We start from the raw sequence: 57671 nt of genomic DNA, 5'->3' as shown, positions 1-57671 counted from the left end.
AGGCCAGCGCGAGCAGGCCGTCGGTGGCGAGTTCCTTGCCGACCTGCGGGCCGACAAACTCGACACGCTGCAACTGCACCTGCGGCGTGTCGGCCTTCAGCGCGCCCATCACCTGGTCGCTCTGTTGCGCGGACGTGAGCCCTTGCTTGAGCGGCAGGCGGATCAGCACGTCGCGCGACGTGCCGAAGTTTTGCACCTGGGCATCACCGTAACCGAGCTTGCCCAGCGTGCCGCGTACCGGTTCGAGCGGCGCGGCGCCCGGATACTGCACCTCGATGACCGTGCCGCCGGTGAACTCCACCGACAGATGCAGCCCGCGATGCAGCAGGAAGAACACAGCGGCAAGGAACGTCAGCAGCGAGATGGCGTTGAAAATCAACGCACGCTGCATGAACGGAATGTCTTTGCGAAAACGGAAAAATTCCATGGTCTTGTTCTCCGGGACTCAGCGGGATGAACCCGGTTTCTGCGGCGTATTCGACGACCCCGGCGCGTTGCGACGGCGCACGGTCGGCTTGCCGGCGCGTGCCTCGGCAGCCGCCTTGCTCTTAGGCTTGGCGCTGGCCGCGGCAATGGCCTGCGCGGTGTCGGTCGCGGCGTCCTCGCTGCCGAGGTAAGCGGCCGAGCCTGCCGGCGCCGTATCCGGACGCCACACCTGGCCGATGGCCAGCGACTTCAGCTTCTTCTTGCCGCCGTACCAGAGGTTGACGATGCCGCGCGAGAAGAACACGGCCGAGAACATCGACGTCAGAATGCCGATACAGTGCACGATCGCGAAGCCGCGCACCGGGCCGGAGCCAAATGCGAGCAGCGCGATACCGGCGATCAGCGTGGTGACGTTCGAGTCGAGAATCGTCGCCCAGGCGTGCGCGTAGCCGTTCTGGATCGCCAGTTGCGGCGGCGCGCCGTTGCGCAGTTCTTCACGCACCCGTTCGTTGATCAGCACGTTGGCGTCGATCGCCATACCGAGCGCGAGCGCGATAGCGGCGATACCCGGCAAGGTGAGCGTGGCCTGCAGCATGGACAGCACGGCGATCAGCAGCAGCAGGTTGACCGACAGGCCGATCATCGAGATCACGCCGAACAGCATGTAGTACGCGATCATGAAGACGGCGATTGCCGCGAAGCCCCACACCACCGAGTGGAAGCCCTTCTTGATGTTGTCCGCGCCGAGGCTCGGACCGATCGTGCGTTCTTCGATGATGTCCATCGGCGCGGCGAGCGAACCGGCGCGCAGCAGCAGCGCGAGGTCGGCGGCGGCTTGCGGGTTCGGCTGGCCGGTAATCTGGAAGCGGTCGCCCAGTTCCGACTGGATGGTCGCCACCGTCAGCACTTCGCCCTTGCCCTTCTCGAACAGCACCATGGCCATCGGCTTGCCGATGTTGTCGCGCGACACGCTGGCCACCGCGCGGCCGCCGGCCGAATCGAGGCGAATGTTGACGGACGGACGCTGGTGTTCGTCGAAGCCTGCCGACGCGTCGATAATCCGGTCGCCGGTGAAGATGATCTGCTTGCGCAGCAGCACCGGCGTCTGGTTGCCTTGCGTGAACAGCTCGTCGCCCGGCGGCACCGGATCGGACGGATTCGGATGCGTGTTGACCGGGTCGGCGAGGCGCGCTTCGAGCGTTGCCGTGCGGCCGATGATGTCTTTCGCCTTCGCCGTGTCCTGCACGCCCGGCAGTTCGACCACGATGCGGTCCGCGCCTTGCTGCTGGATCACCGGCTCGGCCACGCCCAGTTCGTTCACGCGGTTATGGAGCGTGGTGATGTTCTGCTTGAGCGCGGCGTCCTGCACGGTTTTCTGCACCGCCGGTGTGAAGGTGCCGACCAGTTGCACGCCGCCGTCCGGCGCTGCTTGCGAGGCCCACTGGAGTTCGGTGATGCCGCGGCTCAGCTGCTGCGATGCGGTGTCGGCCGTGGCCTGGTCGGCGAAATTGATCACCACCGACTGGTTGACGCGGTTTACACCGCCGTCACGGATGTACTTGTCACGCAACAGCGTGCGCGCGTCCGATGCGTCCGAGTCGAGCTTCTTGTTCAGTGCGCCGGCCATGTCGACCTGCAGCAGGAAGTGCACCCCGCCGCGCAGATCGAGACCGAGGTACATCGGCAGCGCGTGAAGGGCAGTCAGCCAGCGCGGCGACGCGCTTTGCAGGTTCAGCGCGACGATGTACTGCGGGTCGGTCGGGTCGCTGTTCAGCGACTTCTGCAGCAGATCTTTCACGCGCAGCTGCGTGTCGGTATCCGGCAGACGCACGCGGATGTTCGCGTTGGTCGCGGAGTTGTCGAACGTGACGTCGTCCGGCTTGATCTGATTCGCGGCGAGCGCGGCTTCGACAGCCGACAGCGTGGTCGAGTCGAGCTTGACCGTCGCCTTGCCGCTCGACACCTGCACCGCCGGCGCTTCGCCGAACAGGTTGGGCAGCGTGTACACGAGGCCGATGACCAGAGCCACCAGCATCACGGCGTATTTCCAGAGGGGGTAACGATTCATGAGTGGTCCAACGGGAAGGTTGGCTTGGAAGCGGTGCGTCCGGCGATGAGCGCGGGCGATTCAGTGCCGGATGGCGTGGATCGCCGGCGAGGCCGCGCCGGACGCGAGAGAGCAGGCCTTACAGCGACTTGATCGTGCCCTTCGGGAGAATTGTCGTGACCGACGCTTTTTGCACGGTGATTTCCGTGCCTTCCGAGATTTCGACGCCGACGTAAGCTTCGCCCACTTTGGTCACCTTGCCGACGATGCCGCCGTTCGTCACCACTTCATCGCCCTTGGCCATCGCGGCGAGCATGTTGCGATGTTCCTTCTGGCGCTTCATTTGCGGACGAATCATGATGAAGTACAGCACGCCGAACATCAGGATCAGCGGCAGGAAGCTCATCAGGTTCGATTCAATGCCACCTGTTGCAGTGCCTTGGGCGAAGGCATTGGAAATGAACGACACGTTGGTCTCTCCGTTATAAGTCAAAACGATCAAAAAAATCAGCCGGTTATTCTACCACCGGCCTGACGCGCGTCGGCGCGGCGAATCGGCTTTGCGATCAACCGTTTAAAGCTTGCTTCGCCGTTAACGAAAGTTGATTGTAAGGTTTTCATGGCGAGGCGGACGGATTCTTCCGCTGAATCCGTCCCGGAGCGCCGTTATGGCGCCTCGGAGGCGCCGCGCGCGCGGTCTTCGTGGAAGCGTTTGCGGAAAGCCTCGAACATTTTTGCGTCGATTGCGTCGCGCATTTCCTGCATCAGTTCGAGGTAGTAGTGCAGGTTGTGAATCGTGTTCAGCTGCGCACCGAGGATTTCCCCTACACGATGCAGATGATGCAGATAGCCGCGGGTGAAATTTCTGCACGTGTAGCAGCCGCACTGCTCGTCGAGCGGGCGCAGCGAATTCTTGTGCGTGGCGTTGCGGATCTTGACGTCGCCGAAGCGCGTGAAGAGCCAGCCATTGCGCGCGTTGCGGGTCGGCATCACGCAGTCGAACATGTCGACGCCGGCGGCGACGCCCGCCACCAGGTCTTCCGGCGTGCCCACGCCCATCAGGTAGTGCGGCTTGTCGGCCGGCAGCTTCGGGCCGATATGGTTCAGCACGCGCATCATGTCTTCCTTCGGCTCGCCGACCGACAGCCCGCCGATCGCCAGACCGTGGAAATCCATCTCCGCGAGGCCCGCCAGCGACTCGTCGCGCAGGTCTTCGAACATGCCGCCCTGCACGATGCCGAACAGCGCGTTCGGATTGGAGAGGCGCCTGAACTCGTCGATCGCGCGCCGCGCCCAGCGCATCGACATGCGCATCGACTCGGCCGCCTCCTTGTGCGAGGTCGGCACGTTATTCGTCGCGTACGGCGTGCACTCGTCGAACTGCATGACGATGTCCGAGTTCAGCACCTTCTGGATCTGCATGGACACTTCCGGCGACAGGAAGAGCTTGTCGCCGTTGATCGGGGAAGCGAACGTGACGCCGTCTTCGGTGATCTTGCGCAGGTCGCCCAGCGAGAACACCTGGAAGCCGCCGGAGTCGGTCAGGATGGGCTTTTTCCAGCCCATGAAGCCGTGCAGGCCGCCGTGCGCCTCGACGGTTTCGAGACCCGGGCGCAGCCACAGGTGGAAGGTATTGCCGAGGATGATCTGCGCGTGCATTTCCTCGAGTTCGCGCGGCTGCACCGCTTTCACCGTGCCGTATGTGCCGACCGGCATGAAGATCGGCGTTTCCACCACGCCGTGATTCAGCGTGACGCGGCCGCGGCGGGCCTGGCCGTCGGTGCCGAGCAGTTCGAATTTGAGGCCGTTGTCGGGGCGAACGTGGTCGCCGAGGTAAGCGCCGTGGTCGGCGCGCGTGCTAACGGTTTGACCGTCGGTCATAGATAACTCCTGTGCCACCGGAAAACAGTCCGGCGCAAGTGAAGAACGCCGCCGGGAACGTGCCGGCGGCTTTAAGAACTGCAAAACTTTAAAGCGGCTTCTTTGAGCTTACGTGTCGAGGCGCGTGAGCAGCATCGCGTCGCCGTAACTGAAGAAGCGGTAGCGCTGCTCGATCGCGTGACGATACGCCTCGCGAATCGTCTCGACGCCGGCGAACGCCGACACCAGCATCAGCAGCGTCGACTTGGGCAAATGGAAGTTGGTCACCAGCCGGTCGACCACGCGGAACCGGTAGCCCGGCGTGATGAAGATGTCGGTTTCAGTGCTAGCGGCGGCAAGCGGCCGGCCCGCGGCTTCGGCGTCGCGCGCGGCGGCTTCGAGCGCGCGCATCGAGGTCGTGCCCACCGCGATCACGCGGTTGCCGCTCGCGCGCGTCGCCGCGATCTTGTCGGCGAGCGCTTGCGGCAGGTGATACCACTCGCTGTGCATCTTGTGCTCGGCGAGGTTTTCGACCCGCACAGGCTGGAACGTGCCCGCGCCGACGTGCAGCGTCAGTGTGGCGCGCTCCACGCCCTTGGCGTCGAGCTGCGCGAGCAGTGCCTGGTCGAAATGCAGGCCGGCGGTGGGCGCGGCCACCGCGCCGGGATTCTGCGCGAACACTGTCTGATAGCGGGTCTCGTCGGTCGAATCCGGATCGTGCTCGATGTACGGCGGCAGCGGCAGGCGGCCATATTGCTCGATCAGCGTCAGGCAGTCGCCGGGGAAATGCAGCGTATAGAACGGCTCGACGCGTTCGCCGACGGTGACGTCGAAGGCGTCCGCGAGGCGAATCGTGGTGCCCGGCTGCGGGCTCTTGCTCGCGCGGATCTGCGCGAGCGCCGTGCGCTCGCCGGTCAGGCGCTCCACCAGTACTTCGATCTTGCCGCCACTGGCCTTCTGGCCGAGGAAGCGCGCCTTCAGGACTTTGGTATCGTTGAAAACCAGCAGATCGCCGGCCTCGATGCACTCGGGAAGTTCGGCAAAGCGGCGGTCGATGAGGCGCGCCGCGCCGTCGGCGCCGGCCGTATTGTCCACTTCGAGCAGACGGCTGGCGCTGCGCTCGGGCAGCGCGACTTGTGCGATCAACTCGGGCGGCAGATCGAAATCGAAATCGGAAAGCGTAAACATGCGTACGACTGGATGCGAATTGAGACTGAATTGAGCCGAAGCGGGAGCCGGGCGGCTATGATTGCGGGACGCCAGAGCGGCCCGCGAGCCCGCGCGCAGCCTGGCGGCGAACCCTTTGACAGCCGATATTGTACTTGCGAAGCAGCCCATGCCTTTGTCCGACCGCCGATTGCCCTTAGCTGACGATGAAGCGAGCGCCGAGCCCAAGCGCCGCGTTTCGCGAGGCAACGCAGCTGAGGACGCGGGCGAGGGCACGAAGCCCACGACGAAGCCCACGACGAAGCCCACGACGAAGTCCGCAGCCAAACCCGCGGTGAAAACCGCCGACAAGCTCGCCAAACTCGGCCTCACGCGCGACATCGACCTGGTGCTGCATTTGCCCATGCGCTACGAGGATGAAACCTCGTTGACGCCGATCGGGCATCTGCTGCCGGGCGGCATTGCGCAAACCGAAGGCGTGGTGTTCGACAACGAGATTGCGTATCGTCCGCGCCGCCAACTGCTTGTGAAATTGCGCGACGACGCCGGCGACGAACTCGTGCTGCGCTTTCTGAACTTCTACGGCTCGCAGGTCAAGCAGATGGCGATCGGCGCGCGGCTGCGGGTGCGTGGCGACGTGCGCGGCGGGTTTTTCGGCATGGAGATGGTGCATCCGGCGGTGCGCGTCGTCGATGAAGACACGCCGCTGCCGCAGGCGCTGACGCCGGTGTATCCCAGCACGGCGGGCGTGACGCAGGCGTATCTGCGCAAAGCGATCGACAACGCGTTGTCGCGCACTTCGCTGCCGGAACTCCTGCCCGAACCGGTCGCGCGGACCTGGTTGCAGCCGCTCGGCGTGCCGGCGCTGATGGACGCCGTGCGCACGCTGCATCATCCGGGCGTGCAGTCCGACGAGACCGCGCTGATCGACGGCACGCATCCGGCGTGGGAGCGCATCAAGTTCGAGGAACTGCTCGCGCAGCAGATGTCGCTCAAGCGCGCGCACGAAGAGCGCCGCACCCGCGCGGCGCCGGCCATGCCGCGCCGCAAACTGGGCGACGAATCCGCGCTGGTGGCGCGCTTGCTGAAGGCGCTGCCGTTTTCACTGACGGCGGCGCAGGAGCGCGTCGGCGGCGAAATCGCGCTCGACCTCACGCAGCCGCATCCGATGCAGCGCCTGCTGCAGGGCGACGTCGGCAGCGGCAAGACGATCGTCGCGGCGCTGGCCGCCGCGCAGGCTATCGACGCCGGTTATCAGGCCGCGCTGATGGCGCCGACGGAAATTCTTGCCGAGCAGCACGCGCGCAAACTGCGCGGCTGGCTGGAGCCGCTCGGCGTGAGCGTCGCGTGGCTGGCGGGCAGTCTGAAGGCCCGCGAAAAACGGGCCGCGATCGAAGCCGCCGCGCTCGGCACGGCGCAACTCGTGATCGGCACGCACGCGATCATTCAGGACGCGGTGGAGTTCGCGCGGCTTGGTCTCGTGATCGTCGACGAACAGCATCGTTTTGGCGTGGCGCAACGGCTGGCCTTGCGCGCCAAGGCGCAGAACGCGGCCGACGGCGCGAACGACTTTCAGCCGCATCAGTTGATGATGTCGGCCACACCGATTCCGCGCACGCTCGCGATGACGTATTACGCCGACCTGGACGTCTCGACCATTGACGAACTGCCGCCTGGGCGTACGTCGATCCTGACCAAGCTCGTCTCCGACGCGCGGCGCGAGGAGGTGATCGGCCGTGTGCGCGAGGCGGCGTTGACGGGACGCCAGGTGTACTGGGTGTGTCCGCTGATCGAGGAAAGCGAGACTTTGCAGTTGCAGACGGCAGTGGAGACGTACGAGACGTTGGTGGCTGCGTTGCCGGAGCTGAAGGTTGGCCTCGTGCATGGACGTCTCGCGCCGGCGGAAAAGGCGGCAGTCATGGATGCGTTTACTCGTAACGAGGTGCAGCTGCTGGTTGCGACGACGGTGATCGAAGTGGGGGTCGATGTGCCGAATGCGTCGCTGATGGTGATCGAGCATGCGGAGCGTTTTGGTCTTGCGCAATTGCATCAGCTGCGGGGGCGGGTGGGACGTGGGAGTGCGGGTTCAATTTGCGTGCTGCTTTATACCGGGCCGTTGTCGATGACGGCTCGCGCACGGTTACAGACCATGCGCGAAACCACCGATGGCTTTGAGATTGCCCGGCGGGATCTTGAGATTCGTGGACCCGGGGAGTTTCTTGGGGCGCGGCAGTCGGGCGCGGCTATGTTGAGGTTTGCCGATCTTCAGAATGATCAGTGGTTGATCGAACCGGCGCGGGAGGCTGCCGGGGTGTTGCTGGAGAAGTATCCCCAGGTTGTGTTGCAGCATTTGGCGCGGTGGTTGGGGGGGCGGGAGCAGTTTCTTAAGGCCTGAAGAGAGGACGTTATTGCCTGTGCCCTGGGGTAACCACCGAAATGGTTGGCGAACCGACCCTATCGGTGTATAACTAGAACCTATCGAACCCACTGTACTGATTGGTCCCCGAATGACCCTCACCGAACTGAAATACATCGTCGCCGTGGCCCGCGAGCGGCACTTCGGCCGTGCCGCCGAAGCGTGTTTCGTCAGCCAGCCGACCCTGTCGGTCGCCATCAAGAAGCTCGAAGACGAACTGAACGTGCAGATCTTCGAGCGCGGCACCAGCGAAGTCAGCGTCACGCCCATCGGCGAACAGATCGTCACGCAAGCCCAACGCGTGCTCGAGCAAACGCTCGCCATCAAGGAAATCGCCAAACAGGGCAAAGACCCGCTGATCGGGCCGCTGCGCCTCGGCGTCATTTACACGATCGGGCCGTACCTCCTGCCCACGCTCGTCAAGCAAATGATCAAGCGCGTCCCGCAGATGCCCTTGATGCTGCAGGAAAATTACACGCTCAAGCTGATCGAGCTGCTCAAGCAAGGCGAAATCGACGTCGCCATCATGGCGCTGCCCTTTCCGGAAACCGGCCTGATGCTGCGGCCGCTGTACGACGAACCGTTCGTCGTCGCGCTGCCTTCGGGCCACGCGTGGGAAAACCGCCCGAAAATCGACGCCGACGATCTGAAGCAGGAAACCATGCTGCTGCTCGGCAGCGGCCATTGCTTCCGCGATCACGTGCTCGGCGTCTGTCCGGAATTGATGCGCTTTTCGCAAAACGCGGACGGCATCCAGAAAACCTTCGAAGGGTCGTCGCTCGAGACCATTCGTCATATGGTGGCGAGCGGTGTCGGCATTACCGTGATGCCTCGTATGTCGGTACACGAAGTCAAGCCGCAAGCAGGTGGCATCGACCCAGGCCTGCTCAGTTACGTCGCATTCGGCGATCCCGTGCCGGATCGCCGCGTCGTGCTGGCCTGGCGCAAGAGCTTCACCCGCATGCCCGCCATCGAGGCCATTTGCGACGCCATCAACGCCTGCGATCTGCCTGGTGTCACGAAGCTGGATCTGCCGGTCGCCGTCAACTAACGGCGGGTCTGCATCCACACACGTACCCACGCCGGCCCGCCACGCTCGCTTCGGCAGCGGGTCCGGCGCTCCCAGCGGCGCCGATAGCCGCAAGCCCTATCGAATAGATAAAATTAATCAAAAGCAGTAATTCGATAGTTTTGTTATAGTTTCCTCCATGGATCGCCCGATCCCATAAGACCTGGAGGAAATCATGCCGTCATCGAACCCGCAGCAAACCCCGACTCTCGCCGCCCAGCCTGCCGCCGCAAACAGCGGTTTCGCCGCACCTCTGGCCAGCTTGCGTACGGTCGCGTTGTCTCTGCTGGTCGACCGGGCCCTTTCGGCCTGATACACGCCTGATGCATGAATTTCCGGCGTCAATGCGCCACGCCTGTCCCCACATTCCGTCCCGATAAGAGTCATTCAGGAGTCACGCATGTCCGAACGTAAGCTCACCAATGCCGCCGGCGCACCCGTCGCGGATAACCAGAATTCGATGACCGCCGGCGCTCGCGGCCCGGTTGTTTTGCAAGATGTATGGCTGCTCGAAAAACTCGCTCACTTCGACCGCGAAGTGATCCCCGAACGCCGCGTGCACGCAAAAGGCTCGGGCGCGTTCGGCACGCTGAAAGTCACGCACGACATCTCGCGCTACACGAAGGCGAAAGTGTTCGCGCAAGTCGGCAAGGAAACGCCGCTTTTCATGCGCTTTTCGACGGTGGCCGGCGAGCGCGGCGCGGCCGACGCGGAACGCGACGTGCGGGGTTTCTCGATCAAGTTCTACACGGAAGAGGGCAACTGGGACGTGGTGGGCAACAACACGCCGGTGTTCTTTATCCGCGATCCGCTGAAGTTTCCGGACTTCATTCACACGCAGAAGCGCGATCCGTACACCAACATGCGCAACAACGTCGCCGCGTGGGACTTCTGGTCGCGTCATCCGGAATCGCTGCATCAGGTGACGATTCTGATGAGCGACCGCGGCATTCCGAAGAACTACCGTCAGATGCACGGCTTCGGCTCGCACACGTACTCGTTCATCAACGCGAACAACGAGCGCTTCTGGGTCAAGTTCCACTTCAAGTCGATGCAGGGCATTGAAAAATTCACCGATGCCGAAGCCGCCCAGGTGGTCGCGCAAGACCGTGAAAGCGCGCAGCGCGATCTGGTCGGCAGCATCGACGCGGGCCGCTTCCCGGCGTGGCGCTTCGCGATTCAGGTGATGCCGGAAGCCGATGCCGCGACGTATCGCTTCAACCCGTTCGACATCACGAAGGTGTGGTCGCAGAAGGACTACCCGTTGATCGACGTCGGCACGATCGAGTTGAACCGCAACGCGGCCAACTATTTCGCGGACGTGGAGCAGGCAGCGTTCACGCCGGCCAACGTGGTGCCGGGTATCGGCTTCTCGCCGGACCGCCTGCTGCAAGGCCGTTTGTTCTCGTATGGTGACACCCAGCGTTATCGCCTCGGGATCAACCATCACCAGATTCCGGTGAACGCGCCGCGTGCGCCGAATCCGCATTCGTTCCATCGCGACGGCGCGATGCGCACGGACGGCAATCTCGGCGGCCAGGTGAACTACGAGCCGAACCGTTTCGGCGATTTCGCGCAGGACGCCAACGCGTCCGAACCGCCGCTCGCGGCGGGCGCGGTGGATCGCTACGAGCATCGCGAGGACGAGGACTACTACACGCAGCCCAGCATGTTGTTCGCGCTCTTCGACGCGGCACAGCGCCAGCGTCTGTTCGGCAACATCGCACGCCATATCAACGGTGTGCCGCAGGAGATCGTCGCGCGTCAGATCGAGCATTTCCGCCGCGCCGATCCGGCTTATGCGGAAGGCGTGATCGCCGCTATCGCCGATCTCGCGAAAGCCAGCCAGAAGTAAGCGGCAGTCAGGCAGTTAAAACGTTGCAGCAGGGCGGGGCGCATTGGCGTCCCGCCAGAATTACCGATACGAATCGAGGAGCACGATCATGATCCAGATGATGTTGGCCACCATCGGCGAAGCGCCCGCCGCAAGCATCGCACGTCAGCAATATGCGGGGATGGCGCGCAAGGCAATGGGCCTCGCCATCTTCGCGAGCGGGTTCGCCGTGATCGCCACGCAGGCGCTGCAGCACGCGGTGGGCGGCTGATCCCGGCGCAGGCCGTGGATGCGGCAAGGGGTCACCGTGGCACGAGCGCAGCAGCGTTCTAAGATAAACTGTCGGGCGCTCGACGGGTCGGGTTTGCCACACGCAGACCGCCGCTTTTCATATCGGTTCGTATCACTCTTCAAGGGAGTCATCATGGCCAAAAAAGAAGCAGTACAGCACGTCAACATCGGGATCAGCGACAAGGATCGCAAGAAGATTGCAGAAGGGCTGTCGCGCCTGCTTGCCGACACCTACACGCTGTATCTGAAGACCCACAACTTTCACTGGAACGTGACGGGTCCGATGTTCAACACGTTGCATCTGATGTTCGAAACGCAGTACAACGAACTGGCACTGGCGGTCGATTCGATCGCGGAACGGATTCGTGCGCTGGGCGTGCATGCGCCGGGCACTTACAAGGACTTCGCGAAGCTCTCGTCGATTCCGGAAGCGGACGGCGTGCCGGCGGCGGAAGACATGATCCGTCAGCTGGTGGAAGGTCAGGAAGCCGTGGTGCGTACCGCGCGCGCGATTTTCCCGGCAACGGAAGCCGCCAACGACGAGCCGACCGCCGACCTGCTGACGCAACGCATGCAAACGCACGAAAAGACCGCATGGATGCTGCGCTCGATGCTGGCTTGAGCATTGGTGCACACAGGGAGTTTCGTTCCGGCTCCCGCGTCGAACTGCGATAAAAACAAAACCTCCCTGTTGGGAGGTTTTGTTTTTTGCGGCGCCGCTTTCTCGCCTCTGCCCACCGGAAAGCGGTCCGCCGTCCGCATCCCGTAAAATGGCGGCACCGCCCTCGCAATTTCACCGAATCCGCCCATGTTCGCCCGACTTCCCCTGTATCTGCGCCTCGTGCGCATGGATAAGCCGATCGGCAGTCTGCTGCTGCTGTGGCCGACGCTCAACGCGCTGTGGATCGCGTCCAACGGTCATCCTTCGTGGCCGCTGCTGGTGATCTTCACGGTGGGCACGGTGCTGATGCGCTCGGCGGGCTGTGCGATCAACGACTATGCGGACCGCGATTTCGACCGCTACGTCAAGCGCACGGCGAATCGCCCGATCACGTCGGGCAAGATCAAGGCGTGGGAAGCGGTGGCGCTGGCGGCCGGTTTGTCGCTGCTGGCGTTTCTGCTGATTCTGCCGCTGAATACGCTGACCAAGGAGCTTTCGGTCGCGGCGCTGTTCGTTGCCGGTTCCTATCCGTTCACCAAGCGGTTCTTCGCGATTCCGCAGGCTTATCTGGGCATTGCGTTCGGCTTTGGCATTCCCATGGCGTTTGCCGCAATTCAGGATCACGTGCCGACGCTCGCATGGGTGATGCTGCTCGCCAACGTGTTCTGGTCGGTGGCGTATGACACTGAGTATGCAATGGTCGATCGCGACGACGATATCAAGATCGGCATCCGCACCTCAGCGCTGACCTTCGGCCGCTTCGACGTGGCCGCGATCATGATCTGCTATGCGGTGACGCTGGGAATTTACGTCGGCATCGGCGTGATGCTCGGTTTCGGTGTGCTGTACTGGCTGGGATGGGCGGCCGCCGTGGGTTGCGCGATCTATCACTACACGCTGATCCGCAATCGTGAGCGGATGCCGTGCTTCGCGGCGTTCCGGCATAACAACTGGCTGGGCGGCGCCCTCTTTGCCGGTATCGCCGCGCATTACGCGGCGGCTTCGTTCTAAGCGCGCCGCGCCGGCGTACCCGCCGCTGATCGCTGATTGCTTATAGCTGGCCGAACTCGTCGCCCATTTCCCGCGCGCGCGCGTCAGCGGCGAGTACGCCGCGCACGATTGCATCCTTGATGCCGCTCGCCTCGAACGACGCCAGAGCCGCCGCCGTGGTGCCGCCCTTCGACGTCACTCGCTCACGCAGCAGGCTTGGCGGCTCGCCGGAGTTCGCGGCCAGTTGCGCCGCACCGGTAAAGGTCGCCACCGCCAGCGCACGGCCTTGCGCTTCGTCCATGCCGAGCTGGCGCGCGGCTTCCTGCAACGCCTCGATGAAATAAAACACGTAGGCCGGCCCGCTGCCCGAGATCGCGGTGACGGCGTCGATTTTTGCTTCATCATCGAACCAGACCGTTTCGCCGACCGCGCCGAGTACCTGCGAAGCGAGCGCGCGACCGGAGTCATCGACGCTCGCGGTTGCCACGAGACCGGTCACGCCCATGCCGATCAGCGCCGGCGTATTTGGCATGACCCGCACGATGCGGCCGTGACCGTTGAGCCAGCGCGACATATCACCCATGCGAATACCCGCGACGATGCTCACCACCAGTTGCGACGCATTCAGATGCGGCGCCACAGCCTCGGCGACGCTCTTCAGGATCTGCGGTTTCACCGCCAGCACGACGGCGTCGTACCCGGCGAGCGCGGCGTCCGCGGCGGCGCCGGTCTTGATGCCGAACTGCTGCTCGTTGCGCTTGCGCGCGTCTTCGTTGGGATCGATCGCGTAGAGATCAGCCGGGGCGATACCGCGCTTGATGAGGCCGCCGATCAACGCGGCGGCCATGTTGCCGCCACCGATAAATGCAATTTTCATGATGTTCCGAATGAGGTGCCGTGGAGAACCCGAAGGGGCCCGGGAGGTCAGTGGGAGTAATCTCGCGCGCCGAAGATCGCGGTGCCGATGCGCACGATTGTCGCGCCTTCGAGCACAGCGGCTTCGAGGTCGGCCGACATGCCCATGGAGAGCGTGTCGAGTTCGAGTCCATCGCCACGCAGACGTTCGAACAGCTCGCGTAGCTGCCGATGCGGCACGCGCTGCTCGTCGAGGCCGCCGGCCGGCTCCGGAATCGCCATCAGGCCGCGCAGTTTCAGTTTGGGAAGAGCGGCGATGGCGTGCGCGACCTGCGCCGCTTCGGCAATGCTCGCGCCGCTTTTCGACGCCTCGCCGCTGATATTGACCTGCAGGCACACGTTGAGCGGCGGCAGATTCTCCGGGCGCTGCTCCGAGAGCCGCTGCGCGATTTTCAGGCGATCGACCGAGTGCACCCAGTCGAAGCGCTCCGCGACCGGCCGGGTCTTGTTCGATTGCAACGGGCCGATGAAATGCCAGTCGAGCGCGGCGCGCAGATCCGCGAGCGCTTCGATCTTGGCGATGGCTTCCTGCACGTAGTTTTCGCCGAATGCGCGCTGGCCGGCGGCGTGGGCGGCGCGCACATCTTCGGCGGGAAAGGTCTTCGAGACCGCGAGCAGATGGACCGAACTTGCGTCGCGTCCAGCCGCCTGCGCGGCCTTCGCGATGCGCTCTTGCACCGCTTCGAGGTTGTGAATCAGATCGGGCATGGCGGAACCGTAAATCCAGCGAAAGTCGATGAGCGGATTATACGGACAGCATGTGCTCGACCAACTCGATCCAATGCGCGACCGGCGTCGACGTGCCGCTTTGCAGATGCGCGATGCAGCCGACGTTCGCCGACACGATGATCTGCGGCTCCTGAGCCTGCAACTGCTCGAGCTTCTGATCGCGCAACGCGTACGACAGCCTCGGCTGCGTCAGCGAGTAGGTGCCCGCCGAACCGCAGCACAGATGACTGTCGGCCGGCAGCCGCACTTCGACGCCGAGAGCGGTCAGCAGATGCTCGACCGCGCCTCGCACCTGCTGGCCATGCTGCAAGGTGCAGGGCGGATGAAAAGCCACGGTGTGAACCGAGCGGCGGCGCGTGGCCGAGACCAGTGCTTCCTCGAATTCCGGCAGGATTTCGGCGATGTCGCGCGTCAGTTCCACCACGCGGCGGGCCTTCTCCGCATACGCCGGATCGTCGCGCAACAAGTGCGCGTACTCCTTGACCGTCGCGCCGCAGCCGGATGCGTTCATCACGATCGCTTCCACACCTTGTTCGATATGCGGCCACCATGCGTCGATGTTCGCGCGCAGGTCGTCGAGCGCGTCGTCGTGGTAGCCCAGATGCAGACGGATCGCCCCGCAGCAGCCGGCGTCCGGCGCGATCACCGTTTCCACGCCGAGTGCATCGAGCACGCGGGCGGTGGCGATGTTGACGTTCGGCATCATCGACGGTTGCACACAGCCCGCCAGCATCAGCATCTTGCGCGGATGTTTCGCGATCGGCCATTCGAGCGGTTTCTGCCGCGCCGGCACCTTGTCGCGCAGTTTCTTCGGCAGGAACGGGCGGAAGTGCTGGCCGAGCCGCATGGTCGGTGTGAAGAGCGCGCTGTTCGGCACGAAGCTCGCGAGCATGCGCCGCATGAGCCGCTGGCTGAGCGGGCGCGTGACTTTTTCTTCGGTGATCTTGCGGCCGATTTCCACCAGCCGGCCGTATTGCACGCCCGAAGGGCAGGTCGTTTCGCAATTGCGGCAGGTCAGGCAACGGTCGAGGTGAACCTGGGTGCTGCGCGTGACCGGCGCGCCTTCGACCATCTGCTTGATCAGATAGATCCGCCCGCGTGGACCGTCCAGCTCGTCGCCAAGCAATTGATAAGTCGGGCAGGTCGCCGTGCAGAAGCCGCAGTGCACGCACTTGCGCAGAATGCTGTCGGCTTCGTCGCCGTCGGGCGTGTTGCGAATGAAGTCCGCGAGGTTGGTTTGCATCGCGTCGCTCAGAAGTCAGGGTAGATACGGCCGCGATTGAAGATGCGGGCCGGGTCGAATGCGGTTTTCAGGCCGCGATGGATTTTCATCAGCGGCGCGGGAAGCGGCGTGAACACACCGGCGCTGCGGTCGTAGCCGTGGCCGGCGCGGAAGATGGTGGCATGGCCGCCGGCTTGCCGAGCGCTGATGCGCACGGTTTGCGCGTCGGTGTCGGTAATCCACCAGCGCTGGCCGCCGCCCCATTCCATCAGTTGTGCGCCCGGCAGTTGCAGCGGTTCCGTGATCGAAGGCAGCGCGAGGCGCCACAGGGCGGCCTTGGGCGGAATGGCCGCGAAGAACGAATCGGTCTGTTCGCGCAGGCCAGCCCAGAAGCGTTCCGCTTCGACCGCATCGACTACTTCGCCGCCGAGCGCCATTTTCGCTGACTTGACCGCGGATTCGGCGCCGGCGAGGCGCACCGCCAGGGTGCCGTGACGCCATGCACTCGCCGTGATCGGCAGCGGCCGGCCGCCCCATTCGTTGAGCTTGCGGACCGCGTCGGTGCCGTTCATGTCGAATTTGAGCGTGGCTTCGGCTTGCGGCAGCGGCAACACCTTGATCGACAGTTCGAGGATCAGCCCGAGGGTGCCGAGCGAGCCGGCCATCAGACGCGAGACGTCGTAGCCGGCGACGTTCTTCACCACCTGGCCGCCGAAGTGCAGCTTTTGCCCCTGGCCGTTCATGATGACCGCGCCAAGCACGAAGTCGCGCGCCGCGCCGGCTGACGGGCGCCGCGGACCCGCTATTCCCGCCGCGATACAGCCGCCGAAGGTAGCCTGCGGCCCAAAGTGCGGCGGCTCGAAAGCAAGCATCTGATCGTGCTCGGCGAGCGCGGCCTCGATCTCGAGCAGAGGCGTGCCCGCGCGCGCGGTGATGACCAGTTCCGCCGGGTCGTAGGCGATGACGCCGCGATAAGCGCGCGTGTCGAGGATCTCACCTTCCAGCGTCTGACCGTACCAGTCTTTGGTGCCTCCGCCCCGGATGCGCAATGCGCGTCCATCGGCGCTGGCCGAACGCACGCGTTCCGACCACATGGCGACGATGTCGTCCTCTTCCATGGTGCCCTGCTTCGTTATGTTTCGGCTGATTGTACCGGGCGGGGGCTCGCTGGCAACCAGGAGCGGACCCGCATCGGGTAATCAGGGTGGGAGCAGGGAAGCGCCGCCGGAGCAAGCTCTGCGCGGCGCATGCGTTAAAACCGCGGCAACTCGGGATGCGGCAGCAAACCGCCGCGCACGTGCATCTTGCCGTATTCGGCGCAGCGCGCTCGCGTAGGAATGCCTTTGTCCGGGTTGAGCAGGCCGGGTGCGTCGAAAGCCCGCTTGACCGCGTGGAACGCATCGCGCTCCTCGGGCGAGAACTGCACGCACATCGAATTGATCTTCTCGATGCCGACGCCGTGCTCGCCGGTGACCGTGCCGCCCAGTTCGACGCAGGCTTCGAGGATGTCGCAACCGAATGCCTCGGCCCGGTGCCACTCTTCCTGATCGTTGCCGTTGAACAGGATCAGCGGATGCATGTTGCCGTCGCCGGCATGGAACACGTTGATGCAGCGCAGGTTGTACGTTTTTTCCATCGCCTCGATGCGCGCCAGCAGCGGTCCGATACTGCGGCGCGGCACGGTGCCGTCCATGCAGTAGTAGTCCGGTGAAATGCGGCCGGCGGCCGGAAACGCGTTCTTGCGCCCGGACCAGAAGCGCAGCCGTTCGGTCTCCGAGCGGGAAATCTGGATGCGCGAGGCGCCGTGTTCGCGCAGCACCGCGGTCATGCGCACGATTTCATCGGCGACTTCTTCGGGCGTGCCGTCCGATTCGCATAGCAGGATGGCCGCAGCATCGGTGTCGTAGCCGGCGTTGACGAATTCTTCGACCGCGCGCGTAGCCGGTTTGTCCATCATCTCCAGCCCCGCCGGGATGATGCCCGCCGCGATGATGCTGGCAACCGCGTCGCCGCCCTTCACGACGTCGTCGAAACTGGCCATGATGACCTGCGCCGTTTGCGGTTTCGGGATCAGCTTGACCGTGACTTCCGTGACGATCGCGAACATGCCTTCGCTGCCGATCATCACCGCGAGCAGGTCGAGGCCAGGCGCGTCGGGCGCGAGCGAGCCGAACTCGACAATCTCGCCTTCCATGGTCACGGCGCGCACGCGCAGCACGTTGTGCACCGTCAGACCGTATTTGAGGCAGTGGACGCCGCCGGAATTCTCCGACACGTTGCCGCCGATCGTGCAGGCAATCTGCGACGACGGGTCCGGTGCGTAGTAGAGGCCGTACGGCGCCGCGGCTTCGGAAATAGACAGGTTGCGCACGCCTGGTTGCACCGTGGCGGTCCGCGCGTACGGGTCGACTTCGACGATCTTCCTGAAGCGCGCGAGCGACACCACCACGCCGTGACGGATCGGCATGGCGCCGCCGGACAGGCCGGTGCCCGCGCCGCGCGGCACGATCGGCACGTCGAGGCGATTGCAGATCTGCACGATGCGCTGGACCTGCGATTCCGTCTCCGGCAGCGCGACGGCGAGCGGCAGGCGCCGGTAGGCAGCGAGACCGTCGCATTCGTAGGCGACCGTGTCTTCTTCGCGATACAGCAGGCATTGGGTTGGCAATACGGCCATCAGCGCCTGCACGACTTCGCGCTGGCGCTGGGCGAGTACTTCGGCCGTCAGTTCGGCGGGCGCGGTCATTTGACTTGTCTCCTCGAGTCTTTCACCCATCGTATCTTGCGAGTCCGGTCCGGCTGCCATGCCGCAGCCACTGGCTGCCGTCTGAAGAAGCCAGACGGCGCCTGCGATGCCTCAGGCCGCCCAGTTAAAAATCTTGCCTGGGTTCATCAGATTGCGCGGGTCGAGCGCGTGCTTGATCGAGCGCATTGTATCGACCGCGACTTCGCCATGTTCTTCGAGCATGAAGCCCATCTTGTGCAGGCCGACCCCATGTTCGCCCGTGCAGGTCCCGTCCATGCGCAGCGCGCGCTGCACGATGCGATGGTTCAGGCGCTCGGCTTCGGCGAGCTCTTCCGGTTTGTCCGGGTCGATCAGGATCGCGACGTGGAAGTTGCCGTCGCCGACATGGCCGACGATCGGGCAGGGCAGCGGCGATTCCTTCAGGTCCTGTTCCGTTTCCACCACGCATTCCGCGAGACGCGATATCGGCACGCATACGTCGGTCGTGACGGCGCGGCAGCCGGGCTTCAGTTGCAGCATGGCGAAGTAGGCGTTGTGCCGCGCGTTCCACAGACGGCTGCGGTCTTCCGGCCGGGTCGCCCATTCGAAGCCTTCGCCGGCATTCTGCGCGGCAATTTCCTGGACCAGTTCGGCCTGTTCCTTCACGCCGGCCTCGGTGCCATGAAATTCGAAGAACAGTGTGGGCGCTTCGCGCAGCGTCAGGTTCGAATGGCGATTGATCGAGCGGATCGCGAGCGAGTCGACGAATTCGACCCGCGCGATCGGCACGCCGATCTGGATCGTTTCGATGACCGCGCGCACCGCGTCGCCCATCGACGGGAACGTGCACACCGCCGCGGACACCGCTTCGGGTTGTGGATAGAGGCGCACGGTGATTTCCGTGATCACGCCGAGCGTGCCTTCCGAGCCTACGAACAGGCGCGTCAGGTCGTAACCCGCGGAGGACTTGCGGGCTCGCGTGCCGGTCCGGATCACGCGGCCGTCGGCCAGCACCACGCTCAGGCCCAGCACGTTCTCGCGCATGGTGCCGTAGCGCACGGCGTTGGTGCCCGAGGCGCGCGTGGCCGACATGCCGCCGATGCTCGCATCCGCGCCCGGGTCGATCGGGAAGAACAGACCGGTGTCGCGCAGCGCTTCGTTCAGCTGCTTGCGCGAGATGCCTGGCTCGACGGTGACGGTCAGGTCTTCGGCGTTGATCGACAAGACCCGATTCATTTCCGACAGATCGATCGACACACCGCCTTGCACGGCCAGCAGATGCCCTTCGAGCGACGAGCCGTTGCCGTAGGGGATGACCGGCACATCGTACTGGCCGCACAGCTTGACGGCGGCTTGCACTTCTTCGGTCGTGCGTGCGAACACGACGGCGTCAGGCAGTTGGGGATCGAACGGCGATTCGTCGCGGCCATGATGGGCGCGCACGGCTTCGGAGACGGACACGCGATCGGCGAAGACAGCTTTCAGCGCGTTCAGCAACTCGGCGGGAAACGGCCGGCGCAGCGGGGCCGGCGGCACGGGATGATTCACGCATGTCTCCTGATATTGGGTGCGGCACTGTTTTGCAGCAGATGTTTCATTTTACGCCGATCGCCCGTGGGACGGCGTTGCGGCCGGCCAGGGCTCCTATAATGGCGGCGGCTTTGCGATGAGCGCAATATGGATAAACGCGGTGCCTGATGGGCGGTTTTGCGCCGGCCTTCATGGTTGGCACCGACGCATCGGCACCGAAAGCATGGGAGATAGTATGGGCAACCGCTTGAGCAAGATCGCCACCCGCACCGGGGACGACGGCACCACGGGTCTCGGCGACGGCAGCCGGGTTCGCAAGGACAGCCTGCGCATTGCCGCCATCGGCGACGTGGACGAACTCAATTCGAACCTGGGTGTGCTGCTGTGCGAAGCACTGCCCGATAAAGTGCGGGCGGCGCTGGTCGCGATCCAGCATGATCTGTTCGACCTGGGCGGCGAGCTTTGCATCCCCGGCCATACGATGATCACCGAGCGGCATCTTGCCCAACTCGATGACTGGCTCGCGGACTACAACGCGGCCTTGCCGCCGCTGAAGGAGTTCATCCTGCCGGGGGGCTCGCGTGCTGCGGCGCTCGCGCATGTGTGCCGCACCGTGTGCCGTCGTGCCGAGCGGGCAATCGTTGACTTGGGCGAGCACGAGGCAATCAATGCCGCGCCGCGCCAGTACGTCAACCGGCTGTCCGACCTGCTGTTCGTGCTGGCGCGCGTCCTGAACCGCGCGGATGGCGGGTCTGACGTGCTCTGGCAGCACGACCGCGGCGCCGTCTAGGCCCGCATCGTCAGACGCCAGAGACGCACGCCACGGCAAGTCATGCGCGTTAGCCGATCGCGAGTGTTACCGGCTTGCCGATCCGGCTCAACATTTCGACGAGGGTGTCGATGGTGAACTTGGTGGTTTTTTTATTGACCACGTCGGACACGCGCGGGCGCGACACCATCAGAATTTCGGCAGCCTCGGCCTGCTTCAATTGATGCTGTTCAATCCAGCTGGACAGTTCTGTCATGAGCTGCTCCTTGAGCAGCCGCGTGTCGTTGATCTGCTTTTGCGACGCGGCGTGCAGGCGCTTTGCTTCCGCAGCGGAAAAACCGAGTTCGAGAAACAGATTTACCCCGGGTTGGGTCACGTGACGAATTTTGGTGTCGATCGTCATTTGCTAAGTTTTCCTATTGTTTGTGATGGCGCGGTATCGCGTTTCAGCAATTTTCCGGTCGTGCGAGCCCAGCTTCTGCGCCTTTTTCTGGAAGCAATGCAGTACGTACAGCGCTTCCACAAACTTGGTCACATACATAACGCGAAAAATGCCGTCTGTGTCTCTAATGCGGATCTCGCGCGTTCCAGCGCCGATTGAATCAAACGGCTTCCAGTCGTCAGGGTCCAGACCCGCTTGAATCTTGCCCAGTTGAAACCCTGCCAGACGACGCGGCTCTTCTGGAAAGGCGAGTAAATCGTGATAGCTGGAGCCTAGCCAGCGGATTTCTTTTTCGTGCTCCATAGTCGCCTTTCATGTACAAAATCTTATACGTAACCTCTGCCCCCCGTCAAGTCACTTTCGACAGGGTCATGAGTCGTTACGGTACAGAGGCGGTTTGTGGAGCACCATTCGTCCGTTCGGCCAACAAAATAAAAAACCCGGCTCAAACGAGCCGGGTTTTTCAGGAAACCACGCCGCGATAAGCGTGGGTTCAGTTCAGTTGCCGCTGCCGCGTGCCACGCGCCGTTGCTTGACCGATTCGGCGAGGCCTTCCAGCACGGCAACGCTTTCATCCCAGCCGATGCAGGCGTCGGTAATGCTCTGGCCATACGTCAGCGCACAGCCTTCCTGCAGATCCTGACGGCCCGCCACCAGATGCGACTCCACCATCACGCCGACAATCCGTTCGTCGCCCGAAGCAATCTGGCGGCCGATGTCCGCGCACACCGGAATCTGATTCTCGTGCTTCTTCGAGCTGTTCGCGTGGCTCGCGTCGATCATCAGGCGCGCGGCAAGGCCGGCCTTGCCGATGTCCGCACAGGCGGCGTTCACGCTGTCCGCGTCGTAGTTCGGCGTCTTGCCGCCGCGCAGGATGATGTGGCAGTCCTCATTGCCGGCGGTCGAGACGATCGCCGAGTGGCCGCCCTTGGTGACCGACAGGAAATGGTGCGGCTGCGAGGCGGCCTTGATTGCGTCGACGGCGATCTTGACGTTGCCGTCCGTGCCGTTCTTGAAGCCGACCGGGCACGACAATCCCGAAGCCAGTTCGCGGTGCACTTGCGACTCGGTGGTGCGCGCGCCGATCGCGCCCCACGAGATCAGGTCGGCGATGTATTGCGGGCTGATCATGTCGAGGTATTCCGTGCCTGCCGGCAGGCCGAGTTCGTTGATGCGCAACAGCAGCTCGCGCGCCGTGCGCAGGCCGTCGTTGATCTTGAAGCTATTGTCCATGTACGGGTCGTTGATGAGACCCTTCCAGCCCACCGTCGTACGCGGCTTCTCGAAGTACACGCGCATCACGATTTCGAGTTCGCCGGCGAAGCGCTTGCGCTGCTCGACCAGGCGCCCCGCGTATTCCATTGCCGCCTTCGTGTCGTGGATCGAGCACGGCCCGATGACGACGATCAGACGGTCTTCCATGCCGTGCAGAATGCGATGCATCGCCGTGCGCGAGTTGTAGATCACGTCGGACACCGTTTCGTCGCAGGCGAATTCGCGGATCAGGTGAGCGGGCGGCGTGAGTTCTTTCAATTCGCGGATGCGGACATCGTCGGTATTGTGCGGGGGCATGTTGTTCTCCTGAATCGGTTCGTAGCGTGTTCGCGCGGGCAACTAAGGCTGGGATGAAGCAGCAGCGCCAGAGCGGAGCACAATCAACAAGGTTTCAATGACAAAAGTTTCAATGCGGTTTCAAAGGCATGAGGCGAAAAAAAACCGCCAGGCTAGCTGGCGGTTTTTCGGGAATTCTCGGTGTCCTGCGTGCACTAACACCCCTCTCGATCCGCCAGCGGTCTGAGATGCCAAAAAAAGTAAAAATAAAACTTGGCGGACATGACGAAATGAGGTCGCAGGTCAAAAAGGGTGAGTAACTTTATAACCCGGGTAGTCTCGGCTGACAACCCACGGGGCGCAAAAATGCGGAAAATCCGCATACTTCGTGCAATACGTGCACGAAGTATGCGTGGATTGCTTGATCAGGCCGTACCGCCCACGGTCATCCGGTCGATGCGCAGCGTCGGCTGACCGACGCCCACCGGCACGCTCTGGCCTTCCTTGCCGCACACGCCGACGCCCGAATCCAGCTTCATGTCGTTCCCGATCATGCTGACGAATTTGAGCGATTCCGGGCCGCTGCCGATCAGCGTCGCGCCCTTCACCGGGTAGGTGACCTTGCCGTTTTCGATCATGTACGCCTCGGAGGCCGAGAACACGAACTTGCCGTTGGTGATGTCGACCTGGCCACCGCCGAAGTTCACCGCATACAGGCCGTTCTTCACGGACTCGATGATTTCCTGCGGGTCCTTGTCGCCGTTGAGCATGTACGTGTTGGTCATACGCGGCATGGGCAGCGCCGCATACGATTCACGGCGCGCATTGCCCGTGACCGGCATCTTCATGAGGCGCGCGTTCAGCGTGTCCTGGATATAGCCCTTCAGAATGCCGTCTTCGATCAGCGTGGTGCACTGGGTCGGATTGCCTTCGTCGTCGATATTGAGCGAGCCGCGGCGGTTCGGCAGCGTGCCGTCGTCCACCACGGTGACGCCCTTGGCCGCCACCTGCTCGCCGATCCGCCCCGCGAACGCCGACGAACCCTTGCGGTTGAAGTCGCCTTCGAGACCATGGCCGATCGCTTCGTGCAGCAGCACACCCGGCCAACCCGGTCCGAGCACGACGGTCATCGCGCCGGCGGGCGCCGGGCGGGCTTCGAGGTTCACCAGCGCCGCATGCACGGCGTCGTCGACATAGCCGGACAGCACGTCGTCCGTGAAATACGCATAGTCGAAGCGGCCGCCGCCGCCGCCGCTGCCGATTTCGCGGCGGCCGTTCTGTTCGGCGATCACCGTGACCGAGACACGCACGAGCGGACGGATATCGGCCGCGAAGCCGCCGTCGCTGCGCGCCACCAGCACCACGTCGTATTCGCCCGCGAGGCCGGCCATGACCTGCTGGATGCGCGGATCGCGGCCGCGCGCCATCTGCTCGATGCGCTCGAGCAGCTTGACCTTGGCGGTGGCGTCGAGCGAATGCAGCGGATCGGACGGCAGGTACAGATCGCGCCCGGCGATGCCGGTCAGCGACGAGGCCACCTTGATCTTCTGCTTGCCGCCGCCGGCCTTGGCGATCGCACGTGTGGCGATGGCGGCCTGGCGAATCGCTTCGGGCGACAGGTCGTCCGAGTACGCGAACGCGGTTCGGTCGCCCGATATGGCGCGTACACCGACGCCCTGGTCGATGCTGAAGCTGCCCGATTTCACGATGCCTTCTTCGAGACTCCATGCTTCGCTGCGGGTGGCCTGGAAGTACAGGTCCGCATAGTCGATGCGGTGCGTGAAGATTTCGGCGAGCGTGCGGGTGAGCAGGGATTCGTCGAGACCGTAGGGCGTCAGGAGGATGTCCTTGGCGGCGGCGAGATTACGGATACTGGGTTCGATGATATTCATGCGAAGTATGTTCTGCTCGATACGAAGGATTCGGTTGGCGCCACCATCGGCATATGGGTGGAAGGCGCCGCAGTTTCAATGTCACGCAGACAGGTTTATCAAGTGAGGCAACTGAGGAGGCAACTGAGGAATCAGCTAAGCACGCGATGACGCCAGGCCGGCAGACTTTGCCGCACTTCGTCGATGCGCGTACGCTCGAGATTGCCGGCAACCACGCCGGCGCCTTCGTCACGCACCGCGACGATCTCGCCCCACGGGTCGATCAGCATGCTGTGGCCCCATGTGCGGCGGCCGTTTTCATGCTTGCCGCCTTGCGCCGCGGCCAGCACGTAACACTGATTTTCGACCGCCCGGGCACGCAGCAGCATTTCCCAGTGCGCGCGGCCGGTGGTGTAGGTGAACGCCGACGGCACCACGATCAGCGCGCAATCGCCCATGCGCCGGTACAGCTCCGGAAAGCGCAGATCGTAGCAGACCGACAGGCCCACGCGCCCGAACGGCGCCTCGAAGGTGCGAACCTCGCCGCCGGGGCAGATGGTGCGCGCCTCGTCGAACGATTCTTCACCTTTTTCGAAGTTGAACAGATGGATCTTGTCGTAGCGGGCGGCCTCGTTGCCCTGCGGGTCGAACACCAGCGTGGTGTTCAGCACGCGCGACGCCTCCGGTGACATTAACGGCAGCGTGCCGCCGATCACCCAGACCTGGTGGCGGCGCGCGGCGTCGGCGAGAAAGCGCTGGATCGGGCCGTCCTGGTAGGCTTCGCGTACGGCGAGCTTGTCCGTGTCCTTGTAGCCCATGAAGCAGAAGTATTCGGGCAGAAGAACCAGTTGGGCGCCGCCGGCGGCGGCTTCGGCGATCAGGCGCCCGGCTTCGGCCAGATTGCGCTCGCGCTCCGGCGTGCTCACCATCTGCAGCGCGGCGACGCGGAATGTGCTGTCCAGGGATTGGCTGGATTCGGTTGATGAGACGTGTGTTTCGCTCATGAGCGTTTCGAGAAACTCCCGGCAAGGCGGCGGCGCGAATGGCGGGCGCCGCGGACGTCGTTCAGGGCTGGCTGCGCCCGCCGGTGCGGCACGGCGCCCGTTCGACCGGGCAAACGGTCGAATCCGGGCTCAGTTCGCTTCGACGGTCGAAGCCGGAGCGTCCATCTTACCGCGATCGCCTTTCACCCGCTCGACGTGCGGTTTCGACCACGAACCGGTGATTGCGTACTCACGCGCGAACGCATGGGAGACCGACTGGGAGAACACCACATCGGCCACCAGCGCACCCAGCCCAAGCAGCGGATTGATGACCGTCGCGGCGATCACGCCGGCTCCGGCACTGATCGTGGGCACGACCTTGACGTGCAGATCCTGGGTCTCCTGGGCAAGGTCGACCGAGCCCTTCATCTCGGCGCGCGCCGGCGCGGTCACCATCTCGAAGTTCTCGGTGCGGCCGATGCCGTTGTGAATCTGCGCGGTGGCGGTGACGTGCTCGAACGGCAGACCTTCGCCGATCACGTCGTGGAAGTTCAGGGTGGCGAAGCGAGCGAGGCTCTGCAGGCTGAGCACGCCCAGCAGCTTCGCCACGCCCGGATCGACCTTGAGAATCTGGCCGTGGCGCAGGTCGACGGCCAGGTTGCCGTTGAACGTCGGATAGTCGATCCTGGTCGGGCCGCCGAGCCAGACCACCTTGCCTGACAGCGTGCCGCTGCCCGCCTTGAGCGTGCGCGGCTGGCCGAAGCGCTCCAGCAGCGCGCCGGCGTCCTTGATATCGAGCTTGAAATCGAACACCGTGCGGCGCGGCGTGTCTTCGTCCGCGCTGTTGCCGAGGCGCGACGAGGTGCGCCAGTTGGCGGTGGCGGTCAGCGAGGCGGCGGGGTTGGTGATGTCGAGCTTGTCCAGTTGCCAGACCGGCACGCCGTCTTCGTCGAAGTTGTGCGCGTCGACTTCGAGACGGCCGATATTGCGGTCGCGAAAGATCAATTCGTTCACCACCAGATCGATCGACGGCATGTTCTGCGCGGGCGCCGAGATCGCCTGGCCGAGCAGGTCCTTGTCGGTGACCGATGGAATCACCACGCGGGCAAGGCGCGCCTGCAGCGTGCCGGGCGATCCCTTGGTCGCGCCCGGCAGCCACGATACGTGGCCGGACACCTGATTCGACGCGATGTTCGCCTGCCACGTGTTGTCCGTATGCGACGCGCCGACGATCACGCTGTCCCAGTGGCGCTTGAGCAGCGTGAGTGTGCCGATGTGCAGCGCAAAGCGGCTCGGCAGGAATTGCGCGACGGCTGGGTTCGGCGCGGCGGGTGCCGCCGCCGGTGTGGCCGATGCGGCGGAGGAGTTTGTGGCGGAGGAGGCGGTGGCGGGCGCCTCCTTGCTGCGCATCTGCGCAATAAGCGCGCGCCATGCGTCGGCATCGAACGTTTCCATGTCGACGGCCGCGATCACGCCGTCGGACGGCAGATCGGCGGGCTTGTTGACGCCGATCGCACCACGCACGACCGTCGGCGGTGTTTTTGGCTGATAACGCAGCAGATAGGTGGCGGCGATCGGTCCGAGGGTGACATCAGCGCGCTCCAGGCCGGCGTCGCCCGGCGCGGCGGACGGGCTGACCGCGAAGCGCAGCGGCATGGGCGTGCCGACCGGCTTGTTGAACGGCGCCGGGAAGTCGAGCGCGAGTCCCGTCAGATCGGAGTTTGCCGTCACCTCCGGCAGGCGGCCCTTCGCGCCCCGCACGTTAAACGCGTAGGGCGCGCTGCCGCTCATGTGCGTGAGCACCTGCGCGGCGGCGCCATGCAGATCGAGGCCGCGCGCCGCGTCGACGGCGATGTGGCCGCCGAGGTCGAGCGCGTACGTGCCGTCCTTCTTCAGGCCGCCGTTCGCGTGCATGTCGCCGCCGAGGAACTGCCCGGAGAGACGATCCACCTGCGCCGTATGCTCGGTAAAGTGCACCTTGCCCTTCAGCTGCGACAGCGGCGGCACGTTCTGCACGCTCAAACGGTTGTTCTGGAAGCCGACCGCGCCTTCCACGGCGATGTGCGGTTTGGGTGTGCGCGGCACCGTCAGCTGAAGCGCGAGCGACGCCGGCCCTTCAGCGTGGATTTTCTCGGTTTCGTGCTTGGCCATGATGCCGAGCGAACTCGCATCGACATAGTCGAGCATGTCGGCGAGCGGCCCATGCCCATCACCCTTGATGACGAGGCTCGACGCCTTGGTGCCGAGATCGTCGATCTTGCCGCTGACGCCGGTGAGCGCGATCTGCTTGTAATGCGCCCGGTCGACGTCGAAGCGCAACAGGTTCTGCTTGAGTTCGAACACCCCGTCGATGCCGTCGAGCGCCGGCCACACGTTCGGCGTGCCGTTCTTCATCTTGCGCGGCGGGAAGGGCGTCGGATCGAACTTGGCGCCCTTGAACGGCGCGACGATATGGAACAGCCCGGCGTCCGGATCGCGGGAATAGGGGAATTTGGTCAGATCGCCGTGGATCTCGATGCTGGCGCCGCGAGACATGCCGGCCTGCAGCCCATGGCCCAGGTAGATGCGTAGCTTTTCGCTGATGCTGGTCGGCAGATAGCGGACGATGCGCGTGACCTGGGCGCGCTGGAAGTCGGCTCTCAGGTCGAGCGAGCCGCGTCCCTGGCCGGGATTGCTGTAGTCGGCGGTGGCGGTGGCATCCACGTCCGCATTCGAGACGCTGAAATCGGCCAGCTTCATGGTGAAGGGCCGGTGGTTCCCGCCCGGCATCTTCTGCGCAATGGTCCAGTCGGCGCGGCCGTGCAGGCGGTCGAGCAGCAGGCGCGGATCGTCGAATACGCCTGGCAGCGTGATTGCGACATTGGAGGTGTCGAGCAGCGCGGTGCCGTGGTTTTCGTCGGCATCGATGCTGCCCCACAGGTTTTCAATGCCGGGTATGCCGGCGCGCGGGTGATTGCGCGCGGTCAGCCCCGGCGGCGGTTCCTGCGCCGCGACGCTGATGCCTTGCAGATCACCCTTGAAGCGATAGCGCTCGATCGGTTCGGCGCCGCTCGGGCGATGGTCGCTGCCCGCCTCGCCGGACTCCGGTTTGCCGCGCTCGAACTCGATCACATAGTTGGCCACCAGACCGCGTGGATTGAAGCGCACGAGTTCGTTCAGCAGGCGCCGCGGCAGCGGCAGTGCCCGGCTGAATTCCGCGAGGATGCCCAGATCCACGCGATCGCCGTTCACGCTGAGGAGTTGCCCGTGCTGCTGGGAGGCGGTCCGGTAGCGGCCGTTCAGCGTCGTGAACGCGAGCGTGCGGGTGAGCGGCGTGCCGTCGTCGAGCGGTGGCTGGCCGAGTTCCGCGCGCATGTCGTGCAGCTGCAGGTTGTACTCGCCGCCCTCGTCGGCCTCGAGGCGCCACGAGAAATGGGCAACGGGCAGGAGCAGCTTGGGCTGGGTTGGCCGCACGCGCAGGGCGACGTCGGTGCCGGCCAGTTGCCCGCCCGCGGACTTCATGCGGCCGTCGGTGAAGTCGACCCAGATCGCGTTGTCGATGCGCCCGGCGAACGTCTCGATCGGGAAATTGACGTAGCGCGCGAGCGTCGGCAGATCGACCGGGCCGGTCGAAACGTACACCTGGCCGGTCCAGTTGATCGGTTTGCCGATCGCGGAGAGCCGCGCGTGCGTGAAATGCGTGCGGAAATCGATCGGGCCGTGCAGGACCTGGCCGTCAGCGGGTGCCTGCAGCGCCAGCCGGTGATCGTAGCCGTCGTTGAGAATCGCGATCCGGATGTCGCGCAGCGCCAGTTCCGGCGCGTCGTGCTGCGCGTCGCGCCAGCGCAGCGCGCCGCCGCGCAGCACGATGGCCTGCTGGCGCAATAGCCAGGTGGACAGTGTGTCGTTGCCGCTGTGACGGGTCGGCACCGGCACGCCCGCCACCGAGAGCACGCCGTCGCTGCTGCGCGAGACCAGCACGTCCGGCTGCTCGACGATCAGGCTGGAGAGCGCCGGATGAAACTGCCAGAGCGACTTCCAGGAAAGTGCCGCGGTGGCGTGCGGAATCGTCAGCGCGGGCTTGCCTTCGTGATCGCGAATGACCAGATTGGTGACGTCGAGACCCGGCTGGAAGCCGCTCCAATGCGGCGCGAGCTTGCCGATGGTGAACTGCGTGTGCAGCTTCTCCGAGACAATGGCCTCGATCCGCGGACGGAATTCGTCGACGCGCGGCAGCACCACGTAGCGCAGGGTAAGAAACAGGGCCGCCGCAATGAAGTAAAGGACGATCGCGATCGCGAGGACCACGTGCGAGGCCCGATGCAGCACGATGTGGCCGATTCCTTCCGCGGGCCGGACCTGCCCGGTATCGCGCGGTTCGACGGATTCGTTTCGCTCGGACATGCTGCGGCGGGTGGCGGGTATGGTAGTTTTGCGAATTAACGACGAAATGTAACACACGGGAAAGCGTCGGCGGACCTCCTGCAAACCCTGTCCGCATGCCGTCCCGCGACCTGCGCGAGACCGCCAGCCCCTGTGCCGTAACGTACTGAACCACGCTGACCCAAGCTAGAAGCGAGCCAGACCCTTGATGACTGAAGCCACTCTCCAGAGTTCCAGCTATTCGCAATATGCAGCGCGTGCCGTGGCGGCCCGTCCGCCACTCGTGGCACACGTAGCCGCGCTTGCGTCCGCGCCGTTGACCCGCGAGCGCATCGACGCGCGCTTTGACGCATTGTGCGCAGAGGCGGCCGGCGCGGCCGCGGCGCCATTGAGCGAGGATGCACTCAAACGGGCTTTGCGCCAACTGCGTACGGAGGTATTTTGCGCGGTGATGGAGCGCGATCTGACGGGCAAGGCGGACGTCGCCGAGGTCACCGGGACGATGACCGATCTGGCTGAGACGACGATCCAGCGTGCGCTCGCCGTCTTGTCCGCCGATCTCGAAACGCTGTACGGCGAGCCGCGCGGACCGCAGGGCGAACGGCTCGCGCTCGGCGTGGTGGGAATGGGCAAGCTGGGCGGGCGCGAACTGAACGTGTCGTCGGATATCGACCTGATCTTCGTCTATGAAGAGGACGGCGAGACCGCGGGCGGCCAGCGTTCGCCGATCGCCACGCAGGACTTCTTTACGCGCCTTGGCAAGCGCCTCATCGGCGCGCTGGCCGAAGTTACCGCCGACGGCTACGTGTTCCGGGTGGATATGCGTCTGCGGCCGAACGGCGACTCGGGGCCGCTCGTCTGCAGCCTCGGTATGCTCGAAGAATATTTCTACGTGCAAGGCCGCGAGTGGGAGCGCTATGCGTGGATCAAGGGCCGCCTCGTGTCCGAAGGGACGAGCGACGCCGCCCAGCGTTTGCAGAAGCAGCTCGACGCGATCGTCACGCCGTTCGTTTATCGCCGCTATCTCGACTTCGGCGTGATCAGCGCGATCCGGGCGCTGCATCTGCAGATTCGCCAGGAGGCGCAGCGCCGCGCGTCGATGCGGCCCGACAAGGCGGACGACATCAAGCTCGGGCGGGGCGGTATCCGCGAAATCGAATTCAGCGCGCAGGTATTCCAGCTGATCCGCGGCGGACAGGACGCCGGCTTCCGCGTGCGGCCGACGCTGGCCGTGTTGCGGCATGCCGCGGCGCACGGCCTGATCGATACCGCGGTCTGCGTGAAGCTCTCGCAGGCGTACCGTTTCCTGCGCGAGCTCGAGCATCGTCTGCAATACCGCAACGACGCACAAACCCATGCCATGCCGGTCGATCCCGACGAACGTGCGGCGCTTGCCCACGCGATGGGTTGTGACGACTACGCAAAGTTGATGACCAGGCTCGACGCGCATCGCGAACTGGTCGAACAGCAGTTCGACCAGATTTTCGCTGACAAGGTGAGCGGCCGCGACGGTTGCGGCGCGCCCGAAGACGGCGCCGCGGCGTGGGTCTGGAGCAGCGCGCTCGCCGACGACAGCGCCGAGGATGCGTTGCAGGCGCGTCTGATCGAACTGGGTGTGGCGGAACCGGGCGAACTGCTCGCGCGCTTGCGCGCGGTGTGGCAGTCGTCGCGTTACGCGGGGTTGGCCGAGCGCAGCCGGCAACGTTTCGACATCGTCGCGCAACGGGCGCTCGAAGCGGCCCGCACGCTGGAGCCGGCCGAGCGGCGCGGCGACACGGTGGCGCGCTTCTTCGACCTGCTCGAAGCGGTGAGCCGGCGCGGCGCGTATCTCGCGCTGCTGACGGAATATCCGCAGGCGCTGCATCGCGTGCTGTCGGTGCTGGGCGGGTCGCGTTGGGCGGCCGGCTATCTGATCCGCCATCCTCAATTGCTCGATGAACTGCTGGACGATGAAGCGCTCAACAGTCCGTTCGACTGGCCTGAATTCAAACGCACGTTGCGCCTGCGTCTGGCCGCCGCCGACGGCGTCGAACAACAGATGGATCTGCTGCGTCACGCGCACCAGGCGGAGGTGTTCCGCATTCTGCTCATCGACCTGGCCGGCAAGCTGAGCGTCGAACATGTGAGCGACCGGCTGTCCGAACTCGCCGACGCCGTGCTCGACGTAACGCTCGAGGCGGTCTGGAAGCAATTGCCCAAACGTCACCGCGAGGCGCCGCGTTTCGCCGTGATTGCGTACGGCAAACTGGGTGGCAAGGAGCTCGGCTACGCGTCCGACCTCGACGTGATCTTCCTCTACGACGATCCCGACGATGCCGCCGCCGACGTCTATTCCACCTACACCCGCCGCCTGATTACGTGGCTGACGACCGCAACCGGCGCCGGCACCCTGTTCGACGTCGACTTGCGCTTGCGGCCGAACGGCGAGTCGGGCTTGCTCGTTACCGATCTGGACGCGTTTCGCCGCTATCAGCTGCGCGAGGGCGACGCGGCCAACACGGCATGGGTCTGGGAGCACCAGGCGCTGACCCGCGCGCGTTACTGCGCGGGGGACGCCGAGATCGGCGCGAACTTCGAGGCGATCCGCGAGCAGGTGCTGACCACGCCGCGCGAAGCGGCGCCGCTCGCGAAAGAGATCGTCGAGATGCGCGAACGTGTCGAGGCCGGGCATCCGAACCATACGGCGCTGTTCGACCTGAAGCACGATCGCGGCGGGATGGTGGATATCGAATTCACGGTGCAGTACTGGGTACTGCTGCACGCGGCGAGCGATCCAGAGTTGATCCGCAATACCGGCAACATTGCGCTGCTGCGGGAAGTGTCGCGCTTCGGCTTGATGAGCGAGGCGGAAGCGGAGACGGTCGGCGCCGCTTACCGCACGTACCGCAGGTTGCAGCACAAGTTGCGGCTGGACGGAATGGAGAAGGCGCGGGTCGAGCCGGCGCTGGTGACGGCCGAGCGTGAAGCGGTGCTCGCGTTGTGGCAGCGGGTGTTTGGCTGAGAGCGGGTGCGGCGGCTGTGCCGCGCGCCTGCCGCTGCCAGTCAGCCGATGGACGCCTAGGCCGCCAGCATTTCCTTCGCGTGCTTGCGGGTGGTCGGGGTGATCTCCAGGCCACCCAGCATGCGCGCGACTTCTTCGACGCGGCTCGTCTTGTCGAGCGAGGTCACGCTGCTGACCGTACCGCCCTTGCCATTGCCGGTTTTCGCCACCTGAAAATGATGGTCGCCGCGCGCCGCGACTTGCGGCAAGTGCGTCACGCACAGCACCTGGCGTGCCTGCCCGAGCTGATGCAACAGCCGTCCGACCACTTCGGCGACGCCCCCGCCGATTCCCGTATCCACTTCGTCGAAGATCAGGGTGGGCGTTGGGCTGGCGGCGCTGGCAATTACCGCGAGAGCCAGGCTGATCCGCGCGAGTTCCCCGCCTGAAGCGACTTTCGCGAGCGGCCGCAGCGGCACGCCCGCATGACCGGCGACGCGGAACTCGACCTGCTCGAGACCATGTGCACCGCCTTCGGGCAGCGGCACCAGGGCGACTTCGAAACTGCCGCCTTTCATCGACAATTCCTGCATGCCCGTGGTGACCGCCGCGCCCAGCGCCTTGCCGGCCTTGGCGCGGGCTTTCGAGAGTTTCTTCGCCTCGGCGAGGAAGTCTTCTTTGGCTTTGGCCTCGGCTGCGTGCAGGCTGTCGAGGTCGGCGGCGGCGTCGAGCGCGGCCAGTTGCGCGCGTCGTGCCTCGTGTTCTTCGGGCAGCGTTTCCGGCTTCAGGCGAAATTTGCGCGCCGCGGAATGCAATGCGTCGAGGCGCTTCTCGACTTGCGCCAGCCGGTCCGGATCGAGTTCGAGTTTTTGCGCGTAGTGGCTCAGCGAATACGCCGCTTCCTGCAACTGGATTTCGGCCGGCTCGAGCGCGGCCAGCACGTCGTTCAAGGCCGGATCGATTTCCGCGAGGTCGCGTACCTTCGAGACGATCGAGGAAAGATGCGTGATCATCGCCTCGTCCGATTCGGACAGTGCGCCGAGCGCGCCTTGCACACCGTCGATCAGATTGGCCGAGTGCGACAGCCGCCGGTGCTCGGTGTTGACTTCCTCCCACTCGCCCGGCTGCGGCGCGAGCTTGTCCAGTTCGGTGAGCTGCCAGGCGAGGCGCTCGCGTTCCAGTTGCAGCTCGCGGTCGCGCGTTTGCGCGTGCTCGACCGCCTGAACCTTCTCGCGCCAGGCGCGCCATGCTCGTGTGACGGTGGCCGACGCTTCGGCGAGGCCTGCGTGCGTGTCGAACAGTTCGCGTTGCGCGTCCGGGCGCATCAGCAACTGGTGAGCGTGCTGGCCGTGGATATCCACCAGCATCTCGCCGACTTCGCGCAACTGGGCGAGCGTGGCGGCCGTGCCGTTGATAAAGGCGCGCGAGCGGCCGTTGGCATCCACCACGCGCCGCAGCATCACCGTGCCGCCTTGATGGTCCTCGTCGTCGGCCGTGCCGAGCGCCTGCTCGTCGAGCCATTGCTCGACCTGCGCATGGGTCTCGAATTCCGCGGTGATATCCGCGCGGCTCTCGCCGGTGCGCACCACGTTCGCATCGGCGCGGGCGCCGAGCGCGAGCGCCAGCGCGTCGATCAGGATCGACTTGCCGGCGCCGGTTTCGCCGGAAAAAACAGTAAAGCCGCTGTCGAATTCGAGGTCGAGCGCGGCGACGATGACGAAGTCGCGTATCGAGAGGTGGCGAAGCATGGAGGTCGTCTGATGAGCTTGAGAGTCAGGTTTCGGCAGCAAGCGGCGTTCGCGTTCCGGGCGTGATCGCCACTCAGGGCTTGGTGTCTTCTTCGTGCGACGGATATTCGTTCCAGTGCAGCTTCTTGCGCAGCGTGGCGAAATGGCTGTAGCCGACCGGATGCAGCATCGGCACCGTATGACGCGAGCGGCGCACTTCGATGATGTCGCCGAGTTCCAGCGAGGTGAACGACTGCATGTCGAAATTGACGTTCACTTCACGTCCCGAGACGATCTGAATGCTGACTTTCGAATCGTCCGGCAGCACGATCGGACGGTTCGATAGTGCATGCGGGGCGATCGGCACCAGCACGATGCCCTGCAATTGCGGATGCAGGATCGGCCCTTGCGAGGACAGCGCGTAAGCGGTCGAGCCGGTCGGGGTGGCGACGATCAGGCCGTCCGAGCGCTGGTTGTACATGAACCGGCCGTCCACCGAGACACTCAGTTCCGCCATGCCCGAGAAGCCGCTTCGGTTGACCACCACGTCGTTGAAGGCCAGCGCGTGGTAGATCGGGGTGCCGCCGCGCATGATGCGCGATTCGAGCAGCACGCGTTCCTCGCGCTCGAACTTGCCGGACAGCATTTGCGGCACGAGCTCGTGCATGTCCGAGATCGGGATGTCGGTAATGAAGCCCAGCCGCCCGTGGTTGATGCCGATCAGCGGTGTGCGGTACGGCGCAAGCTGGCGGCCGATGCCGAGCATCGTGCCGTCGCCGCCCAGCACCACGGCGACGTCGGCGCGCGCGCCGATCTCCGCGGGGCGGAGCGCCGGATACTCGGTCACGCCGATTTCGGCGGCAGTCTCGGCCTCGAACACGACCTCGAAGCCGCGCTTGGCGATGCTCGAGGCGAGCGCGGTCAGCGGCTCGCCGATGCCCGGTGTGTTGTTGCGCCCAACGAGCGCGACGGTCTTGAACTGGCTGGTCACTTGCATGCCGGCATTACACCATAGGTAGGGTCTGAAAAGAACCGCAGACAGACCCGGTGGCGGGCCGGCGCGCGCGGGCCGCCAGCGCATCTCGCGATTATCGTTAGAATGGTGAAGTCTTGATGACATGCGCGCCGGGTAAAGTGCGGCGCGGCGCCGGCTGCCGGGCCGCTCACGCGTTGGCCGGCGCCGCGCCAGGACGAATGCCGGGGAACGCGCCGGACCGAAGACGAAGCGCCGTCCGGCCAGCCGGTGGCGCGTTCGTCAGGGATGGGCGCCCTTAGCGCTCGCGGTAGTCGTGCCATTGAGCTAAAATTTTCCGTCATGCTAGATCCTCGCGCACAAACCCTCCTCAAAACGCTGATCGAGCGCTACATCGCCGAAGGTCAGCCGGTCGGCTCGCGCACGCTGTCGCGTTATTCGGGCCTCGAACTGAGCCCGGCAACGATCCGCAACGTGATGTCCGACCTCGAGGATCTTGGGCTCGTGATCAGTCCGCATACTTCCGCCGGCCGCATTCCCACGCCGCGCGGCTATCGCCTGTTCGTGGACACCATGCTGACGGTGGAGTCCGCCGCGGACGAAGAAGCCGTGACGCGCACCGTCAAGACTACGCTGCAGGCAGGCGAACCGCAGAAAATCGTGGCCGCGGCGGCTAGCGTGCTGTCCAATCTGTCGCAGTTCGCCGGTGTGGTGCTCACGCCGCGGCGCAGCCACGTGTTCAAGCAGATCGAGTTCATGCGCTTGTCCGACAAGCGCATTCTGCTGATCATCGTGACGCCGGAAGGCGACGTGCAGAACCGCATGATGGCGACCCAGCGCGACTTCTCGCCGTCGGAACTGGTCGAAGCCTCCAATTACATCAACGCGCACTTCGCGGGCCTTTCGTTCGACGAGGTGCGCCGCCGCCTGCGCGAGGAAATCGACGCACTGCGCGGCGACATGACCACGCTGATGCACGCCGCGGTGACGGCGAGCACGGATGAAACCGACACTGGCGAGACCGTGCTGATTTCCGGTGAGCGCAACCTGCTCGAAGTCGCCGACCTTTCGTCGGACATGGCGCGCCTGCGCAAGCTGTTCGATGTGTTCGACCAAAAGACCAGTCTCCTTCAATTGCTCGACGTGTCGAGTCACGCGGCGGGTGTGCAGATTTTCATTGGCGGCGAATCGAATCTGGTGCCGATCGAGGAAATGAGCGTGGTGACTGCGCCGTACGAAGTGAACGGCAAGATCGTCGGCACGCTCGGCGTGATCGGACCCACCCGCATGGCCTACAACCGCGTGATTCCGATTGTGGATATCACGGCACGCCTGCTCTCCCTCACGCTTAGCCAGCAGTAACTATCCGAACTGCCATGGCGGCGCGTGCTGCCGCACATGATGCGTGACGGCGCGCCGCTTGCCAATTGGCCGAATGGCCGAGGGTGCAGGCCGGACCGGCACAGGGACCCCGCCGCTATAATGATTCCCACCTGAACGGACTTTCCGTCGAAACCGGTTATCTTGTCGCCTATGCGCTTCGACCTCGAGCGGCCTTCACAGAACGCTGCATCACACCGTGTCGCCGTGCTGCTCATCAATCTCGGCACGCCCGACGCGCCGACGCCGGGCGCGGTTCGCCGCTATCTCGCGCAGTTTCTGTCCGACCCGCGGGTGGTCGAGATTCCCGTGCTGCTCTGGCAGATCATTCTGCGCCTGCTGATTCTGCCGTCGCGAGGCCGCGCCTCCGCCCGGAAGTACGCCGCGGTCTGGATGCCTGAAGGCTCGCCGCTGCGTGTCCATACCGAGAAGCAGGTGGAAGGCTTGCGCCATCTGCTGCAACTGAACGATTACACAGTGCTGGTCGATTACGCGATGCGTTATGGCACGCCCGGCATTCCGGCCATGCTGAACCAGCTCAAGCTGGCAGGCGCAGAGCGTGTGCTGCTGATGCCGATGTACCCGCAGTATTCGTCGTCGACCACCGCCACGGCGTTCGACGATGCGTTTTCGGCCTTGAAGCGCATGCGCAATCAGCCGGAGATCCGCACCGTGCGCCAGTATGCCGACCATCCGGCGTATATTGCGGCGCTCGCCGCGCAGGTGCATCACTATTGGCATCAGCACGGCCGGCCGGACTTCGCGGCAGGCGACAAGCTGGTGCTGAGTTTTCACGGCGTGCCCAAACGTACGCTGGACCTTGGCGATCCGTACCACGATCAGTGTCAGCAAACGGGCGCGCTGTTGATGCAGGCGCTCGAACTGACGCCGGTGGAGTGCCGCATCACGTTTCAGTCGCGCTTCGGCAAGGCCGAATGGCTGCAACCCTACACGGCGCCCACGTTGAAAGAGTTAGGCGCGGCAGGCGTGCGGCGTGCTGATGTGTTTTGTCCGGGCTTTACCGCCGATTGCCTTGAAACGATTGAAGAAATCGGCATGGAAGTGCGCGACGAGTTCCTGCATGCGGGCGGCAAGGATTTTCATCGGATTCCCTGTGTGAATGCCTCGCAGGCGTGGATTGCCGCGCTCGGAGAAATCGTCGCGCAAAATCTGCAGGGCTGGCCGGTGCAGGCCGTGCCGGTAGCGCATACAACGGGAGCTTGAAGAGGCTCATGAACTACCGCATTTCAACCGAAGCGGGCGCGAAGCTGCGCATCGACAAATGGCTTTGGGCGGCGCGCTTTTTCAAAACGCGCTCGCTTGCCGCGGACGCTGTCGAGAAAGGGCATGTGCGCATTGGCGGCGCCAGCGTCAAGCCGGCCAAAGACGTGCGGGTCGGCGACCTGGTCGAGGTCGAGATCGAGCGGATTGTGTGGCAGGTGGAAGTGCTGGGCGTGTGCGACGTGCGCGGACCGGCGAGTGTTGCACAGACGCTTTACGCGGAAACCGGGGAGAGCAGGGAGAAACGGCAGGTCGAGCAGGAGCGGCGCAAGACGTTTCGCGAACCGGCGGCCGCCTTGCACGGACGGCCGACCAAACGCGACCGGCGCACTATCGACAAATTTTCAGGTGGGGATTGAACAGTTGTTCCATGGTCGCGTGCACGCCGCCGTATTCGGTGGTGTGCTCGTTGACAGCCCCGGACATGCAGATGGTCGTGGTGCCCGCAATGAGTACCAATGCGACCACCGAGATTGCAAAGGTCAGTTTCACGGTACTCCCCTCGGGAAGGTTCAGGATAAAGACGGTCGAATCGAGTGAAATTGCAAAGTGTCGGTAAGGTTTGCGTCAGATTAGGGTTAACGCGTCTTTTCCGATGTTTTATTGGAGCATAGGCCACTTGCAGGCCGCACTCAATCTCAATCTGATTGCGTCGGAATAATGGTTGTAACCGGGCATTTCTTCCGGCCGCGTGCGGTCTGAAAAAATCCGCGAGAACCGCTTGAAATGGTTCTTTCCGGCCTCATCTGCCGTTTTGATTTGCGGTGAGTCGCGAAGTTGTCTGTCGCGATTTTGCAACGCACAAACCGCACCATGGTTGAAGCGCTGCCGCCACCGTTGGCTTTTACTTTTTTTACGACTTTCAGCGACATGGAAAACACGCAAGAGAACCCGACGAGCCAGAATCCCACGCCCGCGGACGAAACCGCGCGCCAGGCCGCCGAGGCCGCAGCGCCCGAGCAGGAAGCCGCCGCAAACGTAGCGACCGACTCACCGGTCAGCGCCGAGCAGGCTGCATTGGCCGAAGCACAGGCCAAGATCGTCGAACTGCAGGAAAGCTTCCTGCGGGCCAAGGCCGAGACCGAAAACGTGCGCCGCCGCGCGCAGGAAGACGTCAGCAAGGCGCATAAGTTTGCGATCGAGAGCTTCGCCGAGCATCTGCTGCCGGTGATCGACAGTCTCGAAGCAGCTGTCGCCCACTCGTCCGACGATCTACAGAAAGTGCGCGAAGGCGTCGAACTCACGCTGCGCCAACTCACCGGCGCGCTGGAGAAAGGCCGCGTCGTTGCGCTGAATCCGGTCGGCGAGAAGTTCGATCCGCACCGCCATCAGGCCATTTCGATGGTGCCGGCCGATCAGGAACCGAACACGGTGGTCGCGGTGCTGCAGAAGGGTTTCGTGATCGCCGACCGTGTGCTGCGTCCGGCCCTCGTGACCGTCGCGGCGCCGAAATAAGCACGGAAGGGTTTTTGTAAGACGATTGACCCGGCGGGCAACGCCGTGGCCAACCTGACCGTCGACGCCACCGGGTTGGCCGGTTTCAGCATGCAGCAAATCGGCGCCGGGTCGTTCGACGCGGCGCTCAGCCTCAAAGGATTTCCGCAACGTCCATGAGTATCGGGGTCTGGGCCGGAGCTTCATGCTGCACGGCCCGCCCACGTGGGTGGAACAAATCCGGCCAAAAGTTCGACCGATTGAAAAAAATTAAAGACCGCATCGTAAAAGAGGTCTTGAAAACGATGCGGACGCACTTATGTTGAGTGCAGGCAGGAATTGAGAGCGAATCGCCTGACCGCCAACCGGGCAAACAGGGCGCTTCGCGCAGCGATCAAAGTTAGGAGATTAGTGAACATGGGCAAAATTATCGGCATCGACCTCGGCACGACCAACTCGTGCGTGGCGATCATGGAAGGCAATTCGGTCAAGGTGATCGAGAACTCGGAAGGTGCGCGCACCACGCCGTCGATCATCGCTTACATGGAAGACGGCGAGATTCTGGTCGGCGCGCCTGCAAAGCGTCAGTCGGTCACGAACCCGAAGAACACGCTGTACGCGGTCAAGCGCCTGATCGGCCGTCGCTTCGAAGAGAAAGAAGTGCAGAAGGACATCGGTCTGATGCCCTACAAGATCATGAAAGCCGATAACGGCGACGCATGGGTTGAAGTGCGCGATCAGAAGCTCGCACCGCCGCAAATCTCCGCGGAAGTGCTGCGCAAGATGAAGAAGACCGCTGAAGACTACCTCGGTGAGCCGGTCACGGAAGCGGTGATCACGGTTCCCGCGTACTTCAACGACAGCCAGCGCCAGGCAACCAAAGACGCCGGCCGCATCGCCGGTCTGGAAGTCAAGCGGATCATCAACGAGCCGACCGCGGCTGCTTTGGCTTTCGGTCTGGACAAGGCCGAAAAGGGCGACCGCAAGATCGCGGTGTATGACCTGGGCGGCGGTACGTTCGACGTGTCGATCATCGAAATTGCCGACGTCGACGGTGAAATGCAGTTCGAAGTGCTGTCCACGAACGGCGACACGTTCCTCGGCGGTGAGGACTTCGACCAGCGCATCATCGATTACATCATCGGCGAGTTCAAGAAGGAACAAGGCGTCGACCTGTCGAAAGACGTGCTCGCGCTGCAACGCCTGAAGGAATCGGCTGAAAAGGCCAAGATCGAGCTGTCGTCGAGCCAGCAAACCGAAATCAACCTGCCGTACATCACGGCCGACGCGTCGGGTCCGAAGCATTTGAACCTGAAAATCACGCGTGCCAAGCTGGAAGCGCTGGTTGAAGAGCTGATCGAACGCACGATCGAACCGTGCCGCGTGGCGATCAAGGACGCAGGCGTGAAGGTCGGTGAAATCGACGACGTGATTCTGGTCGGCGGTATGACCCGCATGCCGAAGGTGCAGGAAAAGGTTAAGGAATTCTTCGGCAAGGATCCGCGCCGTGACGTGAACCCGGACGAAGCCGTGGCCGTTGGCGCCGCGATTCAAGGCCAGGTTCTGTCGGGCGACCGCAAGGACGTTCTGCTGCTCGACGTGACCCCGCTGTCGCTCGGCATCGAAACGCTCGGCGGCGTGATGACGAAGATGATCAACAAGAACACCACGATCCCGACCAAGCACGCACAGGTCTACTCGACGGCTGACGACAATCAGAGCGCCGTGACGATCAAGGTGTTCCAGGGCGAGCGCGAAATGGCAGCCGGCAACAAGCTGCTGGGCGAGTTCAACCTGGAAGGCATTCCGCCGGCACCGCGCGGCACGCCGCAGATCGAGGTGAGCTTCGACATCGACGCAAACGGCATCTTGCACGTCGGCGCGAAAGACAAGGCGACCGGCAAGGAAAACCGCATCACGATCAAGGCCAACTCGGGCCTGTCCGAAGCCGAAATCGAGAAGATGGTGAAGGACGCCGAAGCGAACGCGGAAGAAGACCACAAGATGCGTGAACTGGCCGATGCCCGCAACCAGGGCGACGCGCTGGTCCACAGCACGAAGAAGGCGCTCGTCGAATACGGCGACAAGCTGGAAGCCGGCGAGAAGGAAAAGATCGAAACCGCGCTGAAGGACCTCGAAGACGCGCTGAAGAGTGGCTCGAGCGACAAGGCGGACATCGAAGCCAAGATCGAAGCGGTGGCGACGGCCTCGCAGAAGATGGGTGAAAAGATGTATGCCGACATGCAGGCCGCGCAAGGTGCGGAAGCTGCGGCAGCGGGCGCGGCAGGCGCGGGTGCTTCGGCTGGTGGCGCAAGCCAGCAGCAGGACGACGTGGTCGACGCCGAGTTCAAGGAAGTCAAGAAAGACTAAAGCCAGGTCGTTTTTCGACCGTAAAGCCGCACACAGCGATGTGTGCGGCCCGGCTGCACAAGGCGCTGCGCTTTCTTCTGCGAGCGCAACGTGCAAGAGCGGTTATCACGCCTGGCGAGCCTCTTGGGGCTCTCCGGGCACATTTGTTTTATGGAGGGCGTTGTTTTTTGCTGCGTTCGAGCGGCATGAAACAGCGTCCGGACGAGTCGTGAGACTCCAGCATTCAAGAGGAGCCACCGCGTCGCATGGCGCGCGTGGCGCTGAACCGATATGGCGAAACGGGATTACTACGAGGTTCTGGGCGTCGCGAAGAACGCGAGCGACGACGAAATCAAGAAGGCTTATCGCAAGCTCGCGATGAAGCACCACCCCGACCGCAATCCGGGCAACAAGGATGCGGAAGAGCATTTCAAAGAGGTGAAGGAAGCCTACGAAATGCTGTCGGACTCGCAAAAGCGTGCCGCGTACGATCAGTACGGCCACGCAGGCGTCGATCCGAATATGGGCGGCGCCGGCGCGCAAGGTTTCGGCGGCTTTGCCGATGCGTTCGGCGATATTTTCGGCGACATCTTCGGCCAGGCGGCCGGTGGCGCCGCGCGCGGCGGCGGCCGTGCAGGTCCGCAGGTGTATCGTGGCGCAGATCTGCGCTACAGCATGGAAATCACGCTGGAGCAGGCCGCCCACGGCTACGACACGCAGATTCGCGTGCCGAGCTGGGTCTCGTGCGAAGTCTGTCACGGTTCGGGCGCGAAGCCCGGCACCAAGCCGGAAACCTGCCCGACCTGTAGCGGTTCGGGTTCGGTGCGGATGTCGCAGGGCTTTTTCAGCATCCAGCAGACCTGCCCGAAGTGCCATGGCTCGGGCACCTATATTCCCGATCCGTGCGGCCATTGCCATGGCGCGGGCAAGGTGAAGGAAACCAAGACGCTGGAAGTGAAGATTCCGGCAGGCATCGACGACGGCATGCGGATCCGCTCCGCCGGCAACGGCGAGCCGGGCATCAATGGCGGACCGTCGGGCGATCTGTACGTCGAGATTCACATCAAGCAGCACTCGGTGTTCGAGCGCGACGGCGACGATCTGCATTGCCAGATGCCGATTCCGTTCACCACCGCGGCGCTGGGCGGCGAAATCGAAGTGCCGACGCTCGCGGGCCGCGCCAGCTTTACGGTGCCGGAGGGCACGCAATCGGGCAAGACGTTCCGTCTGCGTGGCAAGGGTATCAAGGGGCTGCGTTCGAGCATTGCCGGCGATCTGTACGTGCACGTGCAAGTCGAAACGCCGGTCAAGCTCACCGACTCGCAGCGCGACCTGCTCAAGCAGTTCGAAAAGGCGCTGGTCGAGGGTGGCGCGCGGCATAGCCCGCAAAGCAAGAGCTGGTTTGACCGGGTGAAGAGCTTCTTCGATTAATGGCAGTTTGAAGTTGGCGGTAAGCATGACGGCAGATGAGCGCGGCGCAGTATTCGCGCTGCTTGACGATTGCGACGCGACGGCGGCGCGCCGTTCGAGTCGTCTGTATACGGGTTTCATGCATGAGCGGGTGTGCGCGGACGCCGTGCAACTCGAGCATGTGTGCGAGGCCGTCGCTGCGGACACACGGCGTGGTCTGCATGCCGTCGTGCTCGCCGACTATGAATTTGGCCGGCATCTTCTCGATGGAGATGCGCAGAGATCTTCGACAACGCAGCGTGGCGATGCCACGCTGCGTTTTTTATTGTTCGAACGTTGCGAGAAGCGCTCGCGTGAAGAGGTCGATGCGTGGCTCGTGACGCGCGATAGCGGCGCGGCCGAACCCTCGGTGGCGGGCACTTCCAACGTGCGCGCGAGCGTCGATCCTGTGCAATTCGAAGCGGCGATCGACGCGATCCATGCAGCCCTGCGGGCGGGCGATTCCTATCAGGTCAACTACACGTATCGGCTCGGCTTCGATGTATTCGGCTCGCCCACCGCGCTGTACCGGCGACTGAGGGCGCGGCAGCCGGTTCCCTATGGTGCGCTGATCGCGTTGCCGGACGGCGGCTGGGTGCTGTCATGTTCGCCGGAGCTCTTTATCGAGAAGCAGGGCGAGAGCTTGCGAGCGCGGCCGATGAAAGGCACCGCGCCGCGCTTCGACGATCCACCGGCCGACCGGCGCTCAGCAGAATTCCTCGGCAACGATCCGAAAAACCGCGCCGAAAACGTGATGATCGTCGACCTGTTGCGCAACGATTTGTCGCGGGTGGCGCAAACTGGCTCGGTCAAGGTGCCGGCGCTGTTTTCGGTCGAACCGTATCCTTCGGTTTGGCAGATGACGTCGACGGTACACGCGACGTTGCGCAACGGCACGTCGTTTGCCGGAATACTACGCGCGCTGTTTCCGTGCGGGTCGATCACGGGCGCGCCGAAGCATCGCACGATGCAATTGATAGAAGAACTGGAAAGCACGCCGCGCGGACTCTATACGGGTGCGATCGGCTGGCTCGATGCACCTTGTCCGGGTGACGATACTAATGATTCAGCCAGACCCGCAGCCCTTGTCAACGAAGCCAGCTGCGGCGACTTCTGCCTGTCCGTGGCCATCCGCACGTTGACGTTGAACCGCGCCCGGCAGACCGGCAAACTGCAAGGCACGATGGGTGTTGGCGCAGGTATCGTGCTCGACAGCATCGCCGCCGACGAATATGCGGAGTGCCAATTGAAGGCCAGCTTTCTGACCGGCGCCGAGCCGGGTTTCGAGCTGTTCGAGACAATGTACGCGACGCGGGAAGAGGGCGTGCGGTATCTGTCACGTCATCTCGCGCGCCTTTCGTCGAGCGCTGCGGCGCTTGGCTTCAGACTCGACGACTTGGACGCCGTCCGTGCGCAGATCGCGTCGACCTGTGCGTCGTTGCCGGCGCAAACTCCGCACCGTATGCGGCTCACGCTGGGCAAAAGCGGTACGGTGCAGATTACCGCCGCCGTGTTGACGCCGTTACGCGGGCCGACCGTCGGCGTGCTGCTCGGCCCCGATCACGCCTTCTCCGCAACCGACGCCAGCGACCCGTTGCTGCGCCACAAAACCACGCGCCGCGCCGAATTCGATCGCGGTTGGCGCGAAGCCGAGGCGAAGGGTGCATTCGATACGCTGTTCTTTAACGAGCAGGGCGAGTTGACCGAGGGCGGCCGGTCGAATGTCTTTGTGAAGCTGGCAGGGCACTGGTGGACACCGCCTCTTGCGGCGGGCGTGCTGCCCGGTGTGATGCGAAGCGTTTTACTTGAGGACACGTCGGGCCTGCAAGCGGCGGAACGTGTGCTGACCCGGACCGATCTGCAAAACGCCGAAGCCCTGATGGTGTGCAATGCTTTGCGAGGCGCAGTGCCGGCGCGGATTGTGGATTGAGGCAGGCAGGAGAGTGTGCCGCTACCGGCGGTGAGCGGCACCGTGCAGGTTCACCACGCGGTCTTAGCCGTGCAGAACATGCAGCAATCGGCCCATCCAGCCGCTCAGGCGCTCGTGCCAGGTGGATTCCCGCGCGTCATGCGGTATGGTGGCGTGGTCGCGGATTCCCGCAACGTCGATCAGGCAAAATGGGCTCATGGTGGTCTCTCTTCGGCTCGCGGCGGCACCGCGTTAACAGGTAGACGAAGATAGACAACCGGCTTTGCATGCGAAATCGGATTGCTCCCAAAACGGGCAAGAAGATGCCCGTTCCGGCGGAGTTTTTATTGAATGAACCTTAGAACGTGTGCTCCGGGCCAGGAAACGAACCGTCCTTCACCGCGCTCACATACGCTTCCACGGCCGCCTGAATGCTCGGCTGCCCCTGCATGAAATCCTTCACGAAGCGCGGACGTTTGCCGGGGAAAATCCCCAGCATGTCGTGCAGTACCAGCACCTGACCCGAACAATCCAGACCCGCGCCGATGCCGATCGTCGGAATACGCAATTGCTTCGTGACGCCACTCGCGAGCAGCGTCGGAATCGCTTCCATCACGATCAGTTGCGCGCCGGCCTCCTGAACGGCGAGCGAGTCACGCAGCAACTGGGTCGCGCCTGCCTCGGTCTTGCCCTGCACCTTGAATCCGCCGAATGCGTGCACCGACTGCGGCGTCAGGCCGACGTGCGCGCACACGGGAATCGAGCGCTCGACCAGGAAACGCACTGTCTCCGCCAGCCATTCGCCGCCTTCGAGTTTCACCATCTGCGCGCCTGCGCGCATCAATTCCACCGAGCTTTTGAACGCGTCTTCCGGCGTGCCGTATGTGCCGAACGGGAGGTCGGCCACGATCAGCGCCGTGGGCCGCGCACGCGCCACGCTGGCCGTGTGATACGCGATGTCGGCGAGCGACACGGGCAGGGTGGTCGTCTGCCCTTGCAGCACGTTGCCAAGCGAGTCGCCGATCAGCAGCACGTCGACGCCCGCGCGATCGAGCAGCGCGGCGAAGCTCGCGTCGTAACAGGTGAGCATGGCGATTTTTTCGCCGGCGTCACGCATCGCCTGCAGTTTCGGCACGGTGATGGCGTTCCGGCTCGCTTCCTGCAAATAGGTCATGGGTCAATCCGTTGGAAAAATGAGGTAGCCGCGCCGCTTAAAGCGACGTGCCTTTGACAAAGAATTCCTTGCGGCCGCGCATGGTTTCGATGCGTTCGGTGAGTAGCGCAAGGTCCGCGTCGGAGTCGAGCGGATTCAGGTGTTCGGCGTTGACCGTCAGCACGGGCGCGCCGTCGTAGTGATAGAAAAACTCGTTGTACGCATCGCACAGCGCGTTCAGATACGCGTCCGAAATCTGCAGTTCCATCGGCACCGCGCGCTTCTGGATGCGGGCGAACAGCACCTCGGGACTGGCCTGCAGATAAACCACGAAATCGGGCGCCGGCGCGCTGGTCTCGAGCCGCGCCGCGAGGGCGCGGTATAGGTGCCACTCGTCTTCCTGCAGGGTCAGGCGCGCGAAGATGTCGTTCTTCTGCGTCATGAAGTCGGCGATCAGCGGCGTACCGGACAGATGTGCTGCACTGACGTCCTGCGCCTGCTGCGCGCGTTGCAACGCGAAGTGCAGTTGCGCGGGCAGCGCGTAGCGTACGGTGTCGCGATAAAAGCGTTCGAGGAAGGGATTGTCCTGAGGGCGCTCGAACAGTTCGTGCATCGACCAGCGCTGCGCGAGGCGGCGCGCCAGTGACGTCTTGCCGACGCCGATCGGTCCTTCGATCGCGATATAACCGAACGGAGGCCGCAGTTGCGGCGCGGTGACGGTAAGCGGCGCGGTATTCATTCGCCGCGGTCCTTGCCGTTCGAGGCGTCACAGTCGGTCAATGCATTGAGCATAGGGCACTGGCACGGCCCCTTCACTTTTTCGATGCGCTGGTCGCTCACGCCGCTGAGCAGCGCCTCAGCGCGACCATGTCGCGGGATGACCAGCGCCGCGTCAATCTCGACGAGCGGCACCAACGCAAAAGCGCGCTCGGTCAGGCGCGGATGCGGCACGATCAGATCGGCTTCGTCGATGGATTGATCGCCAAACAGCAGAATGTCCAGATCGAGTGTGCGCGGCGCATTGCGAAACGGCCGCTCGCGGCCGAACTGATGCTCGATCTTGTGACAGAGCGCCAGCAGATGCCGCACGGGGAGCGTCGTGTCGATCTTCACGACACAGTTGAAATAATCGTCACCGCCCGCGTCGATCGGGGCAGTGCGATACAGGCTCGACTTGGCGAGCACGGTGATGGTGTGCTGTTGTGCGAGACACACCACCGCGTCTTTCAGGGTCTGGCGCGCGTCCCCGAGATTCGCGCCGAGGCCGAGATAAGCAACCGTCATGGCATTACTTCCTGCAACTATCGTTCGACGGCTTCAGCGAATATCGCCTCAGTCTTCGTGCGAGCCGTCGTGGCCCGCGTCGTTGGCTGTGCGTTCGGCTGGCGTGCCGCCCTCCAATCCTTCGCCCGCGTTGCGGCCTCTGGCGCCACTGCTGCGCCGCCGTCGTTTTCTGGGGCTTCGGTCCTTCCCGCCTTGCGTGAGCAATGTCTCACGTGCGGCGACGTCTCCTGCTATGAAATCCGTCCACCACGCGCCAACCGACTCATCGAGTTCGCCTGATTCGCAGCGCAACAGGAGGAAATCATACCCCGCTCTAAATCTTTGGTGTTCCAGCAGCTTCAGGGCACTTCTTCCCGAGCGTTTTTCGAGGCGCAGCTGCAGGCCCCAGATTTCGCGCATATCCGACGAGAAGCGTTTGTGGATGGCCAGTTTCTCGGTCTGCATGTCGAGCACGTCGTCCATCGCGTGATGCAATGCGGGGACCGGATATTCCCCGTCCGCCTCGAACTTTTGCCAGCGCTGCTGCACGTCGTGCCACAACAGCGTGGCGAACAGGAACCCCGGCGACACGGGCTTGCCGGCGCGCACGCGGGCATCCGTGTTGTTCAGCGCCAGCGAGATGAATTTTTCACCGATGGGCTGCTCCAGCACCACGTCGAGCAGGGGCAGCAGGCCATGATGCAGGCCTTCCTGGCGCAGGCGTTTCAAACACGCGAGCGCATGGCCCGACAGCAGCAGCTTGAGCGTCTCGTCGAACAGACGCGCGGCGGGCACGTTGTTGATCAGATCGGCCATTTTGGCGATCGGCGCGCGGGTGCTTTCCTCGATCTCGAAGCCGAGCTTCGCGGCAAAACGCACCACGCGCAGCATGCGCACCGGATCTTCGCGGTAGCGCGTGGCCGGGTCGCCGATCATGCGCAAGAGACGCGCGCGCATGTCGGCCATGCCGTTGTGATAGTCCAGCACGGTTTCCGTGGCCGGATCGTAGTACATCGCGTTGATCGTGAAGTCGCGCCGCGTGGCGTCTTCGTGCTGCTCGCCCCACACATTGTCGCGCAGCACGCGGCCGCTTGCGTCCACCGCATGGGTGCGGCGGTCGAGCTCGTCGCGCTTCAGGCGGCGCGGCGGCGGCGCGTCGGCCGCGGGCGGGTCGACGAGCGCGCGGAACGTGGAGGTTTCGATGATTTCCTGGCCGAACTGCACGTGCACGATCTGAAACCGGCGGCCGATAATGCGCGCCCGGCGGAACAGCTTCTGCACCTGTTCGGGGGTGGCGTCGGTGGCGACGTCGAAGTCTTTCGGCTTGATGCCGAGCAGCAGATCGCGCACCGCGCCGCCGACGATAAACGCACGGTGCCCCGCCTGTTGCAGGCCTTCGGTCACGCGAATTGCGTTCCTCGAGATCAGCGTGGGATCGATGCCGTGCACGTCGTGCGGAATGATGACCGGCACGTCCGGGTCGTGCACGGTTTTGGCGGCTGCGCCGGCGCCTGACCGGGCGGGCTTGCGGCGCGCCTTGCTGGCGCCGGACGTGGTGTGCGCCGGTGCGTTGCCGGTCGGATTCGTTTCGGCTTCGTCGGGCGGGGTGTCGTCAGCGGGCGCCGCGTCCTGGCCGAATAGCTTGCGGATAAGTTTTTTGATCACGAGGGTTGAAAGAGTTCGAGGATGCGCCAGCCATTGGCCTGCGCATGGGCGCGCAATGTGTCATCCGGATTGGTCGCGATCGGGTCGGTGACTTTTTCGAGCAACGGAATGTCGTTGTGCGAATCGCTATAGAAATAGCTGTGCTCGAAGTCGCCCCACGTTTTGCCGAGCGAGGTGAGCCACGCTTCGGTGCGGACGATCTTGCCTTCCTTGTAGCTCGGCGTGCCGGTGGGGCGGCCGGTGTACGGCGAATGTGGCTGGCCGTCCACGGTTTCCGCTTCGCAGGCGATCAGCGCGTCGACGCCGAAGGCCTGGGCGATCGGGCGGGTAATGAATTCGTTGGTGGCGGTCACCACGCAGCACAGGTCGCCGGCTTCACGGTGCTGCTTCACCAGCTCCACGGCGACCGGAAAGATGGCCGGCGTGATGACTTCGTGCATGTACTGCGCGTGAAGCTCCGCGAGCTGCGCGCGCGTGTACTTCGCGAGCGGCGTCAGCATGGTGATCAGATAGGCGTGAATGTCGAGCTTGCCGGCTTTGTAGTCGGCGAAAAAGCGGTCGTTTTCACGGGCGAAATTGTCGGCGTCGACCATGCCTTGTTTCACCATGAAGCGGCCCCATTCGTGGTCGCTGTCGGTGGGGATGAGCGTGTGATCGAGGTCGAAGAGTGCGAGGTTAGCCATGGGGGCCTATTTTACTTGAAGCGGCGGGAGACTGACCCGAAGCACCGTGCGAACCCGCCGCGAAGGGCGCGCCGCGCCGTTCGTCGGCATCGGGCGAAGCGAGCATGGTGCGCAACAGCGGCAGCGTGACTGCGCGTTTCTGTTCGAGCGAAAAGCGGTCGAGCGCGTCGAGCAGCGCCATCAGGCTCGGCATGTCGCGGCGAAAGTGCGTGAGCAGGTAGGCCGGCACGTCGTCGGCGAGCATGATGCCGCGCTCGCGTGCTGCGTGTTTCAGCACGGCGGCTTTGCCTTCATCCGGCAGCGGCGAGAGATGGAACACGAGACCCCAGCCGAGGCGCGTGCGCAAATCCTCGCGCACGGTCATGCCGATGGGCGGCGCGTTGCCCGCGGCGACCAGCGCGCTGGTGGGGTGCGCGCGCACTTCGTTGAACAGGTTGAAGACAGCGATCTGCTGCGCGGCCGACAGGCCGTCGCAATCGTCGATGGCGTAGAGCGCGACGCGCGGGTCGAAGCTGAACGCGGCGAGGCTGCTCTGCGGGCCGGCAAAGCGTGCGTGACCCGGCGGCGCTTCGTGCACGAGCGCCTGCAGCAGGTGCGTGCGGCCGCTGCCGGACTCGCCCCAGAGGTAGAAGGTGCGATCGGCGACCGGCCCGGCGGCGAGCGCGTTGTCGAGCTCACGCAGGCGCGTGACCAGCTCGGCGTTGGCGCCGGCGAAGAAATTGTCGAATGTCGATGGCGGCGGGGTGCCGAGATCGAGCGTCAGTTGACGAAGCACAGTAGGTGATTGCCGAAAATGAGGCTAAGCCGCAATGGGCCCCGACCTCGGGCCCTGAATAGTCAATGAGCCGTCAGTTGTTATATAGCGTGCTCGTCAGATAGCTTTGACGCAACTCGCGCAGCGCGACGGACAGGATCGCGCTGACCGGCAACGCAAGCAGAATGCCGAAAAAGCCGAATAACTGGCCGAACGCGAGCAGCGCGAAGATGACCGCGAGCGGGTGCAGGCCGATCCGCTCGCCCACGAGGCGCGGCGTGAGATAAAAGCTCTCTACGATCTGACCGAGCCCGTAAATCACCGCGACCGCGCCAAAGCCATACCAGCTGCCGAACTGCAGCAACGCCGCGAGCAGCGCCAGCGCGAGGCCGGTGGCAAAACCGACGTACGGGATAAACACCGCGAGGCCCGTGAAAATGCCCACCGGCAAGGCGATTTCGAAGCGGGCGATGGTCAGCGCAATCGCATAGTACGCTGCCAGCACCCCCATCACGAGCAACTGGCCGCGCAGGTATTGCGACAGCATCTGATCCATGTCGCGTGCGAGCTGCAGCGTCTTGTCGAGCCAGCGGCGCGGCACCGCGATCTGCACGCGGGCGAGCATGCGATTCCAGTCGTACAGTAGATAGAACAGCACGAGCGGCACCAGCACGAGGTTGCCGACCACCGTCACCATGACGTTGCCGCTCGTGCGAATGTAAGTCCACGCGTACACGGCGACGGTTTGCGCGCTGCCTTCCAGCTGTCCCATCACGAGATCGCGGATGCTGGCGAAATCGAGCGAATCGGCGAGGCCCAGCATGGCCAGCTTGGGTTGCAGCCACGCGTTGACGTGCGCGAACAGCACGGGCACCTGTTGCCGCAATTGCGGCGCTTCTTTCTGGATGACGGCGAAGACCATCAGCACGAGCAGCGTCAGTGCCAGCGTGAAGAGCAGCATCATCAGCAAGGCCGCCAGCGCGCGCGGCACATGCCGGCGTACCATCCACGCAACGCCTGGCTGCAGGATGTACGCGAGAATCGCGCCGAGCAGGAACGGCGTGAGGACCGGACTCAGCAGCCAGAGCAGAATGCCGACGCCCAGCGCGATAGCCAGCCAGATGATGGCGCGGCGCTGCACAGGTGTCACTGTCGAGGGTTTCTCTTGCAAAATGGTTTCTCTGGTGTCGTCGGAACCGGACAATACAATTCCAGCCAGTCGGCCAGCATCGGGTAAAATCGCATTTTACCGACCTTCTCGCTCTTCCCCATGAATCAACCGAAATCCGCCCCAGAATCCCAAGGTTTGTCGTATCGCGACGCCGGCGTGGACATCGACGCGGGCGACGCCCTTGTCGACGCGATCAAGCCCTTTGCCAAAAAGACGATGCGCGACGGCGTGCTGGGCGGCATCGGCGGATTCGGCGCGCTGTTCGAGGTGCCGAAGAAGTATAAGGAGCCGGTGCTGGTGTCCGGCACCGACGGCGTCGGCACCAAGCTGCGCCTCGCCTTTCAACTGAACAAACACGACACCGTCGGCCAGGATCTGGTGGCGATGAGCGTGAACGACATTCTCGTGCAGGGCGCCGAGCCGCTGTTCTTCCTCGATTATTTCGCCTGCGGCAAGCTGGACGTCGGCACGGCGGCAACGGTCGTGAAGGGCATCGCACATGGCTGCGAACTGTCGGGTTGCGCGCTGATCGGCGGCGAAACGGCGGAAATGCCGGGCATGTACCCCGACGGCGAGTATGATCTGGCCGGTTTCGCGGTTGGCGCGGTGGAAAAGAGCAAGATTATCGACGGCAGCACGATTGCCCCGGGCGACGTGGTGCTGGGTCTGGCTTCGAGCGGCATCCATTCGAACGGCTTTTCGCTGGTGCGCAAGATCATCGAGCGCGCCCAGCCTGACCTGAATGCCGATTTCGACGGCCGAACGCTCGCCGACGCGCTGATGGCGCCTACGCACATCTACGTGAAGCCGTTGCTGGCGTTGATGCAGCAGATCACCGTCAAAGGCATGGCGCACATCACGGGCGGCGGTCTGGTCGAAAATATTCCGCGCGTGCTGCGCGAAGGCCTGACGGCCGAGCTGGATCACAAGGCATGGCCGATGCCCCCGCTGTTCTCGTGGCTGCAACAGCACGGCGGCGTGGCGGATGCGGAAATGCACCGCGTGTTCAACTGCGGTATCGGCATGGCAGTGGTGCTGTCCGCCGCCGACGCCGACGCGGCAATCGGTCTGCTGTCCGCAGCCGGCGAAAAGGTCTGGAAAATCGGCGTGATTCGCGAAAGCGCGGCCGGTGAAGCCCAAACGGTCGTGGTTTAAAGGCTAGGTGCCTGCGCGGCGAGTGCGTTTCAAGCGCCGCGCGGGCTCAACGCCTCAATGTGTCAAAGCGGGTTTCAAACCAGCGCTTCAATCTCTTCAAGCACGCGCTCAGTCGCGCGCGGGTCGCAACAGTCCACCACCACCCGTTCCGTCATGCTCCGCAGCCATGTGAGCTGCCGCTTGCACAGCTGCCGGGTCGCAAATATGCCCTTGTCGCGCATGGTCGCATAGTCGACCGAACCGTCCAGATACTCCCAGACCTGCCGATAACCCACGCAGCGCATGGATGGCATGTCGGGCAGCAAATCGCCGCGTTCGCGCAACTTCACCACCTCATCGACGAAACCGCCGGCCAGCATGGCGTCGAAGCGCTTCTCGATGCGCGCATGCAGCACGCTGCGATCGGAAGGCTCCAGCGCAATCGGCACGAAGCGCCATGCCGCGGCCGCGTCGTCCTGCGGGGCCGGTGCGGCCAGCAATACCGACATGGCTTTTCCGCTCAGCATGAACACTTCGAGCGCCCGCTGAATCCGCTGTGAGTCGTTCGGCGCGAGGCGCGCGGCGGTCACGGGATCGACGGCGGCAAGGCGCGCATGCATGGCGGGCCAGCCATCGCGTGCGGCGTCGGCGTCGAGCGCGGCCCGCACTTCGGCATTGGCCGAGGGCAGATCGTTGAGGCCCTGGGTGAGCGCCTTGTAGTACAGCATGGTCCCGCCGACCAGCAACGGCAGGTGTCCGCGCGCATGTATCTCGCCGGTCAGCCGCAACGTGTCGGCGCGAAACTGCGCGGCCGAATAGGCGTCGGTGGGATCGACGATATCGATCAGGTGGTGCGGCGCCACCGCGCGCTCTTCGGCGCTCGGCTTGGCGGTGCCGATATCCATCTCGCGATAGACGAGCGCCGAATCGACGCTGATGATTTCCACCGGCCGCCGCGCGGCGAACGCCAGCGCGGCAGCGGTTTTGCCGGAGGCGGTCGGCCCGAGCAGGCAAGGGACCGGCGTGTGGGAGCGTGTATTCATAGGTGAGGCGGGCGCGCATCGAACCGGAGTTACTGACCGCGCATGAACAGCCGATCGAGATCGGACAGCGTCAACTGGTACCACGTGGGACGCCCGTGATTGCATTGATCGGCGCGCTCGGTCGCTTCCATCTGGCGCAGTAGCGCGTTCATTTCGTCGAGCGTCAGACGGCGGTTGGCGCGTACCGCGTGATGGCAGGCGAGCGTGCCGAGCAGCTCATGCTGACGCTCGGTCAGCACACGCGAGCCGCCGAACGCATGCAGATCGGCGAGGACCGCGCGCGCCAGCGCCTGCAGGTCGGCGTCTTTCAGCAGCGCCGGCACGGCGCGGATCGCGAGTGTGGTTGGCGACAACACCGCAAGGTCGAAGCCGAGCGCGTCGAGTGTGTCGCGTTCTTCTTCCACCGTGCCGATTTCGATCGGGTCGGCCTGCATGGTCTGCGGGATCAGGAGCGGCTGCACGGCAATCGTGCGATCGGCCAGCGCGTTCTTGAACTGCTCGTACAGAATGCGCTCGTGGGCGGCGTGCATGTCGACGATCACCAGACCATGCGCGTTCTGCGCCAGCACGTAGATGCCGTGAATCTGGCCGAGCGCGAAGCCGAGCGGTTGCTCGTCGGAGGCGCTGAACGCGGGCGCATCGTAGGGGGCAGACGCGTTGTGCGGCGGCGTTTCTGCCGCGGAGTCTCGCGCTTCGAACAGCGTGGCGCCTTCCGCCGTTCCGGCGTTGGCGTCTTTACGGCCGAACAGCGCATCGTAAAACGCGAGCGGCTGCGCGACCGGCAGCGTGCCTTGCGTCATGCGCGCCTGGCGCATCCAGGTGTTGCCGGGCTGGGACGACGATCCGAAGGCGCCTGAGCCACCGCCAAGTCCGCCGCCAAGGCCACCTGCGCCCGAGCTGGCCCCAAAGCTGCCCCCGCCGATGCCCGCGCCGCCCAACGGCGTCGCGCCAAACGAAGCGGGTCTGTCTGCGGAAGGCGCCAGATGCGCTGCATGCCCGCCCGCCGTCGTCTCCGGCGACGCGCCCGCATGCCGCGCGAGCGCGCGCTGCACCGCATGAAACACGAACTGGTGAATCGAGCGCGAGTCGCGAAACCGCACTTCGATCTTCGACGGATGCACGTTCACATCGACCGCTTCAGGCGGCAGATCGAGGAACAGCACGTACGACGGGTAACGTTCGCCGTGCAGCACGTCTTCATAGGCGGCGCGCACGGCATGCGTGAGCAGTTTGTCGCGCACGAAGCGGCCGTTGACGAAGAAATACTGCTGGTCGGCGCGCCCACGGCTCGCGGTCGGCAGACCGGCGCAGCCGTAGACGGCGAGCGGCCCCGCGGATTCGTCGAGTGGCAGATGCGCCGTGGCAAAAGTTTCGCCGAGAATCTTCGCGACCCGCACCGGCGGTTCGCTGGCATTCCAGTGTTCGACGGCCTTGCCGTTATGCAGCACCGAAATCGCGACGTCCGGCCGCGCCAGCGCCGCGCGGCGGATCTGTTCGAGACAATGGCCGAGTTCGGTTTGCTCGCTTTTCAGAAATTTGCGGCGCGCCGGCGTGTTGAAGTACAACTCGCGAACTTCGATCGTGGTGCCTTGGGTGCCCGCAGCGGGGCTCAGTACGCCGGTTTGCGCATCCACGCGCACGGCGTGCGGCGCATCGGCCGTGCGGCTCGTGATGGTCATCTGCGCGACCGAGGCGATCGAGGCCAGCGCTTCACCGCGGAACCCCAGCGTGGCGACCGCTTCCAGCTCGGCGAGCGAGCGGATCTTGCTGGTTGCGTGGCGCATCAGCGCGAGCGCGAGTTCGTTTTCGGGGATGCCGCAGCCGTCGTCGGTGATCGAGATGCGCTTGACGCCGCCTTCATCGAGCAGGATGCGCAGCGACGTAGCGCCCGCGTCGAGCGCATTTTCCAGCAGTTCCTTGACCACTGAGGCCGGCCGCTCGACCACTTCGCCGGCGGCTATCTGGCTGATCAGCTGATCGGGAAGGGGCTGGATCGCGCGCAACGGGCGCGGGGCGGGCGCCGCAGCGGAAATCGCGGCCGCGGCGTCGGTGCCGGCTGGCGTTTCGGAGAATTCGGACATGGCGAAATTATAGCGATTCGGCGCGGCAAGCCTGCGGCACGCACGGACATCCCGAAGCACAGGAGATTTTTAATCGCTGCCGGGCACTTTCGGTATCATGACGCGGTCAATTTCGGCGGCGAGTCAGCGCTTGCCGCCATAGCTAACAGGTCTGCCGGCACAGCCGCACTTGCCACCGTCATATTCGCTTAATAAAGGACTCTCTTTGGACACGTTGCTACATTTCGTCAACCTTGTCTTGCACATCGACAAGTTCCTTGGAGACTTCATTCATGTGTACGGCGCCTGGGTCTACGCGGTGCTGTTTCTGATCGTGTTCTGCGAAACCGGGCTGGTTGTCTTGCCGTTTTTGCCGGGCGACTCGCTGCTGTTTATCGGCGGCGCCTTTTGCGCGACCGGTGAAATGAATATCGGTCTGCTGATCGTGTTGCTGCTCGTTGCGGCGATCGGCGGCAATACGGTTAACTACATGATCGGGCGAGCCATTGGACCGCGAGTGTTCAATTCGCACATTCCTTTGCTTGAACGTTTCCTTGACCGGAGCGCGTTGCAAAAGACGCATGACTTCTATGAGAAGCATGGGGGCAAGACCATTGTGCTGGCGCGTTTCATTCCGGTGGTGCGCACCTTCGCTCCATTCGTTGCGGGCGCATCGGAAATGACGGTGAGCCGGTTTCAGTTGTTCAACTTCGCCGGGGCGTTTTTCTGGGTATTGCTGCTGACGTTGGCCGGCTACTTCTTCGGCAACATTCCGTTTATCAGGCAATACCTGAATGTGATCGTGCTCGTGGGTATCGGCGCGGCCATCGTGCCGGTCGTGATCGGTGCGGTGTGGAAGATGATGCGCAAGAACGCATCCAATGCCGGCAACCGATAACACGCCATAACGTTTCAGCGCAGGGCAAGCCAGACGAACAAACGGCGTCGCGAATTTCGCGACGCCGTTTTTGTTTTACATCGCTGCATTCGGCGGATCGGGAATCGACGCTGCTGGTGAGCCGCGTGCTGTTCGCCGGACGCGCCTGAACGCTCAGGTCACCGCACGTGGTGCGAGCGGCGTTTCCGGCGTCGGATAACCGGCCTCCTTGAACGTCTTGACGATCGCACGATTGGTGTCGAAATAGACCTGCCAATAATGCTCATTGTGGGCATAAGGCCGTACGCAAAGAAGGGGGCCTTCTGGCGTGAAGCTCAGCAGTTCGACGTCCGGCGCCGGACTCTCGGCCACATTCGGAATCTGCGTGACGGCCGCCCGCAACCGGCTCATCGCGTCAGTCGGATCGACTCCATTGGCGATCTTCGCCGTGAGTTCGACGCGCCGCACGGGTAAGACGCTGTAGTTCGAAATCGTGTCCGAGAAGATCTTGTTATTGCCGACGATG

At 64.0% G+C, this 57671-nt stretch carries 50 protein-coding genes (2 of these 50 running past the window's edge); 18 read left to right on the top strand and 32 right to left on the bottom strand.

The annotated features are described in order from the left end of the window. From secF to queA, 5 genes are all read right to left on the bottom strand, one after another. On the bottom strand, positions 1-427 hold the beginning of the coding sequence (gene secF / locus A6V37_RS15415) for a protein translocase subunit SecF (RefSeq protein WP_064272573.1). It extends 524 nt beyond the left edge of the window; the window shows 427 of its 951 coding nt (coding positions 1-427); it begins with the start codon at positions 425-427; its stop codon lies off the left edge, out of view. Positions 428-445: 18 nt separating this feature from the next. Next, the gene (gene secD / locus A6V37_RS15410; protein WP_064286119.1) at positions 446-2494 is read right to left on the bottom strand and encodes a protein translocase subunit SecD; all 2049 of its coding nucleotides are present in this window, start codon (positions 2492-2494) and stop codon (positions 446-448) included. A gap of 118 nt (positions 2495-2612) precedes the next feature. Continuing rightward, positions 2613-2942: a preprotein translocase subunit YajC gene (yajC, locus tag A6V37_RS15405; RefSeq protein ID WP_007179286.1), complete on the bottom strand. Its 330-nt coding sequence runs from the start codon at positions 2940-2942 to the stop codon at positions 2613-2615. Between the two features lie 197 nt (positions 2943-3139). Beyond that, a complete protein-coding gene (gene tgt / locus A6V37_RS15400) occupies positions 3140-4354 on the bottom strand; it encodes a tRNA guanosine(34) transglycosylase Tgt (RefSeq protein ID WP_064286118.1) in 1215 nt (404 codons plus the stop codon). Between the two features lie 108 nt (positions 4355-4462). After that, on the bottom strand, positions 4463-5521 hold the full coding sequence (gene queA, locus A6V37_RS15395) for a tRNA preQ1(34) S-adenosylmethionine ribosyltransferase-isomerase QueA (RefSeq protein ID WP_064286117.1): 1059 nt from the start codon (positions 5519-5521) through the stop codon (positions 4463-4465). A gap of 148 nt (positions 5522-5669) precedes the next feature. On the opposite strand from queA, the gene recG reads away from it, so the two are divergent. The 7 genes from recG (at position 5670) to ubiA (ending at position 12782) form a co-directional block, all read left to right on the top strand. Further along, positions 5670-7895 carry an ATP-dependent DNA helicase RecG gene (gene recG / locus A6V37_RS15390; RefSeq protein WP_064286116.1) on the top strand — a complete coding sequence of 742 codons (2226 nt, stop codon included), beginning with the start codon at positions 5670-5672 and terminating at the stop codon, positions 7893-7895. Between the two features lie 112 nt (positions 7896-8007). Then, positions 8008-8967 (top strand): LysR substrate-binding domain-containing protein, encoded by a 960-nt coding sequence (locus A6V37_RS15385; protein ID WP_064272569.1) that lies wholly within the window; start codon positions 8008-8010, stop codon positions 8965-8967. 193 nt (positions 8968-9160) lie between these two features. Next, a complete protein-coding gene (locus tag A6V37_RS41390) occupies positions 9161-9298 on the top strand; it encodes a hypothetical protein (protein ID WP_165614515.1) in 138 nt (45 codons plus the stop codon). Between the two features lie 87 nt (positions 9299-9385). After that, positions 9386-10840 carry a catalase gene (locus tag A6V37_RS15380; protein WP_064272568.1) on the top strand — a complete coding sequence of 485 codons (1455 nt, stop codon included), beginning with the start codon at positions 9386-9388 and terminating at the stop codon, positions 10838-10840. 88 nt (positions 10841-10928) lie between these two features. Further along, positions 10929-11090: a hypothetical protein gene (locus A6V37_RS41385; protein ID WP_165614514.1), complete on the top strand. Its 162-nt coding sequence runs from the start codon at positions 10929-10931 to the stop codon at positions 11088-11090. Positions 11091-11243: 153 nt separating this feature from the next. Next, positions 11244-11732 carry a Dps family protein gene (locus A6V37_RS15375; protein WP_064272567.1) on the top strand — a complete coding sequence of 163 codons (489 nt, stop codon included), beginning with the start codon at positions 11244-11246 and terminating at the stop codon, positions 11730-11732. A gap of 186 nt (positions 11733-11918) precedes the next feature. After that, a complete protein-coding gene (gene ubiA, locus A6V37_RS15370) occupies positions 11919-12782 on the top strand; it encodes a 4-hydroxybenzoate octaprenyltransferase (protein ID WP_064272566.1) in 864 nt (287 codons plus the stop codon). 40 nt (positions 12783-12822) lie between these two features. Here ubiA and proC read toward each other — a convergent pair whose 3' ends face one another. The 6 genes from proC to A6V37_RS15340 all read right to left on the bottom strand — a co-directional run bounded on the left by proC (position 12823) and on the right by A6V37_RS15340 (position 19900). Beyond that, positions 12823-13638, bottom strand: a complete 816-nt coding sequence (gene proC, locus A6V37_RS15365) for a pyrroline-5-carboxylate reductase (RefSeq protein ID WP_064286115.1) — start codon at positions 13636-13638, stop codon at positions 12823-12825. 47 nt (positions 13639-13685) lie between these two features. Further along, on the bottom strand, positions 13686-14384 hold the full coding sequence (locus A6V37_RS15360) for a YggS family pyridoxal phosphate-dependent enzyme (RefSeq protein ID WP_064272564.1): 699 nt from the start codon (positions 14382-14384) through the stop codon (positions 13686-13688). A 37-nt stretch (positions 14385-14421) separates the two neighbouring features. Continuing rightward, positions 14422-15648 carry a glycolate oxidase subunit GlcF gene (gene glcF / locus A6V37_RS15355; RefSeq protein ID WP_064272563.1) on the bottom strand — a complete coding sequence of 409 codons (1227 nt, stop codon included), beginning with the start codon at positions 15646-15648 and terminating at the stop codon, positions 14422-14424. 8 nt (positions 15649-15656) lie between these two features. After that, the gene (gene glcE, locus A6V37_RS15350) at positions 15657-16745 is read right to left on the bottom strand and encodes a glycolate oxidase subunit GlcE (RefSeq protein ID WP_064272562.1); all 1089 of its coding nucleotides are present in this window, start codon (positions 16743-16745) and stop codon (positions 15657-15659) included. 134 nt (positions 16746-16879) lie between these two features. Continuing rightward, the gene (locus A6V37_RS15345; protein WP_064272561.1) at positions 16880-18373 is read right to left on the bottom strand and encodes an FAD-linked oxidase C-terminal domain-containing protein; all 1494 of its coding nucleotides are present in this window, start codon (positions 18371-18373) and stop codon (positions 16880-16882) included. 111 nt (positions 18374-18484) lie between these two features. After that, complete coding sequence (locus A6V37_RS15340) at positions 18485-19900, bottom strand: FAD-linked oxidase C-terminal domain-containing protein (protein ID WP_064272560.1); 1416 nt, start codon at positions 19898-19900, stop codon at positions 18485-18487. Between the two features lie 217 nt (positions 19901-20117). Between A6V37_RS15340 and A6V37_RS15335 the strand changes: the two genes are divergently transcribed. Further along, positions 20118-20672 carry a cob(I)yrinic acid a,c-diamide adenosyltransferase gene (locus A6V37_RS15335; protein WP_064272559.1) on the top strand — a complete coding sequence of 185 codons (555 nt, stop codon included), beginning with the start codon at positions 20118-20120 and terminating at the stop codon, positions 20670-20672. A 49-nt stretch (positions 20673-20721) separates the two neighbouring features. Here the strand turns inward: A6V37_RS15335 and A6V37_RS15330 are convergent, their stop codons facing one another. From A6V37_RS15330 to A6V37_RS15305, 6 genes are all read right to left on the bottom strand, one after another. Further along, entirely contained in the window at positions 20722-21054 is a 333-nt protein-coding gene (locus A6V37_RS15330) for a helix-turn-helix domain-containing protein (protein WP_064272558.1), read from the bottom strand. Positions 21055-21057: 3 nt separating this feature from the next. Continuing rightward, entirely contained in the window at positions 21058-21396 is a 339-nt protein-coding gene (locus tag A6V37_RS15325; RefSeq protein ID WP_064272557.1) for a type II toxin-antitoxin system RelE/ParE family toxin, read from the bottom strand. Positions 21397-21591: 195 nt separating this feature from the next. Then, positions 21592-22665 carry a 3-deoxy-7-phosphoheptulonate synthase AroG gene (gene aroG / locus A6V37_RS15320; RefSeq protein WP_064272556.1) on the bottom strand — a complete coding sequence of 358 codons (1074 nt, stop codon included), beginning with the start codon at positions 22663-22665 and terminating at the stop codon, positions 21592-21594. A gap of 404 nt (positions 22666-23069) precedes the next feature. Then, positions 23070-24536 (bottom strand): metalloprotease TldD, encoded by a 1467-nt coding sequence (gene tldD, locus A6V37_RS15315; protein ID WP_064286114.1) that lies wholly within the window; start codon positions 24534-24536, stop codon positions 23070-23072. A gap of 131 nt (positions 24537-24667) precedes the next feature. Beyond that, positions 24668-25519, bottom strand: a complete 852-nt coding sequence (locus A6V37_RS15310; protein WP_064272554.1) for a carbon-nitrogen hydrolase family protein — start codon at positions 25517-25519, stop codon at positions 24668-24670. Positions 25520-25648: 129 nt separating this feature from the next. After that, on the bottom strand, positions 25649-29881 hold the full coding sequence (locus tag A6V37_RS15305; RefSeq protein WP_064286113.1) for a YhdP family protein: 4233 nt from the start codon (positions 29879-29881) through the stop codon (positions 25649-25651). 187 nt (positions 29882-30068) lie between these two features. Here A6V37_RS15305 and glnE point away from each other — a divergent pair, with 187 nt between their 5' ends. Next, positions 30069-32861, top strand: a complete 2793-nt coding sequence (gene glnE, locus A6V37_RS15300; protein WP_064272552.1) for a bifunctional [glutamate--ammonia ligase]-adenylyl-L-tyrosine phosphorylase/[glutamate--ammonia-ligase] adenylyltransferase — start codon at positions 30069-30071, stop codon at positions 32859-32861. Positions 32862-32917: 56 nt separating this feature from the next. On the opposite strand, the gene recN is transcribed toward glnE, so the two are convergent. Further along, positions 32918-34588 carry a DNA repair protein RecN gene (recN, locus tag A6V37_RS15295; RefSeq protein WP_064272551.1) on the bottom strand — a complete coding sequence of 557 codons (1671 nt, stop codon included), beginning with the start codon at positions 34586-34588 and terminating at the stop codon, positions 32918-32920. Positions 34589-34661: 73 nt separating this feature from the next. After that, complete coding sequence (locus A6V37_RS15290) at positions 34662-35564, bottom strand: NAD kinase (RefSeq protein WP_064272550.1); 903 nt, start codon at positions 35562-35564, stop codon at positions 34662-34664. Between the two features lie 318 nt (positions 35565-35882). Here A6V37_RS15290 and hrcA point away from each other — a divergent pair, with 318 nt between their 5' ends. From hrcA to A6V37_RS15275, 3 genes are all read left to right on the top strand, one after another. After that, complete coding sequence (gene hrcA, locus A6V37_RS15285) at positions 35883-36902, top strand: heat-inducible transcriptional repressor HrcA (protein WP_064272549.1); 1020 nt, start codon at positions 35883-35885, stop codon at positions 36900-36902. 171 nt (positions 36903-37073) lie between these two features. Then, the gene (hemH, locus tag A6V37_RS15280) at positions 37074-38144 is read left to right on the top strand and encodes a ferrochelatase (RefSeq protein ID WP_064272548.1); all 1071 of its coding nucleotides are present in this window, start codon (positions 37074-37076) and stop codon (positions 38142-38144) included. A gap of 8 nt (positions 38145-38152) precedes the next feature. Further along, complete coding sequence (locus A6V37_RS15275) at positions 38153-38560, top strand: RNA-binding S4 domain-containing protein (protein ID WP_064272547.1); 408 nt, start codon at positions 38153-38155, stop codon at positions 38558-38560. Here the strand turns inward: A6V37_RS15275 and A6V37_RS41380 are convergent. Beyond that, a complete protein-coding gene (locus tag A6V37_RS41380; RefSeq protein ID WP_165614513.1) occupies positions 38532-38693 on the bottom strand; it encodes a hypothetical protein in 162 nt (53 codons plus the stop codon). The genes A6V37_RS15275 and A6V37_RS41380 overlap by 29 nt on opposite strands. Before the next feature lie 146 nt (positions 38694-38839). Beyond that, a complete protein-coding gene (locus A6V37_RS40720) occupies positions 38840-39073 on the bottom strand; it encodes a hypothetical protein (RefSeq protein WP_131799962.1) in 234 nt (77 codons plus the stop codon). On the opposite strand from A6V37_RS40720, the gene grpE reads away from it, so the two are divergent. From grpE to pabB, 4 genes are all read left to right on the top strand, one after another. Next, positions 39072-39656 carry a nucleotide exchange factor GrpE gene (gene grpE / locus A6V37_RS15265; protein ID WP_064272596.1) on the top strand — a complete coding sequence of 195 codons (585 nt, stop codon included), beginning with the start codon at positions 39072-39074 and terminating at the stop codon, positions 39654-39656. The two genes, A6V37_RS40720 and grpE, sit on opposite strands and share 2 nt — an antisense overlap. Before the next feature lie 396 nt (positions 39657-40052). Then, complete coding sequence (dnaK, locus tag A6V37_RS15260) at positions 40053-42005, top strand: molecular chaperone DnaK (protein WP_064272545.1); 1953 nt, start codon at positions 40053-40055, stop codon at positions 42003-42005. Positions 42006-42275: 270 nt separating this feature from the next. Next, positions 42276-43415, top strand: coding sequence for a molecular chaperone DnaJ (gene dnaJ, locus A6V37_RS15255; RefSeq protein ID WP_064286112.1), 1140 nt, complete (start codon positions 42276-42278; stop codon positions 43413-43415). 25 nt (positions 43416-43440) lie between these two features. Further along, positions 43441-45363, top strand: a complete 1923-nt coding sequence (pabB, locus tag A6V37_RS15250; RefSeq protein WP_064272543.1) for an aminodeoxychorismate synthase component I — start codon at positions 43441-43443, stop codon at positions 45361-45363. A gap of 63 nt (positions 45364-45426) precedes the next feature. On the opposite strand, the gene A6V37_RS42840 is transcribed toward pabB, so the two are convergent. The 8 genes from A6V37_RS42840 to A6V37_RS15215 all read right to left on the bottom strand — a co-directional run bounded on the left by A6V37_RS42840 (position 45427) and on the right by A6V37_RS15215 (position 52031). Then, a complete protein-coding gene (locus A6V37_RS42840; RefSeq protein ID WP_278185314.1) occupies positions 45427-45561 on the bottom strand; it encodes a hypothetical protein in 135 nt (44 codons plus the stop codon). Between the two features lie 139 nt (positions 45562-45700). Further along, positions 45701-46516, bottom strand: a complete 816-nt coding sequence (gene panB, locus A6V37_RS15245; protein WP_064272542.1) for a 3-methyl-2-oxobutanoate hydroxymethyltransferase — start codon at positions 46514-46516, stop codon at positions 45701-45703. A 37-nt stretch (positions 46517-46553) separates the two neighbouring features. Beyond that, the gene (locus A6V37_RS15240; RefSeq protein WP_064272541.1) at positions 46554-47234 is read right to left on the bottom strand and encodes a deoxynucleoside kinase; all 681 of its coding nucleotides are present in this window, start codon (positions 47232-47234) and stop codon (positions 46554-46556) included. Beyond that, on the bottom strand, positions 47231-47779 hold the full coding sequence (gene folK / locus A6V37_RS15235; RefSeq protein WP_064272540.1) for a 2-amino-4-hydroxy-6-hydroxymethyldihydropteridine diphosphokinase: 549 nt from the start codon (positions 47777-47779) through the stop codon (positions 47231-47233). The genes A6V37_RS15240 and folK overlap by 4 nt, the downstream gene beginning before the upstream one ends. Positions 47780-47827: 48 nt before the next feature. Beyond that, positions 47828-49423 (bottom strand): polynucleotide adenylyltransferase PcnB, encoded by a 1596-nt coding sequence (pcnB, locus tag A6V37_RS15230; protein WP_064272539.1) that lies wholly within the window; start codon positions 49421-49423, stop codon positions 47828-47830. Next, positions 49420-50106, bottom strand: coding sequence for a histidinol-phosphatase (locus A6V37_RS15225; RefSeq protein ID WP_064272538.1), 687 nt, complete (start codon positions 50104-50106; stop codon positions 49420-49422). The genes pcnB and A6V37_RS15225 overlap by 4 nt, the downstream gene beginning before the upstream one ends. Then, positions 50099-50881, bottom strand: a complete 783-nt coding sequence (hda, locus tag A6V37_RS15220) for a DnaA regulatory inactivator Hda (RefSeq protein WP_064272537.1) — start codon at positions 50879-50881, stop codon at positions 50099-50101. The genes A6V37_RS15225 and hda overlap by 8 nt, the downstream gene beginning before the upstream one ends. A gap of 73 nt (positions 50882-50954) precedes the next feature. Beyond that, complete coding sequence (locus A6V37_RS15215) at positions 50955-52031, bottom strand: AI-2E family transporter (protein ID WP_064272595.1); 1077 nt, start codon at positions 52029-52031, stop codon at positions 50955-50957. Positions 52032-52130: 99 nt separating this feature from the next. Between A6V37_RS15215 and purM the strand changes: the two genes are divergently transcribed. Then, positions 52131-53186 (top strand): phosphoribosylformylglycinamidine cyclo-ligase, encoded by a 1056-nt coding sequence (purM, locus tag A6V37_RS15210; RefSeq protein WP_064286111.1) that lies wholly within the window; start codon positions 52131-52133, stop codon positions 53184-53186. Between the two features lie 74 nt (positions 53187-53260). Here purM and miaA read toward each other — a convergent pair whose 3' ends face one another. After that, the gene (gene miaA, locus A6V37_RS15205; protein WP_064272535.1) at positions 53261-54208 is read right to left on the bottom strand and encodes a tRNA (adenosine(37)-N6)-dimethylallyltransferase MiaA; all 948 of its coding nucleotides are present in this window, start codon (positions 54206-54208) and stop codon (positions 53261-53263) included. A 29-nt stretch (positions 54209-54237) separates the two neighbouring features. Continuing rightward, positions 54238-56289, bottom strand: a complete 2052-nt coding sequence (mutL, locus tag A6V37_RS15200) for a DNA mismatch repair endonuclease MutL (protein WP_064286110.1) — start codon at positions 56287-56289, stop codon at positions 54238-54240. A gap of 205 nt (positions 56290-56494) precedes the next feature. Between mutL and A6V37_RS15195 the strand changes: the two genes are divergently transcribed. Further along, positions 56495-57166, top strand: a complete 672-nt coding sequence (locus tag A6V37_RS15195; protein WP_064272533.1) for a DedA family protein — start codon at positions 56495-56497, stop codon at positions 57164-57166. Between the two features lie 153 nt (positions 57167-57319). Here A6V37_RS15195 and A6V37_RS15190 read toward each other — a convergent pair whose 3' ends face one another. Next, on the bottom strand, positions 57320-57671 hold the 3' portion of the coding sequence (locus A6V37_RS15190; RefSeq protein WP_064286109.1) for a mechanosensitive ion channel family protein. The gene runs 461 nt beyond the window's last position; the window shows 352 of its 813 coding nt (coding positions 462-813); the start codon falls outside the window, past its right edge — the gene reads right to left on this strand; the stop codon is at positions 57320-57322.

Origin of the sequence: Paraburkholderia ginsengiterrae, from assembly GCF_001645125.1 — a bacterium.
Classification (GTDB): domain Bacteria; phylum Pseudomonadota; class Gammaproteobacteria; order Burkholderiales; family Burkholderiaceae; genus Paraburkholderia; species Paraburkholderia ginsengiterrae.
The sequence above is the reverse complement of the archived record's forward strand: the minus strand, read 5'-3'. Positions and strand labels throughout refer to the sequence as shown.

Coding starts and splice junctions, on each gene's coding strand:
- secD (WP_064286119.1), bottom strand. CDS start 2,494: ATGAATCGTTACCCCCTCTGGAAATACGCCGTGATGCTGGTGGCTCTG.
- tgt (WP_064286118.1), bottom strand. CDS start 4,354: ATGACCGACGGTCAAACCGTTAGCACGCGCGCCGACCACGGCGCTTAC.
- queA (WP_064286117.1), bottom strand. CDS start 5,521: ATGTTTACGCTTTCCGATTTCGATTTCGATCTGCCGCCCGAGTTGATC.
- recG (WP_064286116.1), top strand. CDS start 5,670: ATGCCTTTGTCCGACCGCCGATTGCCCTTAGCTGACGATGAAGCGAGC.
- A6V37_RS15385 (WP_064272569.1), top strand. CDS start 8,008: ATGACCCTCACCGAACTGAAATACATCGTCGCCGTGGCCCGCGAGCGG.
- A6V37_RS41390 (WP_165614515.1), top strand. CDS start 9,161: ATGCCGTCATCGAACCCGCAGCAAACCCCGACTCTCGCCGCCCAGCCT.
- A6V37_RS15380 (WP_064272568.1), top strand. CDS start 9,386: ATGTCCGAACGTAAGCTCACCAATGCCGCCGGCGCACCCGTCGCGGAT.
- A6V37_RS41385 (WP_165614514.1), top strand. CDS start 10,929: ATGATCCAGATGATGTTGGCCACCATCGGCGAAGCGCCCGCCGCAAGC.
- A6V37_RS15375 (WP_064272567.1), top strand. CDS start 11,244: ATGGCCAAAAAAGAAGCAGTACAGCACGTCAACATCGGGATCAGCGAC.
- ubiA (WP_064272566.1), top strand. CDS start 11,919: ATGTTCGCCCGACTTCCCCTGTATCTGCGCCTCGTGCGCATGGATAAG.
- proC (WP_064286115.1), bottom strand. CDS start 13,638: ATGAAAATTGCATTTATCGGTGGCGGCAACATGGCCGCCGCGTTGATC.
- A6V37_RS15360 (WP_064272564.1), bottom strand. CDS start 14,384: ATGCCCGATCTGATTCACAACCTCGAAGCGGTGCAAGAGCGCATCGCG.
- glcF (WP_064272563.1), bottom strand. CDS start 15,648: ATGCAAACCAACCTCGCGGACTTCATTCGCAACACGCCCGACGGCGAC.
- glcE (WP_064272562.1), bottom strand. CDS start 16,745: ATGGAAGAGGACGACATCGTCGCCATGTGGTCGGAACGCGTGCGTTCG.
- A6V37_RS15345 (WP_064272561.1), bottom strand. CDS start 18,373: ATGACCGCGCCCGCCGAACTGACGGCCGAAGTACTCGCCCAGCGCCAG.
- A6V37_RS15335 (WP_064272559.1), top strand. CDS start 20,118: ATGGGCAACCGCTTGAGCAAGATCGCCACCCGCACCGGGGACGACGGC.
- A6V37_RS15330 (WP_064272558.1), bottom strand. CDS start 21,054: ATGACGATCGACACCAAAATTCGTCACGTGACCCAACCCGGGGTAAAT.
- A6V37_RS15325 (WP_064272557.1), bottom strand. CDS start 21,396: ATGGAGCACGAAAAAGAAATCCGCTGGCTAGGCTCCAGCTATCACGAT.
- aroG (WP_064272556.1), bottom strand. CDS start 22,665: ATGCCCCCGCACAATACCGACGATGTCCGCATCCGCGAATTGAAAGAA.
- tldD (WP_064286114.1), bottom strand. CDS start 24,536: ATGAATATCATCGAACCCAGTATCCGTAATCTCGCCGCCGCCAAGGAC.
- A6V37_RS15310 (WP_064272554.1), bottom strand. CDS start 25,519: ATGAGCGAAACACACGTCTCATCAACCGAATCCAGCCAATCCCTGGAC.
- A6V37_RS15305 (WP_064286113.1), bottom strand. CDS start 29,881: ATGTCCGAGCGAAACGAATCCGTCGAACCGCGCGATACCGGGCAGGTC.
- glnE (WP_064272552.1), top strand. CDS start 30,069: ATGACTGAAGCCACTCTCCAGAGTTCCAGCTATTCGCAATATGCAGCG.
- recN (WP_064272551.1), bottom strand. CDS start 34,588: ATGCTTCGCCACCTCTCGATACGCGACTTCGTCATCGTCGCCGCGCTC.
- A6V37_RS15290 (WP_064272550.1), bottom strand. CDS start 35,564: ATGCAAGTGACCAGCCAGTTCAAGACCGTCGCGCTCGTTGGGCGCAAC.
- hrcA (WP_064272549.1), top strand. CDS start 35,883: ATGCTAGATCCTCGCGCACAAACCCTCCTCAAAACGCTGATCGAGCGC.
- hemH (WP_064272548.1), top strand. CDS start 37,074: ATGCGCTTCGACCTCGAGCGGCCTTCACAGAACGCTGCATCACACCGT.
- A6V37_RS15275 (WP_064272547.1), top strand. CDS start 38,153: ATGAACTACCGCATTTCAACCGAAGCGGGCGCGAAGCTGCGCATCGAC.
- grpE (WP_064272596.1), top strand. CDS start 39,072: ATGGAAAACACGCAAGAGAACCCGACGAGCCAGAATCCCACGCCCGCG.
- A6V37_RS40720 (WP_131799962.1), bottom strand. CDS start 39,073: ATGTCGCTGAAAGTCGTAAAAAAAGTAAAAGCCAACGGTGGCGGCAGC.
- dnaK (WP_064272545.1), top strand. CDS start 40,053: ATGGGCAAAATTATCGGCATCGACCTCGGCACGACCAACTCGTGCGTG.
- dnaJ (WP_064286112.1), top strand. CDS start 42,276: ATGGCGAAACGGGATTACTACGAGGTTCTGGGCGTCGCGAAGAACGCG.
- pabB (WP_064272543.1), top strand. CDS start 43,441: ATGACGGCAGATGAGCGCGGCGCAGTATTCGCGCTGCTTGACGATTGC.
- A6V37_RS42840 (WP_278185314.1), bottom strand. CDS start 45,561: ATGAGCCCATTTTGCCTGATCGACGTTGCGGGAATCCGCGACCACGCC.
- panB (WP_064272542.1), bottom strand. CDS start 46,516: ATGACCTATTTGCAGGAAGCGAGCCGGAACGCCATCACCGTGCCGAAA.
- A6V37_RS15240 (WP_064272541.1), bottom strand. CDS start 47,234: ATGAATACCGCGCCGCTTACCGTCACCGCGCCGCAACTGCGGCCTCCG.
- folK (WP_064272540.1), bottom strand. CDS start 47,779: ATGACGGTTGCTTATCTCGGCCTCGGCGCGAATCTCGGGGACGCGCGC.
- A6V37_RS15225 (WP_064272538.1), bottom strand. CDS start 50,106: ATGGCTAACCTCGCACTCTTCGACCTCGATCACACGCTCATCCCCACC.
- purM (WP_064286111.1), top strand. CDS start 52,131: ATGAATCAACCGAAATCCGCCCCAGAATCCCAAGGTTTGTCGTATCGC.
- miaA (WP_064272535.1), bottom strand. CDS start 54,208: ATGAATACACGCTCCCACACGCCGGTCCCTTGCCTGCTCGGGCCGACC.
- mutL (WP_064286110.1), bottom strand. CDS start 56,289: ATGTCCGAATTCTCCGAAACGCCAGCCGGCACCGACGCCGCGGCCGCG.